Source organism: Paenibacillus sp. FJAT-26967 (assembly GCF_001541095.1).
Taxonomy (GTDB): Bacteria; Bacillota; Bacilli; order Paenibacillales; family NBRC-103111; genus Paenibacillus_F.
The window spans coordinates 1,441,704-1,499,374 of record NZ_LMXH01000001.1 but is presented as its reverse complement, the minus strand read 5'-3'; the positions used below and the strand labels follow the sequence as shown (position 1 = coordinate 1,499,374).

Genomic DNA, 57,671 nt, shown 5'->3' with positions numbered 1-57,671 from the left:
GAGGAGGAACTCATTGGAGACGGCACCCCCGTCTACCCGGAGCTTCTTCAGCTCTGTACCCGCATCCGCTTCCATCGCCGCAAGCACATCCTTAGCCTGGTAAGCCAGGGACTCCAGAGTGGCGCGGATGAAGTGCTCTTTGCTCGTCCCCCGTGTTAGTCCGAAGACCGCACCTTTAACGTCACTGTCCCAGTACGGCGTTCCGAGTCCGACAAAGGCAGGCACGATGTACACGCCTTCCGTTGAGTCCACGCGGGAAGCGTAAGATTCGCTGTCTTTCGCGGACTTAATCATGCGCAGCCCGTCACGGAGCCATTGAATCGCGGAACCGGCTACGAATATGCTGCCCTCAAGCGCATATTCGACCTTGCCGCCGATTCCCCAGGCAATCGTAGTGAGAAGGCCATGGCTGGACGCAACCGCCTGATCCCCCGTGTTCATCAGCATAAAGCAGCCGGTTCCGTAGGTGTTCTTGGCCATTCCCTTCTCAAAGCAGGCCTGCCCGAACAAAGCGGCCTGCTGATCGCCAGCCACACCGGCAATCGGCACTTGTTGGCCAAAAAAGTGCGATTCGCTCGTATAAGCATACACTTCTGAAGATGATTTCACCTCCGGCAGCATGCTGGCCGGCACAGTCAAGATTTCCAGAAGCTCTTCGTCCCACTTCAGCTCATGGATATTGTACATCAACGTCCGGGATGCATTCGAATAATCCGTTACATGAGTGCTGCCTACCGTCAGACGCCAAATCAGCCATGTGTCGATTGTTCCGAATAGAAGTTCGCCCTTCTCCGCGCGTTCTCTGGCACCTTCCACATGGTCCAAAATCCATTTCACCTTGGTTCCCGAGAAATAAGCGTCGATTAATAGCCCCGTCTTCTCGCGGAATTTATCTTGAAGACCCTGGTCCCGCAGGTCATCGCAAATCGACTGGGTTTGGCGGGATTGCCACACGATGGCGTTGTATACAGGCTCCCCTGTAGCTTTGTCCCACACGACGGCTGTCTCTCGCTGGTTTGTAATGCCGATACCGGCTACCTGCTCCGGTTTAACACCTGACTCTATTAGGCAAGTCGCAACAACTGCGAGAACCGAGGCCCAGATTTCATTGGCATTATGTTCAACCCAGCCGGGCTGCGGAAAATATTGGGCAAATTCCTGCTGTGCCGTATGTACAATGTGACCCTCACGGTCAAATAAAATCGCGCGTGAGCTGGTCGTTCCCTGATCAATGGATAAAATGTAAGATGTCATCTTCAAGAGCCTCCTCTAAAAACACTATCACCTGCTGAAATGTACGCGTGTCCGTTTATAGCAGTCAAGGCTCCGAAGCCAAGCATTTTCTCAGTGTTCCGGAACCATACACACGAAAAAAAGAGACCCATGACAAACCAGCCGGATCCCCTAGGGATCAAGCGCTTCGTATGAAATCTCCTCGTCTCCGTCACTTCTATTAACTTCTTAGTAGAATAACCCGAATTAAAATTCGTGTCAACTCCATCCGAAGGTTTGTTTCCTGGCAGAACAATACGCCAACTTATACACGTGTGCTTTCGAAAAATTCAATCCATTCTCCATCCGGTCCATGAAAAAAGAAATATCGGGAACCATTAGGCAGTGTCGTTATTTCGGAATCAATCAGCTTAACGTCCGTCTGGCCGATCCGCTTAAATTCTTCTTCAATACTGTCCACTGTAAATGCAATATGATGTACTCGGCCTTCTTCCGTAACAGGTCCTCCGTAACCTTCAATGAGTTCTACCTCCGTCTCGCCATGGGCATCGAAACCAAGAAAAGCGAGCTTCAATGAACCATTCGATTCAGACCCCTTCAGCTTCAAGCCGACGATCCTTTCATAGAAGGAAACGGATTTCTCAATGCTGCTTACCATGATTCCCACATGTTCAACTTTTTTTACCGGCATTCGGATTCCTCCCGCTATGTATGATTGATTAGATTCTCTCCTATTGTGTGACAAAAATAAAGGAGAGGCAACCCTATTTTTACCTATGGCGAGCAGCTAATAAACTTTTCAGACATAAAAAAAAGCGCTTCGTGCGACTTAGTCGCCTCCGCCGCCTCCACCGCCATCTCCCCCGCCTGAACAATCACTGCCGCCCAAGCTGCCGCTGCTGCAATCTGAGCCGCTGTCGCCCCAATAATAACCACTTGAATCCGTATGACTCGAATAGCCTGACTTACGTTTGCTGCGATGGTTATAATTTGGTTTAGAGAGCATATTCGCGAATTTAAAGCCAATAAAGATGAATCCCCCCAAGAAAAGCAGTGCAGTCATGAAATATCACCCTTTCTCTTCATTTATCTTCTGATTACATTATAAAACAAGAAGAAAAATATCACAAGATAATTATCAGAAAATTTAGATAAATTATGCACTCTTGTTTGAATTGCAGCTAGTCCGGTTAATTTATCTGATAATGATAAATTTCAACTTCTTGTACAAGATACTTATAACGGATAGAAGAAAGGAGAATGAACAATCATGGCACAATCAAATGACAAGAACAAGAAAGACTATTATAATGAGATCTCAAATACGGCAGGTGGCATTAACACCCCGCCTGAGCGCGAAGACAAAGCGGCAACTGATCCAATTAGTGGAGTCGTTGGCAAAGTCATGGACAAACTTGCCGGTGATGAGGATCTACCCAGAAAAGATAAATAACCCTCGCTATCAACACTTAGTTCGACCAACATATACGATTTACTGGTACCAAGCTCCCTTTTCGGGGAGTTTTTTTTAATGCAAATATTTGATTAAAAATAGCGTTGACAGTTGATGCTTTCCTTGGTATGATACTACTTGTCGCCAGAAACAACTGAATTTACAAACAAGACCTGATAGCTCAGCTGGGAGAGCACCATCTTGACAGGGTGGGGGTCGTCGGTTCGAGCCCGGCTCAGGTCATCCAAGAAAAACCCTTGAGAAATCAAGGGTTTTTCGCTGTTTATAGGGTGATACATTTTATGCGAGAACTTCTCAAAATGATGATTTGGGATACTTTTGGGATACTTTGCTTTTGAAAACCCTATTCCCCTTCAAACAATCGCTTAAAAACATCCTTGATATTTTAATTTGCCTGCCCACTCTGACCATATGAAAGGGTGGAGGCGACTGATTTAAAAATTCATAAGTTTGTTTCTCGCCGATTTCAAGAATCTCCTTTACATCCTTTGGTTTATTTTATAAAATGCCCTGCCTCTTATCCCCGTGTACTTTGTCTCGCTCATAGGTGGGTTTAGTTGCTCGTTATAGACATTGTAATCTGTGATGTAGTCCGAATCCTTCCCCATATACCGGCATTCGATCAACCTTTGCTCAAGCCGCGGCAGCCCCGAACAGCTTGCTCAATACGGTTACAATAATCCAGGCGCATGTTGACCATGCCCGTGTTATAAACGGCAATGTTTGCTGTCTGGTCACTAATATTTGAAGAACACGTCCGCTCTGTATAACCCGCTAAATTAGAAGGAGCGGACAATAAAATGGGAATTTTAAGCGGTAATCCAAAAGATGAACCAATGCATTATGGTGAAATCTTTAGTGTCTGGCAGGCTTCCATGGTAGCTAAGGGAGCTGTGTCCTGCTACCAAGCATTCCTAAACCACACGCTGGAGACAAAGACTTGAAAAATTTGCTGGATGCTCAAATTGATCAGGCAAAACTAGAAATTAAAGAGTGCGACAAATTGCTTACTGACAATGGAATTGCTACCACACCTCAGTTACCTGATAGACCATCGGTTAAACTCGAAGACATTCCTGTTGGAGCAAGATTTACTGATCCTGAGATTGCAGCTAAAATATCAGCAGATACTGCACTCGGGTTGGTTGCATGCAGCCAAGTAATGAGGCAATCCATCAGAGAAGATATTGGTGCACTATGTGCGAAATACATGTCACTAAAACTGCATTAGGTTATAAGATTCTTCAATTGAGTAAGGAAAAGGGCTGGCTTCTCCCCCGCCTCTTCAAATTAAACGTCCTAAAGGTGTCTAGGCATAAATAAGATAATCAGGGGAGGGATATCCTCCCCTATTTGATGTTTAATCCTCTTCTGGCAATGATTCGTAATACGCCTGTCCTTTTTCAGTTAAGTAGGCCGTTCCCACGCGGGCTATCCTGAGACATCCACTCTTCATGCTCCGAGTTATGCTGTAATAAATAATAATTTCACCCATAGACTTGTACTGTAAGACATCACAAAAGTGAAGGGATGATAATTGTATGTCCAGAATACTTATTTCCAGCGTTACTTCTTCACCAACCCCTCAAGATGGCCAATCAAGCCGCTCCAGTGGGAATTTTTCAACGGATACTCTTCCTGCCAACACAATCAATTTTCAATGGGAAATAACGCCTTTTGGAAGCGATGATCCCAACTCTATCAGTTTCACTGTTGCGAAAGATGTAAGTGGTGGCAGTGATCCAACTATTTTTTCTGACGTAGTAAATGGTAAGTATACCGACGTTTATGCAAATAGATCTCTTTATATTGCAAAACCAAATGGCGCAACAGCCAACTTTGTTGTAAGCGTATATGCAATAACAAGATAAGAGGTCGTTATTAAACAGTAACAAAAAATCCCCGCAGATCCACACGGTTTGCGGGGATCATCCTTGTTTCTTTGTTGAATAATTCACTTTGGGTGGTCAATCGTCTGTCTAGCATAAGCTACCCTGCCCACGATCTCCGTCACCTTGTAGACTTCCACGTTTCGTCAATTAGGATGATGTCATTGAGTGCTGGCTTGTAATGTAAACCAGCTACCTTTGTTCCGTCTTTTAGCCGCAGTCCATACATGTCATGTTCCTCCGTATTCAATATGTTACAAGGCTGTCTACATCCTTTTCCTATAGGTTCGCTCAAGGATTGAAAGTGCGTTTATAAGTGGGGTATGTTGTATAGGCAGGAACCATCCTTACGTAAGATTTCGGCTTCGCAAACTTGATCGCAGCTTACGGTGAAATTGATTCGTCCCCAATCTCACGTTTTAAGTTTTTCCTTACCCTAAACGCCTTCCAAGATTCATTTTCTTTTTCCGATAGATAATAATAAATCCGATCAATGACAAGGCGTATTCCACTTGCTTCATCCTCGTCTTCAGTAGTTAATTCGCTAATACTGAGAAATGAAGACGATGGTTTCTTTACTTCTGCTGTAGGACCCCTCTGCCCAAAACACTCTCTTACGTTGTCCCCCGGCTAAACTATTCGGCATCTCAAATCTGCGCGAGATAGTCTCGTCAACCATACCGATAAGTAGAGTTGCTTTAGCAAGTAGTGTCGTTGCTAATGCGTCTTGACAAGTTCTCGCTTCCTTTACCAAGGCCTTGATCTCTCGTTCCGAAAAATTATGATTGCAAAACGGTCCAGCCTTTGAGCGTAAGATTTTAATATGCTCGTCTAATTCCACTAAAGCTTTCTGTTTGATGTAATTAGGACTTGATATCATTTCGTTCCCCCTTTCGAACCTTCATTCGTAGTAGTCACGTCTAATTCACCGTCAATTTGCGCTGACACTAAAGTGCGAATTTTATCCGCTTCCTCACGATATACAGCAAGCAGCTCGCCAAGTGTTTCCGTATATTGACCTCCAATGATTCAGTTTCTTTAAAAACTGCCTCCGGTTTGATGACCTTTGAATCAATCAGGAAAAGTACTATTTTATAAAATGCCCTGCCTCTTATACCCGTGTACTTTGTCTCGCTCATAGGTGGGTTTAGTTGCTCATTAAAGACATTGTAATTTGTGATGTAGTCCGAATCCGTCCCCATATACCGGCATTCGATCAACCTTTGCTCAAGCCGCGGCAGCCGCCGAACCGCTTGCTCAATACGGTTACAATAATCCAGGCGCATGTTGACCATGTCCGTGTTATAAACGGCAATGTTTGCTGTCTGGTCACTAATATTTGAAGAATACGTCCGCTCTGTAATTGAAAAGCTAGCGATATAGACAAGCTATCATCCTTAAAGTGTTGTTAGGTATCATTATCGCAACTGTTGGAAGGCTTCTTTTTGCTTTGCTGACGGGGTTGCTATAATAAATCCGCTCTGTCGCTCATATCTCAGCACAGTTCCAACATGTCCATCTACCATCACGTAACCGTATATAGCCGCGTTCTTCACATGTATAGCAAGTACCATCAACTTCAGCAAAAATTAAAACCGATCAGACCGTAACTATCACAGGTTACGTCACTGGTAGAGCCGAAGTCGAAAATAAATTAGGCGGAAGCTTTACGCACTTAATGGTTATTACAAATAGACTCAACTAAAAAACAAGACCATCGGGACTTTTGTCTCAGTGGTCTTGTCTTTAATTCCTACACTTTATTGTAATCGTCGTTGATAAGATCGCTACGGAAGCAATGCCGGGACCGGCTGCTTTACACCTGCAGGCCCTATAATTTGAGTCAGATAATCAGCAGCAGGGAGGTACGCTTCTTTGGCGCTCCGTATAGGGAGAAGCCGTTTACCTCAGCTCTTAACGAAAGCAGAAATGACACAAGCAGAATTAGCCCGACGGATAAAGCTTTCGGAATCATTTATATCAAAAGTCATCGCAGGAGAAAGAAAGCTTTCTGTCATTAAAATGAAGATGTCTGCGGTTGCTTTAGATTGTAATATGGATGATTTATATGAGTGGATTGAAGATTAGGGGAAACGGTGGTAGCAGGTAAATCTGCTCCTTTCTCGGGCCGAAACTTGACGTATAAGACAAGTATAATTTACAGTAATTGTAAATACTATTAATGGAGATATGCAATGAAACGAAGAAAGAAGTTTGATCAGGACGGGGAATTAGGCAGCATTATAATAGCTGCCTTTTTATTGTTATATCTATTCGGTGGATTATTTTTAACAGCGTCTATATAGATAAGTAAAGAAGCCCCCGGCCATTGGCTCGGGGGTAATTTGTTGAGCCATCGAATAAACCCTCCCCTATAATTTATCTGCCAACCGTTTGATAAGCAGCGCGGCATAGTCCCCTTTGACCGTTCCACCGGCGCGGGCATTAACTACCCAGTAATCTGGTGAGTCAATCACACCAGCCTTTTGCAGCTTGCTCAGAGCATCCTGCAGCGGATCATTTGCAGGTGCAGCTGCGGGCAGTCCAAACGCTTCCGCCAGGTTCAAAAATTACATGGCAAATTGTTTAGAATTATTAACAGGTCTTTAGGTTATCATTTAATTTAGAAGTGAAATGATAAATGCTTTATTTTTGCATCAGATCCTATGATAAGACCTTAGATTAACCAAAAGACTCAGTTTACGAAAAGCAGGGGGCGCAGGATGATTAGAAATCGTCAAATTGAAATTTTGCTTTACCTACTTAAAGTAAAAAAAACAACACATGAGGAGTTAGCAAATATTTTTGAGGTGAGCATTAAAACCATTCAGAGGGATGTTGATAAATTATCTATGATGGGGGTGCCTGTCACTTGTAAACAAGGAAATCAAGGTGGAGTATATATAGATGAGAACTACAAGTTATCAAGAAGTTTCTTTGATAATGAAGATCTGCTAAATATTACATTTGCATTATCTGTTTACGATAGTATTTCAACAAAAAAACATAAAGACAGCATAATGAAAAAACTGGCGTTAATTGCCCCTGATTTAGTTTATTTATTCGCACATGATTCCGATGAATATTTCGTTGTGGATATTTTAAATGAAAAGATCGATATGACTGAAGTTGTATATAAAAACATAAATCATTGTTTCGATGAAGAATACTGTCTTAGCCTATCAATTGATGATAAATCGATGGTAGTTGCACCGATTAGCTATGTATTAAGAAGCGATGGGTTATATCTTTATGCTTTAGATGAAAAATACATATTAATTAAGATATCTGATATTCAAAGCTCGCAGGTAACCGATGTAGAGTTTGAACGGAACTTTATTCCCTACAAAAAAAATAAAAAGATACACAGCAAATAAGACATTATACGTCTTGTTTGGGGTGATATATTTTATTTGTTGGAGGGATGCAGTATGAATAAGAGCATATATGAAAGCTATTCAGTAAATAAATTAATATTTACTTTTTCGTTCCCGGCGATATTTTCCTTAATCATTGAAACCATGACCACAGTTGTTGATACTTCTTTTGCAGGTCATCTAGGAAATCAAAGTGAAAGTGCATTGTCAGCAATAGGATTGTTATCTCCCCTGCTTGCAATCTTTGTATCGCTGCAGACGCTCTTTGCTATTTCAACAGCAATCATGATTTCAAAGTATTTAGGCCGTAGCGATAATCTGAAGTTAAATAAATACTTTCAGAGTGGATTTATAATGACTTTAATTGTTAGTATAGGCACTTCCCTAATAGTATTATTTTTTTTGGAGCCGTTATTACTTATTCTAGGTGCTAAAGAAGAAGTATATATGCTTGCCCATGATTATTTAAAAATCATACTATTCAGTAATATTTTTAGTTCAATTGGATATACCTTGACAAGTTCTATCCGCGCTTTTGGTAAACCAAAAGCAGAAGCAATTATTATTACTCTCTCAGTTGTAATAAATATTATTCTTAATGCAATTTTAACATTCGGCTTTCAATTAGGTATTACTGGAATTGCTTTAGGTACGTTAATCAGTGAACTAGTATGTGCTTTTATCTCGGTTGTTTATCTTGTTAAAAATAAATTATGGTTTTCCATTACTAGGTTATCTGTTAAAGAACATTTATTTATGTCTTATAAGATGTTTAAAATAGGTTTTGCTCAAACTACTATACAAATGTTGGCTGGAGTTTCTGCATTTATCGTCAATCATCAGCTGATTACGATAGGTGGAAATTCACATATATCCGTTTGGAATATTGCTAATAAGATGTATATTCTTATGTTAATGCCGATAATTGGAATTACACAAGCAGTTCAAACCATTATTGCTTACTATGATGGTAAAAAGGAATTAGCAAAAAAGAATATGACTGTAAGTAGAACAATACACTATTCTTTTATTTATGGTATTGGAATTACTCTTGTAATTTATATGTTCGGCAATCACTTACTTCATATATTTACATCTGATATGTCTATTCTAGTGTCGACTATGGATGTTATAAGGGTAATTTTCATTACATTTCCCCTACTTGGTATTACTTATACGATCATGACATTATTACAGGTTACTGGAAGAGAAATACATGCCGTAATACTTGGAATTACAAGACAAGTCATTGCAGTTGTGCCACTCATGATCTTATTACCATACATTTTTAGCAAACAAAACATTTTAAATATAAGCCCTCCATTTTCAATATTTTTTTCTATCCCATTAGCAGATATTTTTACATTAGGTGTCGCCATAGTGTTTTTTAGAAAATCTAAAAAAAGTAATCATAATTGAGCCGTAATAAATAAAAAGCCCCGCGACCTATAAAGGTTACGGGGCTTCGTTCATACTTCAACTCCATTTTTACGAGCAGTAATAATCGTATTCAGCCAAGTAAGTTCCGATTTCTTGAGCTTCCGAGTATAAGCTTTTTCAGCCCAGCTATAGTCCGTGATCACACCTTTTCTGTATAGGCCATCCAAGGAATCTCCGAGTTGCTTTATTATCTCATTTGGAATATGCAAAGTCTCTGAAAATTTCAAAATACGAGTTTTTACGCGATTTAAGGGGGACGCGGTCTATCAGAAAACGTCCGGGAAGGATTTGCCCCCTCCTGCCTTTTGATTAAGGCTATGTTAAATACTAATGTTGATTTGTGACCATAAGAAAACCGCCTTTGTGAAAAGGCGGTTAATTGAGCTTTCGTCTCCCACTTAGCTTAATCACTTTTACGCTATACCGTCAATCATCGTCCTTCTCTGAATACTCGTAAAGAAGCAGAGTCGAGCGAGCGTTCTGGTCGGCTGCATTTGTGAGCTTAGTGAACATTAATGCGCCTTTTAATGATCCTGTCAGTCCAAGACGTTATCTTAGACTCCAAACTGATTTAAGTGGTGGTCTAGGTGCTTAAAGATTCCTTTGCCCCATTGCTCTGAAGTAAGCCTTCCGAAAAATGGATGAGGGTGAGTAGTGCACTTCTCAGGACCATTAAATTGAAAGGTAATAATTTTTTGCTTCAGTATTTCCCGTTCTTGTTCGAACTCTCTTTCATCCACTATCATAATAGTTGGAATAGTGGACATATTACGAGCCAAAGGCTTATCGTTAGTTAAAACGGACTTCACAAATGGTCCTATAAATAACCCTAACCAACCTCTCGGCGGAAAAGAATTCCCCATTGCAATGTCTTGGAATGATGAACAGTGAGCCAGCATTTGAGCAACACTCATTGTTCCCCATTGCGGTTGAGAACTCGGGGCGAGTCTGTCGGTACGGTTTAAAATTTCCACTGCATGCATATGATTAAAAATATTATTCATGACAAAATCCTCCATTAGTGTGTTCTAGCTTCTTCATTATATATTAATATGCTTCTAATATTTCTTATCAATTGCTAGATCTCTGAGCTAAACTGCTCGTTAGTTTAACAAGAATATGCAGAACGCTGAAACGTTTTGTTCGTGTCGGTGACAGTAAACAGCCATGATTTGACCAACTTTATTATTTGATGAGGTATTCTCATATTCAGAGGTTAAACGTCAGCGTTGCCGCTGTCAGCCTGCCGTTGTCATGGCAATGCTTGCATAAAGGATGCTTACGGAGAAACCCGGTCCGCGCCGGTCTCCTTTAAAGGCTCCATCCCTGCTATCCCTCGTGCTTGATTAATCGTGATCTGTCCCTCTAGTAGCATCCTCATAATCATTCCTATCGGCTGCTCCATTTTTAACCCCTCCTGATCTAATATAAAAAAGGCCACTCATTTGAGTGACCTTCACCTCGTATAGGGACTAATTATACCAGTTATTCAGGTAAGCTTTTGAGGTGCCGCCCGAATAATTGTAAAGATTAACCTGATAAGAGCAGCCCGCTTTCAGAAAAATTGATGTTGTATATTGCCCGCTAGTACCGAAACGTTAGGTGAAGTAAAACGATCACCGCATCCTGTAACGGTTGCATATGCATAGCCTGACGGCATTGTATTTTTGATCACTAAACCGCAATTGCGTAACCACAAGTTACGTCATATAATGAAATTATCAATTAGGAAATATATTTATTTGAACACTCAATTTACTCGTTAAGGATGAGTGAATCATAGCACTTTACTTTTGGTTACCTAACCATAACTAACGTTTACATTTCAATTTAGGAGTTGAGTCCTAGTGTCTTCATTTGCAGAACGCTTTGTACAGATGCGTGAAAAACGCGGCTGGACACAAGATGATTTAGCTGAAATGTTAGGTGTTTCAAGGGTTAGTATTTCAAAATATGAAACTGAAGGCAAGAATGGCGCAACCCCAAAATATCCGTTACTGGTTAAAGCTGCAGACTTATTTAATGTAACTACCGACTACCTTCTAGGACGAACTGAATCACCGCTTAGGGATGAAAATACGGTAGATGGTCTTTCTGAGGAAGAACAACTGATGTATAAGAGATTTATTTCTGAGACGGAAAATTTGTTTCGTTCGAAGGGTGTAACAGAGGAAAAACTAAGACAAGTTATGGGTTATATGCGATATACATTCTTAAATGACCTAGAAGAAGAAAAAAAAGGAAGAAATTCTAAATAACGTGTGTTATATTTAACTAACACCTATTGTATTAACATCTTGTCGTAGATACGCTCCCAGATCATCATCATGACCAGATGTTTTAAAACAATAACCCGGGGAGTGTGTAATTATGTCTGACAGATCTATTAAAGCCGTATTTGAAGAGATATCGATTAATTGTCCCTATAGAGCGGCCAGGCACCTGGGGATTCGGATCAGTTGCCCGGATGATATGGACATCATAGCAGGCTCTTACATGGAGACATTGCCAGGAGTTTACCGGATTATGCTCAATGCACAACTAGACCTGGAAACTCAAGAGCAAGCCTGCTTCGAACTTGTAAAACGCCACATGTCGCACAAAGGGATTATGCACGCGGTTAACCTGGAAGATTTAAAGCAGGCCAATAAAGCCCGACATAAGTCATTCCTCAAATTTTTTAAGTTTGAAGAAAATTTTTGAATATCAATCAAAATAAACCACAGCGGCGCCACAACGAATGCTTCTGCTGGTAGACTTAATCTCTGCCAATAAGAAAAGGAACACTTCCCTCGGGAGCGTGTTCCTTTTTCTTATTGGACTAACGTATTATCGATATCTCCACTGTCTTCCCGCATCCTTAGAAGAAGTCTGCTTTGTAGTTACAGATGCCCGCCTCTTTCAGACAGGAACTTATTGGGGATTACTTTGAAAAGAGTTCATCAGGCGCTTCCGGATTATGGCAGATAAATGTGCAGCCAGTATCCGTCGCTCTTCTCGCGACCATCTTTAAAGCCTTGTTAACTGCATTCGCCAGAAATGTTTTCATTTCGTACAACCTCCTCTCGTTAGTTTTTGTATGTATCGAATAGCTTCCAAAAGAGGGGAAGTGTAGTGAGAGCCTGAATAAAAAAAGTTAACGATAAGACAGACGACTCAACGATAAAATTAATGCTTACCATTCCTGCGGCGATTATCTTAAGCAAAGGATTGTACTTCGGGTCAAGACGCCTCCGGTTCGTATTACTGGGAGTTGTAAGGAACAAAATTATTCCTGCTGCTACAGTCATGATACAACCAACATTGTAAAATGGTACAGGTATTGAAATGGAAATTATTAAAATAATTATTGAAATGATATTGCATGTAGAAGCTTTTTTAAAATGCAGCCCCCCGCTTAAATAGCGAAGAATTAAAAACCCCGCTGTCGAAACCAGACCTTCTAAAAATTGACCGGTTATTATACTCAGAATGATTACCGGGATCACTACCGCTGCTGTTTCTATTGCAATACGTAAACCATATCTTAAAATTGCCGTAGATTCAGGATTGTCAGCATTGCTTTCGACGAATCCGATTATTTTTTCAGTCATGCTCAAGAATCAATTCCCCCAGTTTTAGGGTAACGGTCTTTCAATACTTTTTTATTCTGCAAGAAAGAGTATAGGATACTAGCCGCAAATACGATTAAGATACCAACCAGGAGATACGTGTGGTATTCTTCATTATTAGATACAATAAAAATATGTGTGAGCAGAGCCCCTGCGATCAACAGCATAGCCCACACAAAATTGTGCGGCTTAAGAATGGTTCTGGTCCCTGAAAACCTTCGAACGATAAATGAAAATCCTAATTTAAATGTATGCAAGATCGTTGCTATGAGTAAGCAGCAGCCTGTATAAGCAATATTTAAAGCTATATTGGTGTTAAAATCGTATTTCATTTGTTCAATTGTCGCCAAGTTTAAGCCCATATTTGTAAAAGATATTATCGTATCCACAATGGTTGAAGCACCGAATCCGATAAGACTTATAAGTAAACAGTACAAGATGGGATAACGCCTGATTACCATGAGCAGTACAGTAAAGCCAGCTATCAAGAAAATAAAGTACAAGGGTGAATTTAAAATGTTTTTGATGTAGTAACCGACTGTCCCCAGAATCATTCCCATTGCAGCGATACTTTTATGATTTTCCCGCAAGGGGATTTTGAATATTGTGAAGGTCATGATAACAAAAGATGATAAACCCAGTATCTTGATAATTAGCAGCAATAAGTTCCCCATGTATACACTCATCTTAAGATACCCTCACTTTTACGATGATTTCTTTTATCTCTGAATTCTAATATATCTGATTCAAGCCAAAACGGCCTCTTGCCTATATGGGTTATCGGATCTGGAAACCCTTTTGTTTTTCTTGTGTTTGGAACGTTCTGACGAGTTATCCCTAGTAATTCAGCCACTTCCTTAGTGCCGCACAATGGCGGTATTCGAGGGCGCTCGTTATTCATTGACACCACCCTTGTTCCATTTATTTGATATCTGCATTATAATACTTTGTATTATATAAAGCCACTTGTATTTATAATACATTGTATTAATTTTAGATCAAGAGAGGACCCTTTAAATGGATGTTGCTTGGCATCTTATTGCAATCTATATAAGCTTGGTTATTCCTATCAGCGGATTCCTTGAACAGCGGCGTCTCAAGCGTATGGCATCTAAGGCTTCCAAGGAGCAGGCATACCTAATACTTCATGGTGTTTACTGGATAGCTGCACTTCCTGTTCTATTGATTGATCCTTCCGTTTATTGGGTCCGGCATTCCTTAAAGCTGGGCTGGATGGGGCACACGCTGCTATCTGCAGCTCTTATATACCTGCTCATAGTCAATGTGGTTCCTCTGATCTTGCTAAGATACAATAGAAACTTACGGAAAGAAGCAGCCAAGAGTTACGAGAAAAGGCTGCATACCTTCCCTGCTACAGAGCGCCAGCGCAGGCTATTTGTATGGGTATCGATCACGGTAGGCATAACAGAGGAGATTTTATATCGGGGCTTCCTGTACAACTACGGAGTGGAGCACTGGGGAATCTCTTCCCTTGCCAGTGCAGTTATAGTAAGCCTTGTGTTTGGACTTATACACTTTTCTCAAGGGCTGGCCGGCATTCTGTCATCTTTTGTATTCGGAGCTGTGATGGCATGGTTATACTTTATAACAGGCAGCCTGCTGCTTCCGGTCATTTTGCACATTTTGTATGATCTGAAGATCATTGGGATACAAAAGATACTAAATAACGAAAACGACCGATCTGCTTATGGTCCAGGTGTTCTCTAGTACATGTGTAGCGTTTCCCTTTAGCCGGTCCATATGGGTCGGCTTTTTTGTTTGTGTGCCCCTATTCAGAACGTTCACAAAATATTCACTTATGTGAAGACCTCCACTATCTTTATAATAACAAAGGTAATCAGAGAGGATGATGTAAATTGCCGACAACTAAGAAAGAAGAGGTCTATTTTGGCCTGATGATGTGCTGTGGAATGGTTGTATTCATGACATTTTATAACTTGCTTACACAGGGCATGATTAGCACCATTTCTTTAAAAGAACTACTTATTCAACTGATCGCTGTCTTTATAACGGCTGCTTTATTGGAATTATTTATTGTCGGGCCTGTAGCCAAGAAGCTAGCTTTCTCCCTGCCATTTGATAAATCTAAGAAAGAATATGTGATTCTATCCCTTGCATTTTTTATGGTGAGCGGAATGGTTCTCTTTATGTCCCTCTATGGATTGGGAATGTCTTACTTTTCCAACGCCTTAAGCGGTGAACCATTAATGACAAGTTACTTTTCTTTAGTAGTCAAAAATTTTATTTTTGCTTTCCCTCTACAACTCTTAATTGTCGGACCGCTTGTTCGATATGTATTTAGTAAAGCTGTTAAGTATAAAAGAGTGACCGAGTCTTTAAACCAATAATAAGTAACCAGAAAAACTTTGGAACGTATCTATAGGAACGCAAGACTGACGCCAACATCTAAACAAGCCGCTTAACGCGGGAACCGGGTCCATGCATCACTAACAGAATTGACTGCGGTATCGATCCTGGTCAGATCACACAAAAGAACCCTTGAGGAATCAAGGGTTTTACTGCTTAATAACTCCGGAAATTTGATAAATTCTTCAAAACTGATCTATGTTGCCCTAATCAGCCTCGGTATAATCATTCACACGGTCACAGTTCCCGTTTATGCCGTTGGAACAACCCTCTGGCGAAGAAACTCCAAGGTGTGTTCAATGGCCTTCTCCAGAGCATCTGTCGTACCTTGAAAAGGGTGAACCGCTCCGAAGGTATGATTGCCGCCGGGCACTTGTATCCAGCTCACACAGGAATTACTGTCCACAAGCTTCTTGGACCCTTTACGGAGATGGGCATAGTCTTCCTCTCCTTGAATCAGCACCACAGGGAACTGGGCTCCGCGCATTCTTTCCACGATGTTGTAATCGGCTTGTCTAGCTTCTATATCATCCAGAATCACCTTATCAAGCGGCATTTCCTGATTTGTTCTCGAATTGGTCAAATATGCGCGTCCTTCTTTGCGCATCTTCTTCTTGGTCGCTTCATCAAAAATATCGACTTGGGTAATTCCGTTCCAACTGATGACGCCTGCGATTTCAGACGGATGATCAAGAGCGTAAATAAGGCTTACCCCTGCACCCCGGCTGTGTCCTAAAAGAAAGAACGGCAGCTTAGATAACGGATTGGCTGAACCTGCATGATCTGGTCCCGTATTTAACAGATTAAGACCACGGCTGTGATTCGGATAAAAAATAACCGGCTGCATTTTGTCTGAACTCAGCAGCTTATTTTTAAAGTCAAATTCGTCCGTAAGAACTGAAATAAGGGTGGACAGATCATCTAACTCGCAGCTGTACGTATTCTTAGCGAATTTATCGAGTTCACTAAACGTCTCTCCATCTTCTCCTACACCATTATGTGTAAAATTAAACGTGATTACATCGACATCTTTGGCTAGCCGCTCCGCCGCATATGGGAACATCCCCCAGTCTTTGAAACCTTTAAATCCATGAGAGATAATGAGTACACCTCTGGAAATGGAAGCCGCAGGATAAAAGTCCCCGCGAATTGCTTTATTTTCGTCCAATACAATACGAAAAGGGATCGACATCAAATACGCCTCCTTTGGCCTATTTTTTATATCTTCTTTACCCAACATCTAGGTATAGTCTAACATGGAAATGTTTGTGAGGCGATCAAGCTAAACTAATCCGGCTGCTTGTATCTCTTAAAATAATAAAAACTTCTTTATCCCCTATGCATAATGCACGGTAAGATAAAGAAGTTTTTATGGTTTCACCCTGATGCCGAAGACCGGGGTCGAACCGGTACGGTAGTCACCTACCGCAGGATTTTAAGTCCTGTGCGTCTGCCAATTCCGCCACTCCGGCTTACAATGGGCCCTGAGGGACTCGAACCCCCGACCAATCGGTTATGAGCCGACCGCTCTAACCAACTGAGCTAAGGGCCCTTGCTAATTTGTATCGCTAAAAACAGGCAAAAAAAATTTGGTTGCGGGGGCAGGATTTGAACCTGCGGCCTTCGGGTTATGAGCCCGACGAGCTACCGGGCTGCTCCACCCCGCGTCAATTTTATATTATAGCGACAAAAATAAATATACAACATGATCAGCTATAAAGTCAATCTTTTTTTCGAATTTATAGACCAATTCTTCCTTGGTTATTGCACGGAATATCTGACGCCGAATCGGCCTCTTCTGGATTTGAAAATCTCGACTTCTCGCGGACATTCATATCCGTAAATCCACCAGTCTTCTTCCATCCTTCTGGCAAGAACTCCTGCCTGGAATTTGCTGTCGTACAGCTTCACCCAATAGATCCAGCGCATGCTCCACACTCCGTTAACGGTTTATTAGCCTAGGGATAGCATAACCCAAACAGCCTGCGGCTATTGATGGAACATTTACTTTTACGGAATTCTTCTTGCAGATTCCTTCAAACATCTTCTCCAGAGCCGCTTGCCCGCTCCGATTCGTCCCTGCTTTTATGAGCAATCCTTCCCGATGCCGCGGCCGCGATGGCAGCAACCATATCATCAAGAAAGGTATGGACAGCGCCGCCGGTCTTCGTATCCAACCTGCGGATAATTCCTGTCTTTTCTTTATCGAGATATCCGAACGTCGTCAGGGCAATACTACCGTAACCGAAAACAGAACCGATGGCCAGCGTTTCATCGCATCCAAACAGACTCTCATCATTCTCCAGAATAGACTGCAAAGGTTCCGACAGTTGCTTCTTCTCTGTCAGTATGTCGAGTTCAATTCCAACCAGAATGGCATGCTGGAGCTCTCTTTTACCGAGTACCGCATGAATGGATTGCAGACAAGCTTCCATAGCTAAATGAGGATGATACGGAGCTTGCATCGCAAACACGATCTCTGCAATATCTTCCAGTTGTACACCTCTTTCAGCAAGCTTCAGCATCACGGCACTTTTTATTTCATGACTATGAACTTGTCGTTTGGATTCCACCTGTCTTCTCCCCTTAATAAGCACGTTATGTTCACTATATGAACAAGCCGCTAAAAAGGTTATGGGCATCCGCTGTATTGCACTTATTCAGATAGAATTGTGAGAAGATACCAAAACGCGGTATAATAGAAGTATTACGCAAATCCAATACGTTAATATCCAGGGAGGGACCTACATGCTGTACGGAATTGCAATTCTTCCACCAAATGAAATTCAACAGGATGCCAACAGCTATCGCAAACGCTTTGACCCTTATTACAAGGCTATACAGCCCCATATTACCGTTAGGGAAAAAGAAGACTGGACGGAAGAGCAACTGCAGGCTGCTTCACTTCATTTGCAGCATGTAACAGAGACACAAGCTCCTTTCCAAGTTAATTTCAACCGCTTTTCTTCCTATTATCCCGTTAACAATGTAATTTATATGGCTTTTAAAGAAACCCAGCCACTTGTCGATCTTCATGACGAAGTTTGTACAGGGCCTTTGGAAGACTCGGGCAAACCTTATAATTATCATCCGCATCTAACGGTCGGCCAGAAGATGGGTGCAGATGAGCTGCATGATGTGCTGGCAAGCCTCAAAAACACGCCTGTCGATTATTCCTTTACGGTAGATGCTCTGCATGTGTTAGGCCGTCAGGAAAATGGTGAGTGGACTGTCATTCGCTCGTTCCCTTTCAAGGGTTAATTCCCTCTTCAGGTTTCATTCCACAATAAAAGCCTTTATCAGCCGTTTTAAGAGGCTGATAAAGGCTTTTATTACAGTTACATGCGGGCTATTGCTTAAAAGAACCGAGCAGACGTTTAACCGTCTCCCCCTTGTCGTTCTCAAAGGCTTCGTATACTTTAATTGTGATCGGGAAACCTAGTTCCTCGGTGTTAGGACTGAAATTAAGAATATTAGTGCCGTTCTGGAGCTTATTTTGACCAAAGAAAGGATGAGAGATGGAAGAGATCAGTGTCCCGCCGCTGTCATACATATCAAACTGTAGCTGCGAGAAGGTCCGATCGATAAGAACATCCTTCTCCTGCTTAATATCAAGCATCAATTTTAACCTGTAGTTATAACCTTGCTGCAAATTGTACACGGCCGATATATCCCATAAGTTTACTTTAACATTTAAAGGATACAAGGCAAACAGGTCCTTACTTTCCGGCTGAGGCTGAACATCTACCTTATAGGCTGTAAGAAGCGATTTGAATGACACCGCTCCTTTTAGCGAAGCTCCTGCTGCTGCATCCGAAGCTGATGCTTCTTTGCCGTCTTTATCAGGTCCGCCAGCCGAAGCATCTGAAGCAGGTGCCTTTACTGCAGGAGATGCTGATCCTTGAGCTTCATATAAAGCCAGCTTAAGTTCCTCGCCTGTTTCTGAGGCTGGAAGTACATAGGAGTAGCTAACGATATATGAAGCGTTAGGAAGTACACGAGCCGACGTCTGTCCTTGTCTGCTTCCGCTGTACGTGTACCCGTCGCTGCTCACCAAATCGGTTGCGAAAGACGGAATTCCCAAGGGGCGAGAGGATTTGTTCGTCAGCCTGAACTTCGCAATGGCTGTGTTGAAGCCATCTCCTTCATTCTCCTCCATGTGCAGTTCAACCAGCGACACGGACATATCGGGATGGATGAGATTATTCAACGGATCCATCTTCATGGCCTCGCCAAATGCATACTTGCCTTGGACAGGAAGGGCGTCCGATTGTTTATCAGGCAGCAGCACATGTACTCTGCCGACGCGATAAGTTACGGGTTCTTTCTGATCATTGATATACTTCTCCGTTGTAACTATATTGAACGCATCCAGTTCCGTATTGAGTTCGGTCGGAATAACAAAATGAACATACTTTTGCTCACCAGGCTCTAGTGCGACCCCGGATTCTACAAGCGCACTGTCATAAGTCTTTAATCCGCTCTTCCCTTCCAGAACGATATCAGGCAGCTTTTCGCGCTTCTTAGAAGGATTAGTAAGCAGTACCTGTATGATAGAAGACGCTTTGTTTCCTTCATAGTTACGGCTGATATTCGACAGTTTAAACTCAAGCGGAGTGTCTAGAGACGATATTGTAAACGACTCTCCCCATTTTTTGACGGAAGCCGATGGAATTTCTGCGTTATCCGTCCCGCTCCATGCCACCTCGGTTATGGGAATGCTTAGCTTGGGTGTTTCTTTCTTAGGATAAACATAGACATCAATGTCTACCCATGTCAATTCGCCAAGCTCTACACCGCCTGCGCTGTCTACTGTAGTCAGGTAACTAAGTTCCGCTTGCGATTTAGGCTGGATCGACTTGGGGCTTCCAAGGCTGGGTTGAAGCTTATACTCTACCCCTTCTTTCGTCTTCAAACGAACCTCGTATTCCGGAACACGTACCAGTTTGGCTCCTGTATTCTTCATCCGGACCACTGCACCTAAACGTGTGCCATCGGGCGTTTTCTCATTGACAGCCGTTTTAATTTCCACCTGAAGATCTTGTGTCAATGTATATGATAGCGGTGCCTGTACGGCCGGTTTGACTACAGCTGATTTGGAATCAGCTGCCGCCAAAGCCGGAGTGGCTGATGCGAGCAGAGCGGCTGTCAATACGACTGTGGTTGCGGTAGATTTCCATGGGCTCTTCAAGATATTCTCTCCTCCAATTGGGTGATAAGCAGGGTTAGTTTCCTGCCGTCACTTTTTCCTTGTCTTTTAGCTGATGCTGACCGGAAATAACAAGAAGATCATTTTCAGCAACACCCGAGATGACTTCCTGCATCGTTTCATTTAAACGGCCAAGCTGAACTTTCCGCTTCTCTACAATATCCCCTTGCAGGACGAAGACAAATGATTCACTGCCTTCTCTAACAATGCTCAGTGTCGGAACGGCAACAACAATTTGCTCTGCCTCATCCGTCAGCAGAATCTGGACTTTCTGCCCAGGCTTCAGCTTATGCTCGGCATTCCCGACTTCTAGTTCGAGGGTGTAAGCTTTTGTCTGTGAATCCATAACATCGGACAAGTAACTTACGGGAGCCTTCATCTGTCCCTCAACACCGGGAACATAGAAATTCAACTCTTTTTTGCCGCGGATGAGCTTTACCGTTTCTTCCGTCAAGTCGGCGGTAATTCGGATCGGATTCATTTGTTGGATTTGTCCGGCTTTCGTGCCCTGTGCCAGCGTCATTCCCGCTTCCACTCCCAAATCGGTGAGAATACCGCTGATCGGCGCTTTTACTTCCGTATTACTTAATTCGCGCTCTGCTTTACGTACAGTAAGATCGGAAGTCTCTAACTGAACTTGCAAGGAGGCCAGTGCGTCGGTGTTATCAAGAGTCGTACGCGCCTGTTTCATGCTGCTGAGATCAAGTTTCAGCCCATCTATCTGAGTCTGAGCTTTGTCGAGTTCAACCTTGGTTATCAGACCTTCATCGTAATCATTCCGGAGTTTGTTAAAGCTTTTCTCCGCATCTTTGATGCCTTGTTCCGCTTTGGTAATATTGTTATCGACCTCTGTTTTCTTGTTCGCCAGTTCATCTTTAGCCTGTTTCATTTGCGCTTGAATATTTTTAATGCCAAGCTGGCCCTGCTGCTTTTGCATTTGAAGATCAGTCGCGTCGATACGGAATAAAACTTCACCTTTATTTACGCTATCGCCCTTCTTCTTATAAACCTGCAGGATATCGCCACTCGTTTTGGCCACAACGTCCATTTGAATGGACGAGATGACATTGGCAACCTGCTCCAAAGGCTCGGAAATTTTTTCCTTGGTTACTTTAACGGTTTTGACCGTCTTAATTTGAGATTCCTGACCTTGCTTCTGATCCTGTGGACCAGCTAGCGGTTTATCGGAACATCCGGCCGCAATTGCAGCAGTTAAAGCAGCAATTACAGCCAATTTCGTACTTCTTTGGACCAATGTGACTAGGGGACGTTTCATCGGTTTATCTCCTCTTCTCTATACTTTAAGTTGTACAGATCTTACGTTATAGCATCTGTAGCTGCATTCTTATTCGATTTACGGTGTACCATTTTGGATGTTCTGCTTTTGATAGATTCGATCATTTCATAGACAATAGGAACCACGACAAGCGTCAGGATCGTCGAAGTTACGAGACCTCCGATTACCACGACCGCGAGACCTTTCGAAATAATCGTTCCTTGGGACAGACCCAGTGCAAGCGGCATCAGCGCAAAAACCGTTGCGCCCGCTGTCATAATAATCGGACGAAGACGCGACATCCCTGCCTCAAGCAGTGAATCCCTAACATTAACGCCCTGCTCACGCAGCTGCTGAACCCGATCGATAAGAACAATGGCGTTCGTTACAACAATACCGATGAGCATCAAGAAGCCGATCAAAGAAGTGATATTCAGTGATTCTCCTGTTACCAGAAGTCCGAACAGACCACCAATCACCGCAAGCGGAAGGGAGAATAGAATCGCAAACGGGGCACTGGCATTCCCAAAGGCAAGCACCATCACAAGATAGACGATAAAGATAGAGGCTCCCATCGCAATAAACATATCCATAAACCCGGAAGCAATGTCATCGGACACACCCGCCACTTCACGGCTTATCCCGGCAGGCAGCTTCAGAGCATCTAACGCTTCAGCCACGCGGCCGCTTACGCCCCCTTTGTCACTGCCATCGATTTTGGCGCTTACTTTGAGCGTCTGCATCTGGTTCTCGCGTGTGATCGAAGTCGGGGCTTCGATCTCGGTTACTTTTGCAATTTCATTCAATTGAACCATTTGCCCGGTAGGAGTTTTGAACAAAAACTGTCCAATCTTAGCTACCGAATTTTTATGAATCGGATCCAGCTCTACGTTCGTTTTATAGGTGACATTATCAAATTTGATATCCCCGAGCTTGGAGACACCGATCCAGGAATTCACCATTTCAAGCACCTGGGCGGAGCTCAGGCCGTAAAGACGGGCTTTGTTCTGATCCACCGTCACTTCTATTTCATTCTTAGACTCACTCAAATTATCTTTGATTTCCTTAAGTTCTGGAAATTCCTTCATCTTGCTCTTGACCATTTCGGCGGCCTGCTTCAGGTACACGATATCGTCGCCTTTAAGAGCATAAGAGAAATCGGTGCCGCTTCCTCCTGCACTCATCGCAAGAAGCTGCGCTTCTACCTCGGAGCCCTTTGGAAGCTCATACAAGATTTTCTGCTTATACTCTTCAAGCACCTGCTTCGCATCGCTGTTCGCATTCGTTTCAGTAAACATAAGTGTCCGGTAAGGCACTACATCGTTACTCATGTTGTAACCTACCATTGATTCGTTGTATGTAAATAATGGGTCTCCGGCCGGATCCTTCGCATTTCTCATCATTTCTTCGATTTGCTTGGACTTGGCGTCCATCGTATCGAAAGATGTTTCATTCGGCATACGGATTTGGATAAGCATTTGGCGGGCCGCCTGATCCTCTGGCATAAAGGCTACACCCAGTCTTGGAGTAATCAGGATAAGAGAAGCCGCAAACAGCAAACCGCAAAAAATTAAAGTCTTAATGCGGTTATTTAACGACCAAGCCAGGGCACGTCTATACCCTTGAGTAATTCTGCCCTCATGGTTCTCCTCGTGACTGCCTAGTTTTTTGCTCTTGAGGACCATTAATTTAGCAAGCATCGGAATAACGGTTAGCGCCACCAGGAGCGATGAAAGAAGCGCTACAACGAGTGTGAGAGCAAACGGACGGAAAATTTCTCCGATTATTCCGCTGACGAGAGCAATGGGACCAAAAACGCCTACTGTCGTCAGAGTAGAGGATGTAATTGCTCCTGCAACCTGTGCCGTTGCCATCTTGATCACGGATTCGCCGCGTTCTTCCGCTTTTTGCAGCTGGCTGTAAATATTCTCAATGACCACGATACTATCGTCCACAACCCGGCCGACTGCAATCGCCATACCGCCGAGGGTCATAATGTTCAGTGAGATATCAAGCGGCACCATCATTAACAGAGTAATAAGAATTGATAATGGAATCGAGACCAAAACAATCAGGGTCATCCGAATATTTCTAAGGAAGAGCAAGATCATGATAGAAGCAAGCAGTGCGCCCATCCCGCCCTCTTGCACCATGCCATGAATGGATTTTTTGATATCATCTGCAGTATTGTAAATGGATTTGAATTTAACGCCGGGCAGGGTTTGTTCCCACTTTGCCATCATGGCGTCCGCTTCATCCGCAAAGTTAACTGCGTTAGCCGTTTTAGTTTTGAACAATTGAACACCGATCGCAGGTTTACCATCAAGCCGTGCGACAAACTCGGATTCACTGATTGCTTCAATTTTGCCGAGGTCTTTCAACTGCACCACATCGCCGCGTGGTGTAGTGAGGGTCAAATTATCGAGGTTGTAAATAGTATCTAGTTTACCGGTTACACGCACCATCTGCGTATTGCCGCTAAATTCAACGCTCCCCGCGGGACTGGAAGTCAGTGCGGCCCTAATGTGGTTCGAGACATCCGAAGGCGTCATACCGTAGCTGTCAATCGTGTTCTGATTCAGCTTAATGGAAAGCGCGGCCTCCTGATTGCCGACCGAATCTACATGGTCGATTCCCTTAAGGGAGTTAAAGCCTGGTAAAATCGTATCTTTGTAAATTTTATCGAGTTCTGTCTGATTCATCCCTTCATTTCCGTACACCGATAAATAATAAACCGGCGCGGATGAAAATCCCTCCGTCAGCACTTGAGGCTTCTCGGACTGCTGCGGAAGCTTGACATTGGAAATTAGCGCTTCCAAATCTTGTTTGGCATCCTTAGGCTTAATATCCTGCTCCAGTTCAATAAGTATCTGGGAGAAATTATCACTGGAAGTAGATGTTAAATTCTTGATCCCTTCAAAGCTGGCAACGGCTTTTTCAAGCGGTTCCGTGACTTGTTCGAGCACATCTTTGGGAGGGGCAGTGTATTGGGTAGAGATCATAACAATCGGAAACGAAATATCCGGCATGCTCTCCACTTTTAATTTACTAGTTGCATAAATCCCCCCCGCGAAAATCAGCAGCATGATAATAAACAAGGCTGCTACGTTTTTCATTGAAAAACTGGTTAATTTGTTCATCGACTCTACTCCTCCGCACCCGTATAACAACCTCTCTAAATCTGGAAGCTTTACCCATACATTATCATTTTAAAACGTAAAGCTTAAAAAAATATAAACTGCATGTTTTTTATGTAGATGCATGCCTATATTTTGACGCTGCAGCAGCGACATTCCCTTCAGACAGTACGTGAATAAATGGAAAAAGTTCCATCCTAGAATGGAACTTTTTCTCATATTATCTTTTTTTTGCATTTTACTGTCTTTCTTTGAGTCTATCAATCTGAAAAGACAAACCAATCCAAACTTTGCCGTGCAATCATCTTGCGCTGTCCTTGAAATTCATGATATACACTTAAATGAAATTTCTCAAGAAATCTCTGTTTGTAAATCAAGTCGGCATCCTGGACACGGATTTCAAACTGTTCTTTTGAACCAATTCTCAGTTCGGCTTCCGTTACCTGTTCCGCCGTCTGACCTTCTCTAGGCTCCCAGTTTTTAAGGTCATAGGATTTCTCAAACGATTTCTTGCCGTTGAAATCTTCAAAGACAAGCACTAATTTGTGGCCGTCAGGAGAAGACTCCGTCAGCAGCTTTTTACGGATATTATAATCGAACTTAAGACTAAGAACGTCCGTATTAATGGATGTATTAATGCGGCTAAACGATACGATATAAGGAAATAAATCAAGATCCTTAAGCTTATCTTTCACGTCATTCTTTTCTTTAGGCAGCGCAAAAGTCATAGGTTTTACATACGCATCCGGTTTGGCCGCTTGTTGAGCACCCGTTTGTTTGACGGTTCCTTCTGTAAGAGTCACTGCATCTCCGAGCAGAAGATGAACGTTCTCCATATCGACACCCTCTGGAATGGTTGTCCACACATTCGCTCTTGCTTTACCGTTAGGCGCGATTGATTTCTTGATTTCCGATACGGTTGCAGGATAAACTTTGCCGTCTTTCAGTTGAAAATGAGCGACAAGTCCTGTAAGAGGTGTAAATCTTTTTTCCAAATTCTCAATATCTAGTTCGGCAGAAACGATATTGCCGCTAAGTCCCGCATATGTATGAATCTCGGATACGGTATAACTGGCTTTGCGGCCGGTATCTTCTCGCTTGTACGTAGAGCCTAAACCGATAAATGGCAGCTTCTGCAACTCCGATTTGGCTGTCAGTTCCAGCAAATCGTTCATTTGCGTCTCACTTTCTTTCTCCTGCAGCACAAGTTTCACTTCTTTGTATTCATAGGTATAAGGGATTTTGCCCAGTATCTCAACCGCAAGCACAGCCCCCGGATCAATACCGATTACTTTGTCAGTACGAACGATTTTGGCTTCTACTCTGACAGCATTGTCCAGCAGGAAGTAAGCCGTCATATCCGGAATCGGCAGTGACTGCTCCCCTTGGTTAGACAACCTCAGGTTAGCGGTCAGAATATCCTGATCCTCCCATGGGAGGCGGTAAATGCCGCTCAAGTTAGCGGTATACAGACCGGATTTGTTCATAAACTGCGTCTCACGCCCGGCTTCTCCGCCTGTCGTCTCACTTGGAGCCGGCAACTGCTGAGCGGCAAGGAGTGTATTGAATTTTAATTCCGGATGTATCTGCGTCAATACAAGCTCCCACCCCTTTTCGCCTGCTTTAAGCGGGATCGTCCCTGTGAGCTGAATATCCTTGGAGTCCTTGGGACTGATTGTGAGGTCCTTGGCTTTCTTAGCTTCCAGCGGATATAAAAGCCCTTCCGGGGTTCTTAGCGAATACTGGATATCCGGCAATACGACAGCCGAGCCGCCTGTATTTTCCAGTCTGAGAGTGATCGCCGGCAAATAATACTTCTCATTCTTGCCGTTTGTAAATTTCTGAGTAGACAGCTTCAACTCGCTGCTGCCCGTCTGGAAGCTTGCCGATTCCCCTTTAGGGGTAACACCTGTGTAAGAAGCCGGTATGGAGACCTGGCCCAGCACTTTTTCAAAATTTGCCTGACTGGAATCCCATTTAATAATTTGTAGTTGCAGATCCTGAAGTTTGAGACCGCTGCCGACTTTGGCATAATACGTAATTTCTTCGTTTGAATGAGCGCCTACCTGCTTGACGACTTTATCCTGGGGCATCATCCTGACCGAGTATGCATTGCCTGACTTGCCTTTAAGACGGAACCAGTAATCCACCAGAGATAAATCTGAATTCCCTTTGTTATGTATGTTCACGGTAAACGTGACGATGTTGCCGCTCGGGTCAGGCAGCATCTGAATTTTCTTAAGCTCAAAAGAAGAACCGCCGTTCACGGATACGGCTCCGATAGCCGGTTCACTTGCTGCTTGTACGGAGCGGGGTAGCATACTCATAGCAGTCCCCGTGCTAAGGGTTAATAGGAGAGCCATAGCGGTTGCCCGTGCGGCCATTTTGTTGCGCATTGCTTTCACCTCTCTAGGAACGTTTGTTTGAACTTGAGTACGGATTGAAAAATGAAATCTTTTCCATAAAGACTCACTAAATAAGACGAATGAAGCGGCGGGAAGTTTCTCCGATGGAATGAAATTTATCAAATTGTTGGCTGTGGACTGTAAACGGTCATTTCTCACAAGTCTCACACGAAAGCTTGCAGGATTTTAATCAGGAATGGGGAAATTATCAAGAAGTGTTTTTTTAACCTGTTGTTAAAAAGGAGCTCATTACATGACAAAAACCGAACAATATGCGGCACAGCATAGAGAGCGTCACTTAGAAGAACTAAAGGAACTGCTGCGCATCCCGAGCATAAGTACGCTCTCTGAACATAAAGGAGATGTAACCCGATGCGCCCAGTGGCTCTCGGAAGCTTTAACTGATTCGGGACTGGAGCATGCGGAAGTCATGCAGACAGCCGGCCATCCTATCGTATATGCAGACTGGCTTCATGCCCCCGGTAAACCCACCCTGCTGATCTACGGCCACTATGACGTACAACCGGCTGACCCCCTGGAACAATGGGATTCACCACCTTTTGAGCCTGAGATCAGGGACGGAAAAATCTATGCCAGAGGAGCCACAGACGATAAAGCACAGCTCTGGATCCATGTAAAAGCGGCTGAGACGATACTGAAAACAGCAGGGACTCTCCCCCTTAATCTTAAGTTTATTCTGGAAGGCGAAGAAGAAATCACCAGTCCTTCTCTAGCTCCTTTCATTCAACAGCATGCCGATAAATTAAAGGCGGATGCCGTTATAATTTCCGACACTCCTATGCTGGAAAAAGGAAAACCCGCGCTCATTTACGGTCTTCGCGGAGTTGCCGGTGTAGAAATCAGTGTCCAGGCAGCCAAAAATGACTTACATTCCGGTCTGTATGGCGGCGGTGTTCCGAATGCGGTGCACGCGCTGGTATCTCTTCTCGGTTCGCTTCATGATGAGAAAGGGCGTGTCGCGGTAGAAGGATTCTATGACCGCATCGTAACCCTCACAGAGAAGGAACGGGAAGAGCTCGGACGAGTCGGACAGAATGAAGAGAAGATCCGCAAAGATTTGGAACTTAGCGAGCTCTACGGGGAAGAAGGTTACACCTTCACAGAACGAACGACCGCCAGGCCGACCTTGGAAATTACCGGCATTACAGGCGGCTTTGCCGGCGAAGGCATCAAGCCGATTGTTCCAGCGCAGGCAAAGGCCAAAATCGCCTGCCGGCTGGTTGCAGATCAGCGGCCCGAAGAAATTATGGAGCTGATCGAGAAGCATGTAGCCGCTCATACCCCTCCAGGTGTTAAAGCGTCTGTAACGAGGATTCTGCAAGGGAACCCGTTCTTGACTCCCACCGATCACCCTATCATGGTCGCTGCATCAGATGCACTCAAACTAGCCTATGGAGAGCAAACGGCTTTAACACGCGGAGGCGGCTCTATTCCGATTGTCGATGTTTTCGAACGGTTGTTGAAAGCACCCGTTGTTATGATGGGATTCGGACTTCCGGATGAAAATCTTCATGCGCCTAACGAGCATTTTGACTTGGATAACTTCGACAAAGGACTTCAGACGGTCACTCTATTCTGGGATAAACTCGCGGCTTCTGAGAAGTTATGCTAAGTTAGAGCAGATCATCTTAATAGAACAGACATACTGCGGAGCCTGCAGGAGCAGCCGCGGTGCATTTGAAATGACGGAGGAGACACAATGCAGCAGGACACATACAAGTTAAGGGACGCTATCATGGAGGATCTTCCCACGATCGTGCACATCTACAATTCCACCATCCCAGGAAGAATGGTGACAGCGGATCTTGAGCCTGTGACCGTGCAAAGCCGTGAAAACTGGTTTGCCGAGCACAATCCAAAGACTCGCCCCATCTGGGTGCTGGAAAAAGACGGGAAGGTTTGGGGATGGCTGAGCTTCCAATCCTTTTATGGCCGCCCGGCCTATAACGGCACCGCCGAAGTAAGCATATACCTGGACGAAGCTTGCCGCGGACTCGGACTCGGACCCCATCTGCTAGAGAAAGCAATCGCGGCATGTCCGGAGCTTGGAATTAAAACGCTGCTTGGATTTATTTTCGGCCACAATGCACACAGCTTAACCCTGTTTGACCGTTACGGCTTCAGCAAGTGGGCGGAACTGCCGCGAATCGCGGAGCTGGACGGAATAGAACGCGATTTGATCATTATGGGCAAACGCGTAGGCTAATTACAGACAAAGACCTTACCGCACTTGATACGGTAAGGTCTTTTTTGGTGTTAGCTTTATCTCATCAAGGATCAGTTTTCTTCGTTCTTGACTCTTAACTCAATTCCATATGCTGTAGCAGGTATTATGCCTGTCCGAATGAAGAAGGGTCTTTACGCCATGCCTGCAGCTTTTCCAAATCTTCTGACGCGATCGCTCCCTGCTCCACAGCCACTTCTAAAAGCGCATCATAGTTCGACAGGGTATCCAGCGGCATGCCGGCTTCCGAGAAAGCCGCTTTGCCGCGATCCAGTCCGTACGTGAAGATAGCCAGCACACCCAGTGCCTGCCCTCCTGCTTCATTAACCGCTTGAGCCGCTTTAAGGGAGCTTCCGCCCGTGGAAATCAAATCCTCAATGACGATAACCTTCTGACCCGGTTTCAGCGCACCCTCAATAAGATTCTGCTTCCCGTGGCCTTTAGCCTTGTCACGTATATAAATCATCGGCAGACCCAGCTTTTGAGCTACCCATGCTGCATGAGGAATACCTGCCGTTGCTGTCCCTGCAACGATCTCCGCTTCCGGATACTCTGCACGGATCTTAGCTGCAAAGCCTTCTGCAATCGCATCGCGAATTTCCGGATAGGACATTGTAAGACGATTGTCACAATAGATCGGTGATTTGATACCGGACGTCCATGTAAAAGGTTCGTTCGGACGCAGAGCAATAGCTCCGATGCTCAGAAGACCTGCCGCGATTTGGCGTTCTTTAGAAGTTTCAACTGTCATACTTGAATCACTCCGTCTCTTATATTATAAATGCAGTTCACCCATTCACTCGTTTACCCGCTCTGTTTAACGCTGCGTAACCGAGTCTATAATCCGCTCTATCGCTTCACGCGGATCGGCCGCTCCAGTAATCGGTCGGCCGATTACTACATAATCTGTCCCGGCAGCGAATGCTTCCGGCGGGGTCATTACCCGTGACTGATCGCCCAGGTCTGCGCCTGCAGGCCTGATTCCGGGTGTCACCGTGACGAATTCTTTGCCGCAAGCGGCTTTGACGGCAGCCACTTCAAGAGGGGATGCCACAACGCCTTGCAGTCCGGCCCTGCGGGCGAGCTGGGCATAGCGGACAACCGTATTTTCTACCGGACCCGAGATGCCGATTTCATCGTTCAGCACCGCTTGGCTGGTACTGGTCAGCTGAGTAACCGCGATGACTTGCGGCCGCAGGGCAGAAGAACCGCTTATCGCCTTGTCGACGCCTTCCAGCGCGTACTCCATCATGTGAACGCCGCCAGCCGCATGGACATTAAACATATCCACTCCTAAGCGAGTTACACTTTCCGAACCGCCTTTTACGGTATTCGGGATATCATGCATTTTGACGTCCAGGAAAATACGATATCCCCGCTGCTTCAGGCCCGTGATAAAGTCAGGACCCGCCGCATAGAAAAGCTGCATGCCCACCTTCATCCAACATGGGATCCCTTCAAGCTGCTTGATCAGCATCTCTGCCTTCCCGGCATCGGGGTAGTCTAATGCTACCATAATCCGTGCCGCGGCTTCCTCTCTCACTTCTGCCTGGTCCATTCACTGCCGCCCCCATTCGCTTCCTTAGTCTGCATTTTGTCCATAAGGAGGGGATGTCACGCGGCCTCCCCGTTATAGAACGGGCAAGCTGGGCGTACATCCCCCTGATTTGGTTTATATCCGTGTGCTTATGCGTGTACCGGCATAGCGCGGGAAGAGAAGTTAATCGCTTCGAGCATATGAAGCAGTGCTCGAACCGTATCCAGCGAAGTCATACAAACGACGCCATTCTCTACCGCTTCGCGGCGAATACGGAATCCGTCGCGCTGAGGTGTCTTACCCTTCGTCAATGTGTTGACGACGAAGTGCGCTTCCCCGCTGCGGATCAGATCCAGAATATTCGGCGAGCCTTCGCTCAGCTTGTTAACGGTTGTAACCGGAACACCTGCTTCTTCAAGTACTTTTGCAGTTCCGCCTGTGGCAATAATCTTGTAGCCGAGTCTTTGGAAACCTCCAAAGATCTCAACAGCCTCTTCTTTATCCTTATCGGCTACTGTCGCAATAATCGCCCCGGCTGCCGGAATTTTCATTCCCGCGCCGATCAAACCTTTGTACAGCGCCTTAGCAAAGTTCACATCGCGGCCCATAACTTCACCCGTAGACTTCATCTCAGGTCCCAGGGTTGTATCTACGCGGCGCAGCTTCGCAAAGGAGAATACCGGCACTTTAACCGATACAAAGTCATCTTCGGGCCATAGGCCGCTCTTGTATCCAAGCTCTGTCAGCTTTTGACCCATAATAACGCGGGTTGCCACATTCGCCATCGGAATATTAGTCACTTTGCTCAAGAAAGGAACCGTACGCGAGGAGCGCGGATTCACTTCAATCACGTACACCTGATCGTTATGGATGACGAACTGGATGTTGACGAGACCGACTACCTGAAGTTCCAGACCAATCTTAGTTGTAATGTCGATGATTTGACTCTTGATCTCATCGGAGAGCGACTGAGGCGGATATACCGCAATGGAGTCGCCGGAATGGACCCCCGCGCGCTCAACATGTTCCATGATTCCGGGAATAACTACCGTTTCCTTATCACAGATTGCATCCACTTCTACTTCCTTGCCAAGCATGTAGCGGTCAATCAGAACCGGATGCTCCGGATTGATTTTGACTGCATATTCCATGTAGCTGAGAAGTTCATCATCGGAGTACACGATTTCCATTGCGCGTCCACCCAGTACATAAGAAGGACGAACCAGAACCGGGTATCCGAATTGGGAAGCTACCCCGACAGCCTGATCCACTGAGGTTACCGTGCCGCCCGGAGGTTGAGCCACATCAAGCTTACGCAGCAGCGCTTCGAATTTCTTACGGTCTTCTGCCTGGTCAATACTTTCCAGGTCGCTGCCAAGGATGCGTACGCCGGCTTTGGCAAGCGGAGCTGCCAGGTTGATGGCGGTCTGACCGCCGAACTGTACGATGACACCGATTGGCTTCTCGCGTTCGATTACGTTCATGACATCCTCGAAGAACAGCGGTTCGAAGTAAAGACGGTCGGATGTATTGAAGTCTGTCGAGACAGTTTCCGGATTGTTATTGATGATGACCGCTTCATAACCGGCTGCCTGGATAGCCCAGACTGCGTGAACCGTGGAGTAATCGAACTCAATGCCTTGTCCGATACGGATCGGACCGGAACCGAGGACAACAACCTTCTCTTTGGAGGTCTCCAGAACTTCGTCTTCTACCTCATAAGTCGAGTAGTAATAAGGCGTTGTTGCTTCGAACTCAGCCGCGCACGTATCAACCATTTTGTATACGGGCTTAATGTTTTGCGCCAGGCGATGCGTACGGATCTCAGCTTCGTTCGTGAAGGTCTGACAACCCGCGATTGTACGAATCTCCGCAATTGCGCGATCCGTAAAGCCCATCCGCTTAGCGTCATACAGAACTTCCAGATCCAGTTCGCTGGCCGCAATTTCCTGCTCGTAGCGGATCATTCCGTCCAGTTTGTGCAGGAACCACCAGTCGATTTTAGTCAGCTCCTGGAGTTGTTCGATGGTGTATCCACGTCGGATGGCTTCTGCCAGCAGGAAGAGACGCTCATCATCCGGCTTCTGCAGACGCTGCTCCAGGGTCTCCTTGTCGAGCAGATCCGTTTCTTTCAGGAAGAGACGGTGTACTCCGATCTCTAGAGAGCGGATTGCTTTATGAATGGACTCTTCGAACGTACGTCCGATCGCCATAACTTCTCCCGTTGCTTTCATCTGCGTTCCGAGCTTGCGGTTCGCCGAGATGAATTTGTCAAACGGCCAGCGGGGAATCTTCGATACGATATAATCGAGCGTTGGCTCGAAGCAAGCGTAAGTCTGTCCCGTAACCGGGTTGATGAGTTCGTCCAGTGTATAGCCGATCGCGATCTTAGCGGCCATCTTGGCAATCGGGTATCCGGTTGCTTTGGAAGCCAGCGCCGAAGAGCGGCTGACACGCGGGTTAACTTCAATCACATAGTATTGGAAACTGAACGGATCCAGCGCAAACTGCACGTTGCAGCCGCCCTCGATATTCAGCGCACGAATAATTTTGAGCGAAGCGGAGCGGAGCATCTGGTACTCGCGGTCTGAAAGCGTCTGGCTAGGAGCCACGACGATACTGTCTCCTGTATGAACCCCTACCGGGTCGAAGTTTTCCATATTGCAGACTACGATACAGTTGTCGTTTGCGTCACGCATAACTTCGTATTCGACTTCTTTCATACCTGCAATGCTTTTCTCGACGAGACACTGGGAAATTGGACTGTAGCGGATACCTGAAGCTACCGTTTCAACCAGTTCCTCTTCGTTATGACAGATTCCGCCGCCTGTACCGCCCAGTGTATAAGCTGGACGTACGATGATCGGGTAGCCAATCTCATTTGCAAAATCAACGGCTTCCGGCACAGTCGTAACGATAACACTGTCGGGAACAGGCTGCTCGAGCTCACGCATCAGATCACGGAACAAGTCGCGGTCTTCTGCTTTCTCAATGGCAGTCAGCTGCGTTCCGAGCAGTTTCACGTTCTCCTGCTCCAGCACACCTGCACGGGCAAGCTCTACTGCCATGTTAAGTCCAGTTTGTCCGCCTAGTGTCGGCAAAAGTCCATCTGGGCGTTCCTGGCGGATGATTTGAGTCACGAATTCGAGTGTGATCGGCTCGATATAGACTTTATCAGCCATGTTCGTATCTGTCATAATTGTAGCCGGGTTACTGTTGATCAGGACAACTTCCATGCCTTCTTCTTTGAGTGCTTGGCAAGCTTGTGTACCGGCGTAGTCAAACTCCGCCGCCTGGCCGATTACGATCGGACCGGATCCGATCACCAGAATTTTTTTGAGCTTCTCATTTTTGGGCATAGTGAAGTTCTCCTTTCGTGCTGCTGTCTGACTGCTCGGCTTTCCATGCGGCAAGCATTTGCGCCTGGCGTGGAGCCTGCGGATTATCTGTTTGGTGATTGCGGATCATTTCCAGGAAATCATCGAACAAGTAGCTGGAATCAAAAGGTCCTGGGGCTGCTTCCGGATGATATTGAACCGAGAAAGCCGGGTATTTATTATGTTTGAGTCCTTCGATCGTACGATCGTTGTTGTTGATATGTGTAACCGTCAGCTCCGTGCCGGCGATAGAATCTTCTTTAACTGAGTAGCCATGGTTCTGCGAAGTGATGTAACAGCGGCCGGAAATGAGATCTTTGACCGGATGGTTGCCTCCGCGATGACCGAACTTAAGTTTCTCGGTATCCGCGCCGCTTGCAAGTGCAAACAGCTGGTGGCCCAGACAAATTCCGAAGAGCGGCACTTGGCCCATCAGCTGGCGGACCGTTTCTACTGCATGCGGTACATCTTTGGGGTCCCCGGGACCGTTGGACAGCAGGACACCGTCCGGTGCCAGCCGCATAATCTGCTCGGCCGTTGTATCTTGAGGCACAACGACGACGTCACAGCCGCGTTTGGACAAATCGCGGACGATACCGCTCTTAGCTCCATAGTCTACAAGAACCACACGCTCGCGGTTGCCCGGCGCGCTGAACACAGTCGGCGTAGATACTGTCGAAACCTGAGTGCACATCAGAGGCGTGGCTTGCAGCTGCTCTTTCAGTTCTTCGATGGACAGATCCCCCGTCGTCAGAATGCCCTTCATCACGCCGTGATGACGGATTTTACGGGTCAGCATCCGGGTATCGATGTCGCTGATTCCGATAATGCCGTATTCCTTCAGCAGGTTGCCCAGCGTATATTGTGCGCGCCAGTTGCTCGGCGCCTCTTCATGACGGCGTACCACAAAGCCGTGCACGAAGGGTTTCACCGATTCAAAGTCATCCCGGGAAATACCGTAGTTACCGATGAGCGGATATGTCATCGTTACGATTTGCCCGCAGTACGACGGGTCGGACAGTACCTCCTGGTAACCTGTGATTCCTGTGTTGAACACGACTTCTCCTACTGAATTCCCTTCAGCACCGAACGATTTTCCTGTAAAAAGCGTACCGTCTTCCAGCAGCAGTCTTGCTTTTGCCTTCATGCCCCTCAGCTCCTTCTCTATATCTTCAAAGTTGTCTGTTTTTCTATTCGCTTGATTCCGTCCATGCTACCGACCCAGCAACCATTGTCAGCACCGGCCAGCCTTTCAGCTTCCATCCTGTAAAAGGCGTATTGCGGCTCTTCGATAAGAATTCAGCCGGATCCACTTCTTTTTCCTTCTCCAGATCGATAAGGGTCAGATCCGCTTCACTGCCGATCTCAAGCTGGCCCCATGGCAGGCCGAACACATCAGCCGGCACCGAAGTCATGCGCTCGATCAGGAAGCTAAGCGACCACTTGCCTGTTGCCACGAATTTAGTGTAAAGCAGCGGGAAAGCTGTTTCGAAGCCTACAATTCCAAATGGTGCCAGCTGCATTCCCTTGGCTTTCTCTTCGTCACTGTGAGGAGCATGGTCCGTTACGATCATGTCGATCGTGCCGTCCTCCAAAGCTTCGATGACGGCCTCGACATCGCGCTTGGAACGAAGCGGCGGGTTCATTTTCCAGTTCGAATCCATTCCCGGAATATCTTCTTCTGAAAGCAGCAGATGATGCGGACAAACCTCAGCGGTAACTTTAACACCGATCTGTTTACCAAGGCGGATCAATCTTACGGATTGCTCCGTACTCACATGACACACATGGTAATGCACCCCGGTCGCTTCTGCGAGAAGGATGTCGCGCCCGACGTGAATCGCCTCCGACTCGTTCGGGATGCCCTTCAAGCCATGCTTGTCGGCGAAGGTGCCTTCCGATACGGGAGCGCCTTTCACCATCGTATCATCCTCGCAGTGCGCGACGATCGGCATTCCAAGAGCCGCTGCGCGCGCCATAGCATCCTTCATCATCTGGGCGCTCTGGACCCCGACACCGTCATCGGTGAAGGCTACCACGCCTGCCTCTTTAAGACCTTCGAAGTCAGTCAGTTCCCGGCCCAGCTGGTTCTTGCTGATGCAGCCGTAAGGCAGCACTCTTACTCCATTGCCTTCCGTTTCAGCTTTGCCCTGGATGAATTTAACCGTATCGACCGTATCGATGACCGGCTTCGTATTCGGCATGCAAGCGATTGTCGTGTACCCGCCGCGTGCAGCCGAGCGAGTGCCGCTTGCAATGGTTTCTTTATGCTCAAAGCCCGGCTCCCGCAAGTGAACATGCATATCGATAAACCCGGGGGATACCAGCTTGCCTGCCGCTTCAATCACTTCATGACCGGCAGTATCCGGCGTTTCTTGCCCGTCCAGCCGCTGTGCGATTTTCCCGTTCTCTATAAAAAGATGCTTGACCGCTTCTTGGCCGGAAGCATCCAGCGTTGTGCCGTTTAGAATCCAAATTCCCATGCTGCGTACCCTCTCCTCTTAACTGTGTTTAGCAATCGCTGTGAGAATCTGTCTTAACTTAATGTCCGTTCAATAACCGCCATCCGGATCGGAACACCGTTATGAATTTGCGTAAAAATTTTGGAGCGGTGATGCTCAACCAGCTCATCGTCCAGTTCTACATTCCGGTTAACGGGAGCCGGGTGCATGATGATCGCGTGCGGAGCCATCTGCTCCAGCCGCCGGGTTGTCAAGCCGTATTGTTCCCGGTACTCTTCAGCGGAAGCGATCATGCCTTTGTCATGCCGTTCCAGCTGCACTCTCAGCATCATGACAACGTCTGATTTCAGTGCTTCCTGCATGGAAACGTAGGGAGCGTAAGCCGCCAGTTCAGGCGCCTGCATATTCGCCGGTGCGCAGAGTTTAACGGTAGCGCCCATCTCCCGAAGCGCCCAGAGGTTCGAGCGGGCTACCCGGCTGTGCAGGATATCTCCGACGATCGATACCGTAAGCCCGCGGATTTCACCGAAGTGGCTGCGCATGGTGTACAGATCCAGCAGCGCCTGGGTAGGATGCTCATTGTTGCCGTCTCCGGCGTTAATGAGCGGGACCCGGATTTTCTCAGCCAGCTCCGCAAGCAGACCGACCGGCTTTAGCCGGATGACTCCGGCATCAATGCCCATAGATTCAAGCGTGCGGACGGTATCGTAAATCGATTCGCCTTTCTGTACGCTTGATTCTGCCGCGGAGAAATTCAGGACGTTGGCGCCTAGCCTTTTCTCTGCCATTTCGAATGAAAAGCGCGTTCGCGTGCTGTTCTCGAAAAAAAGGTTAGAGACGAATTTGCCTTTAAGCCGATCCGTTACTTTCTCCGGATGGTTCTCCCAAAAGTCTGCCCGGTCAAGAATATCCTTGATCTCTGAAGAACTAACACCTTTAAGTCCAAGAAAATGTCTGGATGTTGTGCTCTTTACCGTGCTCACGCCTCATTCCCCCTCTGTTGTATGATAACCACCTGGTCAGCGTCATCAACTTCTGTTAAATGAACTCCGATTTTCTCAAGCTTCGAAGTCGGCACGTTCTTCCCCACATAGTCAGGCCGGATCGGCAGTTCTCTGTGGCCCCGGTCGACCAGCACTGCGAGCTGAATCATTTCAGGCCGTCCCAAATCGATCAGCGCGTCGAGGGCGGCTCTTACTGTCCGGCCGGTAAAAAGAACATCGTCGACCAAGATGACTTTCTTGTTCTGAATGTCCAGCTTGCCCCCTCCGGGCACGTTATCGACGGACTTCACTTTCACCCGGTCATCCCGGTAGGAAGTAATATCGATTTCCCCTACGGGCACGGGAACTCCTTCAATCTCCTTAATCCGCTCGGCAACCCGTTGAGCCAGGTAGATGCCGCGGGTCCGGATACCAATCAGAATGCAATTTCCGACCCCTTTGTTCTTTTCCAGAATCTCATGTGCGATTCGTGTCAGCGCTCGGCGCACTGCCATCTCATCCAGCAGTACGTGCATGTGTTCACTCATGTCGACTGCCTCCTTATGTCGGGTACGCGTATCTTGTATTTCGGCCATAAAAAAACCTCCCTGGACCATAGGCAGGAAGGTTTTCGCATGCGCAGAAACAGACGTGTAGCTAAGATCCGGGAGAAAGTGCAGCTGCTCGCTGCATGTTCGGCTTTCCCTCAGGAACCGCTTCTGCATAATCGTTGACCTTGCCAGCCTCTCTGGACTGATTTTAAAGGTACCCTATTCACTTGTAGCCCATTATCCCACTTTCGACAAAAGAAGTCAATCGTTATTTCCAACGTTTTTTCCAGGTATACCGCCTGTTTATGAGGAATGAAAGAACCTTAGGCGCAGTTAATGTCGCTTTTTCTAGACAATGCTATCGCGCAACCCCTCTTCTTCTGCTATTATAGTAAAGATATAAGTTACTATGCAGGAGGAGTGGAACAGATGACTCAAATGAATACAGAAGAAATCATCCAGTTCATTAAGAACAGCCAAAAGAAAACCCCGGTGAAAGTATACGTAAAAGGAAACCTAGAAGCGATTGAATTCGGCTCCGAAATCCAATCATTTGTATCCGGTAAAAGCGGTGTGCTTTTCGGAGAGTGGACTGACATTCAAAAAGTTCTTGAAGCAAACAAAGCGGACATTGAGGACTTCGTTGTTGAATCCGACCGCCGCAATTCGGCTATCCCTCTTCTAGACCTGAAAGGAATCAATGCCCGTATCGAGCCTGGTTCCATTATCCGCGACAAAGTATCCATCGGGAATAACGCCGTTATTATGATGGGCGCAGTGATCAACATCGGTGCTTCCATTGGTGAAGGCACGATGATCGATATGAACGCCATTCTCGGCGGACGCGCACAAATCGGCAACATGTGTCACATCGGCGCAGGTGCAGTCGTTGCAGGTGTAATCGAGCCCCCATCCGCACAGCCATGTGTAGTAGAAGACGATGTACTGGTAGGCGCTAATGCCGTTATCCTGGAAGGTGTACGCATTGGACAAGGTTCCGTAGTAGCTGCAGGCGCTGTCGTGGTTGAAGACGTGCCTGAATTTACTGTAGTAGCAGGTACCCCTGCCCGCGTTATCAAACGTGTGGACGACAAAACGAAATCCAAAACCGAAATTCTTAAAGAACTTCGCGAGCTGTAAGATCCGCTGCCCTTTTTATAGAAGGGTTTGCGCAGATACACATCCCGGCCCTGCGCTGCATGCGCGGGGCTTTTTCCACACTTGAACCTTACTTTCATACTTGCAGATCAGCAGAAAGGCAGGAGATGCTAACGTGACCAGCCCTTATGTAGAGTTAAGACGCCAATTGCACCGGATTCCGGAGCCCGGATTTCAAGAGTTCAAGACCCAGCGCCTGCTGCTCGATTATTTAGAGACTCTCCCCCAGGAGAACATGGAAATACAAACATGGCGGACCGGTATTCTTGTCTATATAAAAGGAACAAACCCGGTCAAACGATACGGCTACCGGGCAGACATGGACGGACTTCCGATTCCCGAAGAAACCGGCTATAACTTCCAGTCCGAGCATCCCGGCTATATGCACGCCTGCGGCCACGATCTTCATATGGCGATCGGAGCCGGTATAGTTACGCAGTTTGCCAAGACGCCGATGAAGGACGATCTCGTCGTGCTGTTCCAGCCTGCGGAGGAAGGCCCCGGCGGGGCACTGCCTATGCTGGCAGCTCAAGAACTGGCCGACTGGATGCCGGATCAGATCGTGGCACTTCATATTGCCCCGGAGTATCCCGTCGGCGTCATCGCAACCCGGCCTGGCATCCTGTTCGCCAATACCTCCGAGCTATTCATCGATCTTGCCGGCAAAGGCGGACATGCAGCCTATCCGCATAAAGCGAACGATATGATCGTAGCCGCTTCTCAGATGGTTTCCCAGCTCCATTCCATCGTAGCGCGCAATATCAATCCGCTGGATTCCGCAGTGTTGACGATCGGCAAAATGGAAGCAGGAACGAAACAGAACATCATTGCGGAAAAAGCGCGGCTTGAAGGAACAATCCGTACTCTTTCCGCGGAAGCTATGCAGCTTATCAAATCAAGAATTGAAGCGGTTGCCCGCGGGATTGAAGCTTCTTACGAATGCCAAATTACGATTGATTACGGATCGAATTACTTGCAGGTGTACAACCAAGAGGAACTGACTCGTGAATTTATGGAATGGTTAATCGGCGAGACCGATTCAGGCGTTCAGCTAGTGGAATGTACGGAAGCCATGACTGGAGAGGACTACGGTTATTTTCTCGAGAAAATACCTGGCTTCATGTTCTGGCTTGGTGCCGAAACCCCCTATGGTCTGCACCATGCAAAAATTGAGCCGGATGAACGGGCAATCGGTTTAGCCATTGATACCGTCAGCCGTTACTTCCGCTGGAAATCGGGTTCATCGGATGAACCGCCTGCGGGCAATCGTTAGCAGCCATGCTGCAACAAATAACCCCTTGAATAATCCCAGGGCATTGAAGGCCGCAGCGGATTATTCCAAGGGGTTATTTCATTTATAAATTTTGAAGACAGACCCAAGCTTCCGCAAACATCTCTTACGTGCCGGTTTAATCCAGCTTGCGAATAAAGGCTTGAAGACGATCCAGCGCTCCATCTATTACTTCTAAGGAATAAGCGTAAGACAGTCGGATATGCCCCTCGCCCAGCGGCGAGAAGGCATCGCCCGGCACAACCGCCACGCGTTGTTCTTCAAGAAGTCTATAGGCGAATTCTTCCGAAGTCAGACCGAATCGCTCAATCGACGGAAACAAATAGAATGCCCCTTGAGGCTTAACCGCCTGAATCCCCATCTCTTGAAGTCTCGCGTAAGTATGCTGGAGGCGCTCGGCATATGAAACTCTCATAGGCAGCGCATCGTCACGGCCCGCAGTCAGAGCTTCAATCGCCGCGTATTGGCTGACCGAGCTCGCGCAGGTCACATTGTACTGATGAACTTTCAACATATGCTGAGATAAGTATGCGGGAGCAAACGTATATCCGATACGCCAGCCAGTCATCGAATGTGACTTAGACAACCCGTTTATGACAATCGTTTTTTCCTTCATACCCGGAATGGCTGCGATCGATGAGTGATTCGTCCCGTACACCAGTTCGCTGTAGATCTCATCCGAAATGATAAAAAGCTCTCGGTCTTGGAGAAGTGCGGCAAGACCGCTCAATTCTTCTGCCGTTAAAATTTGCCCCGTCGGATTGCTCGGATAGCCCAGAATGACGCAGCGGGTCCGTTCGGTCAAATATGGCTCCAATACGTCCGCGGTCAGTTTGAACTCATGCGGCCTTGTATCCACGTATACGGGTATTCCGCCGCAGAGCTTGATCAGCGGCTCATACCCCGGATAAATAGGACCAGGCAGAATCACTTCAGCTCCGGGAGTCAATATCGTCCGCAGAGTAATATCCAGTGCTTCGCTGGCTCCGTTGGTCACGATAACTTCAGTGACAGGATCGTAAGACAGTCCGTATCGGGTGCCGACAAAATCGGCTGCCGCTTGCCTAAGCTCAAGCACTCCGGCGTTAGGCGTATACAAGGTCTTGCCTTCCTGAAGAGCACGCTGCCCGGCTTCTACAATATGCAGCGGTGTCGGAAAATCAGGCTGTCCGATCGTGAGCGCGAGTGCATCCGGGATGGAAGCCACTTTGTTAGCGATTTTACGTATGCCGGATATTTGAATGTCTTTGACTTTCGGGTTAATCAACGATTCCATGACGATCGTTTCCCCTCCCCATGCAGTGTTCTCACTTCTAAAATTAAAACAGTTTAGACGTTCTTCAGCCGATGAAGCAAATCCATCATATCTTCTGGTATCGGCGCCTCGAATTCCAGCCTCTCGCCTGACTTCGGATGAGTAAACCCGAGTACTTGCGCGTGCAGAGCCTGCCCGTCCATCGTCATTCCTTTGCTGCGTCCGTAAGCAGGATCGCCAACAAGCGGATGTCCGATGAATTTCATATGGACGCGGATCTGATGAGTACGGCCGGTTTCAAGCTTGAGCTCTACCAGCGTGTAACCGTCAAAACGCTCCAACACTACAAAATGGGTCACGGCACGCTTGCTGTTCTTCTCCGTAACGGTGTAGAGCTTGCGGTCACTGGCATCTCTTCCGATCGGAGCGTCAATCGTCCCGTGATCATGGTGAAGAACTCCATGGACAATCGCAATATATTTGCGTGTAACCGAATGTTCTTTGAGCTGCGCGGCCAAGTGACTGTGGGCCTGATCGTTTTTAGCCGCCATAAGAAGGCCTGAGGTGTCTTTGTCGATGCGGTGCACGATTCCCGGTCTTTGCACGCCGTTAATGCCCGAGAGGTCCTTGCAGTGATACAGCAGCGCATTGACCAGCGTCCCGCTGTAATGTCCCGGAGCCGGATGAACGACGAGTCCCCGCGGCTTGTTCACGACAATCACATCGGAATCCTCATAGACTATTTCCAGAGGAATGGCTTCGGGAGTCAGCTCCATAGGCGTCGGGTCCGGGATGCTCAGCACAATCGTCTGGCCCTCGGCCAGCTTATAATTAGGCTTCACACTGCGTCCGTCAACCCGGGCATGTCCGTCCTTGATCCACTGTTGAATTTGTGTCCGGGATACCTGATCCATCAAATCGGACAGGAACTTATCGATCCGTTCCCCTGATTGTACCTCCTCAACTACCCACTCGGCTGCCTCTGATTCATCCATTTCGTTTAGATTGTTCTTTTCGTACTCGCTGTTTTCGCTCATGATGCCGTCCCTCTTTTTTCTTTTTTCCAAGCAATAATGGAGTCAATAAAAATACAAATCACTCCGATTACAATCGCTGAATCTGCAATATTAAAGATTGGATACGTATAATTAATAAATTCAAAGTGGAACATCAGAAAATCCACAACTTCTCCAAACAGCAACCGGTCCAAGAAATTACCGACAGCTCCTCCCAGAACGAGAGCCAGCCCCATAGAAAGCCATTTTTGATCCAATTTGCGCGTGCGGTTTAAGTAAAATAAAATGCCGACGACGATGATCAGAGTCATAGCGATTAAAAACCAGCGCTGATTCTGCAGGATACTAAATGCTGCTCCGCGGTTACGATGAGAAGTGATCTGGAAAAACTCACCGATAACAGAAATGGTTTCTCCAAGTGCAAGATTTTTGACAATAAGCCATTTGGTTGCCTGGTCTAATAAAAAAACAATGAGGGCGATAATATAATACCTCAAACGAATATTCCTCCTCTAAATAAGTGTGTGGATTTGCACCTGGATGGGTGACGATGTTGACTGGGTCCCATGCTTGGAATTTCCACTTTAAAAAGAGAGCCCTTCGTAAACCCTATCTGTATAGGCCAACCTTCCGAAGGGAGTTGTAAACCCCGTGTTATCATTAAATACGCAGCAAATCGGACAAATCAGGCAACAATTGATGACAGAGCGGCAAGAACTTAATAAGCAGCTTGAAAATGACGAGCACTTCGGGTTGCGTGATTCATTACGGGACAATACGGGCGAATTATCCACATACGATAACCATCCTGCCGATCTGGGAACCGAGCTTTTTGAACGGGAGAAAGATATCTCGCTGCTGGAGAATGTAGAAAATCATTTGAACCAGGTCAACCTGGCTCTCGAGAAAATGAATGCAGGAACCTATGGTCTATGTGCCGAATGCGGCAAAGCTATTCCTTTTGAAAGACTAAGCGCCATTCCAACGACATTGTACTGCTATGAGCATGTTCCGGATCGCTATGCCTCCGACCGCCGGCCTTTAGAGGAAGCCGTTCTAGCCCCTCCCTTTGGCCGGACCAGCCTGGATGAACTCCCTGAGCAAAATCAGTTTGATGGAGAAGACGCCTGGCAAATCGTGGAAAGTTGGGGAACCTCCAACTCCCCCGCTATGGCCGAAGACAATCAGGTATCGGATTACAACGACATGGCCATCGAAGCGGATGAATTGGACGGGTATGTGGAACCTTTCGAAAGTTTTCTTGCCACCGATATATACGGTAATCATCTCACAATTATACGGAATAAAGCTTACCGGTCTTATCTCGATAACAACGAAGGGGACCCGCTTCTTGAACCGGACTATGATTCGGAGGATACGCAGAGCTGATGGCCAGTCTCTGCGTTTTTCTCCTCCAATTAATAGAACCGGCGGCCTTCTAGCTGAAATTGCACATACTCCACTATATCCGCAATGTATTCTCCTACAATCGGCAGATTAAGGGCCCCCAATGCTTTCAGCGCATACAAAATCGTTCCTGCAAATACCGTGATCCCTAGACCCAATCCGACTCCCCGGGTTACACCCGCTATGAGATTGCCCAGAATGAGCTTGCGCGGTTTGTTCATCAGATCTACATAATCCGCAATTTGTGTTCGTTCTATGTTTGCGGAAATTTCTGTTACCTTCGCATGAATTTGATTCAGCAAGCGGATATCGCTAACTTCTGCCGATGAATCGTTCAAGGATTCGTCTTTTTCTTCCGTGCTGGTTTTATCCATAAAGTCCATAGAGTACGCTCCTGCTTTCACAGTGCTCAGTCCTATTCATGTAACAGCGGAACATAGGGTCTTGTCCCCTGTACTACGTTACCAGGAACTGAGATGCGACACCTGCAGATGGTACCGGCAAAGTGTCGGATACTCCTTGTTGTGCCCCATTCCAGCAGTCACTATCCGGAACCCCTCTACAATTCTCGCTATTAGCGACGGATATTTGTATGACTGTATCCACACAGGGCCTGCGGAATTGAAAAAACTTCTGCATCCCAAAGGGATGAGAAGTTTAGAGCTCGCGGCTTGAATCCAGTCATCGCTTTTGCATAGATTCAGTTAAATAGAAGCCTAGCCGCTTCCAAGTACGAACATCAATAAAGCGCGCGTACCCGGCTTAGGACATTGTTATTTCTCCAGCTCCAGCACTCTGTCGTGATCAAGTGTTTTCCAACCGTCATCTTGAAGCAGTTCCAGCTGCGCTTCCAAAAGGGTACGGAAACGGGTACGGTAAATGGAAGCCTGCTTCTTAAGCTCTTCGGTCTCCACAGAGATTTTGCGGGAGCGGGTCAGTGATTCGTTAATGATCCGGTCAGCGTTCTTCTCTGCTTCCTTAAGAACGAGCTGTGCTTCTTTCTTCGCGTTATTCCTCACTTCATCGGCAGCTTCCTGTGCGACGATAATGGTTTTACTTAGCGTTTCCTCGATATTGGAGAAATGGTCCAATCGTTCTTGAAGGGCCAAAATTTGATTCTGCAGCTCTTTGTTTTCACGGATAATCGCTTCATAATCTTTGATGACCTGATCCAAAAACTCATTGACCGCATCCTCATCATAGCCCCGGAATGAGCGTGCAAACTCTTTATTATGTATATCCAGTGGTGTTAAGGGCATGGTGCACCTCCTAAAATGTTAACCGGTTGGAGCGTTTGTATGGTTATGAAAATATTGATGGGTATTGTAGGCTTTCGACAGAAAGATCAGAAATCCTTCATTTCTCGCATCTATCCCTGTTAAGCATATTTACCTATCTTAATCCGCATCCTGCCTTTTTTCGTCGTGCCCTCTACTTCGAGCACACGGAATCGCCCAAAGCCTTGTAAAGAAACGACGTCTCCTTCTTTGAGCGGAACACTCGGATTCTCCTCGGGCTTCCAGTTCACCTTGCATTTACCCGCTCCAATAGGAACCAGCACTTTAGCCCGGCTTAGTCTGAAAACATCACTAACCACACCATCCAGGCGCAAAGATGCGACAGACAATGTCATCTCTTCCAGCCTGACAGGTGAAGCTATCAGCTTGTCGATGGGCAGAATTTCGGTCACGACATGAACACGATGAACCTGGCTCAGGTGAAGATGCAAATAATCGGCAGCCTCTTCCGCTACAACAAAGTGGCAGCCTTCCGGAGAAACATGGATATCTCCTACTTTATCCCGCTTCATGCCAAGCGCCAGTATCGCGCCCATATAGTCGCCGTGAGTAAGGGTCTGGAATTTGCTGTCTCCGGACTCGACCGACAGAACTCTGAGGCCCATGTCCTCACTAGCCATATCGAGATAATCCGGGCCGATTATCGCCCTTCTTCTCTCCGCATCCGGAAATCCGCCATCCAGTCGTATCTGCACATCGGGATTCCGATTTATTAAAGTCGATACGATAAACGATTGCCTCGGATCCAGAAAATCGGTCCGTTTTACTTTGTGGTGGGACGCATTCTCGATCCACTCCTGAGCCCGGTCTACGAACGCATGCTCATCCGGATGAAAATGTCCGTAGATTCCCTTAGCCACCGATCCATCCATAGATAAAACCGATGACTACTTTGAGTCCATTGACGACTAGCCAGAAAACACCCATTGCTACGATTGGCGAAATATCCAGCGGGCCGATTGGAGGGATAAACCGGCGGAATGCGCTCAAGTAAGGTTCCACCAGCTTGGCGAGCATTTCTCCAATAAAGCTTTCCCGGGCATTAGGGAACCAGGATAACAATACATAGCCGAAAATCATGTAGAAGTAAATTTGAGCAAGTGTGTCAATTAATGAGTAGATTTGAAAAAGCAATCGCCTTCACCTCAACCTTTTTATCCAATGCTAAGCTTCATGCAGAAAATCCGAAATGGAACCTTGAATTTCAACCGAATCCGGGGCGCACAGGAATATATTCGGTCCGATTTTGGAGATCGAACCATTGAGCGCATACACGGTTCCGTTCAGAAAGTCAAAAATCCGAACGGCTTGTTCGGGGCGAACTCTTTGCAAATTAACGACAACGGTTCTGCGTGAGCGCAGATGATCGGCAATTTCTTGCGAATCGTCGAAGGAATGCGGTTCATGGAGTACTACCCGGCTGTTCTTCTGTGAATGAATACTTACAATGTTATTTTTATTTTGCTGTTGTTTCGTACGTTGTTCCTGCAAAGGGGTTTCAGGTTCTTCTGGAGTTTCGATGATTCTTTCACGCTCCACAATCTCTTCTTCCTCCTGCAGCCCGATAAAATTCATGAATTTGTTCATAACGCCCATCCTGATTTTCCTCCTTTTATGGATAAGATGGTGTAGTTGCCGCTAACGACGAACCTGCACTAAAATTCCTATAAGCTAAGACTTGCCGACTAGGACCGAACCGAGCCGAACCCAAGTCGCCCCCTCTTCAATGGCTACTTCGAAGTCTCCCGACATCCCCATCGACAAATGAGGGACAGGATAAGGCAGGATTTCTCGCGCGTTCAGTTGATCCCTCAGCTCTCTAAGCTGCCTGAATACGGGACGGGTTGCCTCTGCTTCCGATTCCAGCGGAGCCATAGTCATTAAGCCTACGATGCGCAAATGAGAATACGAAAGCAGTTGTTCCGCGAATGCTTCCAATTCCTGAGGCGGAAGCCCATATTTGGATTCTTCTCCGGAAACATTCACTTGAATAAAGCAATCCACAGTAATATTTCTTTTGGCTGCTTCTTTCTCCAACTCTTTAGCAAGCGATAAACGGTCCAAAGAATGAATATAAGCAAACTTGCCTATAACCTCTTTGACTTTGTTGGTCTGGAGATGACCGATAAAGTGCCACTCCCCCCGTTGTCCCAACGCTTCCCACTTTTCCTTAGCATCCTGCCAGCGGTTCTCACCAACCTGATTCAACCCATGGTCAAGAGCTTCGCGTGTCGCTTCCAATGAAACATATTTAGTGACCGCAATTACTCGCACATCGGCAGAGTTACGGCCGGACCGCCTGCACGCTGCCTCCACGCGCCGATCCACTTCATCTATGCGGGCTTGCAAATTCATCAGCTGCGGTTCACTCCTTTCTTGCTGTCTTCAAGACTAACCGTATAAGCCGGTTTATTCCTCTCTCAGACCGATCCAAGCGGCCATCCGACCTGTTAATCCCTTTTCTTTACGGTGGGAATAAAACGAATCGGTTGCACAGCTTGTACATAACTTTGTTACTTCTATGCGTGACGACAAAATTCCTGCTTTCTCAAGAAATTGTCGGTTGCATTCCTGAAGATTTAATTGGTATTTACCTTTATTTTGAGGCATTACGACACGATCTGTATCTTCCTGCGGGGCACCTATCTCCTCATGCGCCTTGTAGACGCGATCAGCAACAGTATCATCGACTTCATAGCAGCAGGCCCCTATAGAGGGCCCTATGGCTGCGTACACCTCGTCAGGACGACTTCCGAAAGACCGGGACATGGAAGCCAGTGTCGCCGCCCCAATATTAAGCACAGTGCCTTTCCAGCCAGCATGAGCCAGACCGACAACCCGGTTTACCGGATCAATCAAATAAATCGGCACGCAGTCCGCAAACAAGGCACACAACATAACGCCTTTGTCGGCAGTCACGAAGGCGTCCGTATCCTGAAGAGCATCGGCCCGGGACAATCGCCCTTTTCCTTTCATCTCTGCGCTGACAACGGCAACATCTTTGCCGTGGACCTGCTCGCCGAAAGTGAGGGCTCCGAAAGGGACATTCAGGGCCTCTGCGAGCTTCTTGCGGTTGTCAATGACGTCGTCCTCCCCGTCATTGACATGAAGACCCATGTTCAGCGAATCAAAAGGCGCCGAGCTTACACCGCCGTGCCGCGAAGTGAATCCGGCCTGCAGAAAAGGAAAACGTTCCTGCAGCCCGGAAAGCACAAACAGCTCCGGCTCCCCTGCGTTAGTTCTCGTACGTACAAACGGTTCCATGCTTGTCCCTCCTGTTTCGCCTCGTGCAACGTCCTTGTGCTTGTTCAAGTGTATCACAAGCAGTCAAGGAACGACAAAAATCTATCTGGACTCAGCTCAGTTGGCTGCTTCCTATTGGAAATTATTATATGATCCAAGTTCCCCTGTATCGTTATTGCACCTGTTGTCCCCGTATTAAGAGGAACGTAATCACAGCTCCGAAGCGTTTATCTTCTTTTATTACCCCCGTCCGCTGCGATTATAATCAACTGTTTCGCTTTCTTCTACAGCCCGGTGAGTTTTGGCATCATCCAGCTTTACGAGCACCACATCCGCGCCGATTTTGACGATGTGTTTCCAAGGGATGATAATATCCGTCCCTCCGCCAAACAAACCAAAAAACTTGCTGTTATTAGGAACTACAATGGAGTCGATCCTGCCCTGCCGGAGGTCAAGTTCCAGATCACTGATTTGGCCGAGCTTCTTCCCGTCGACGATATTAATGACGTCTTTCGTCTGAAAATCCGATATTTTCATTGTACCGTCCCCACGCTTTCAGGTTATTCGCCCGTTTACTCTAGTATATGAAAGACCCGGTCAAAATGTCCTGCTAAACGTAAGAAATCCTCCTTGTGTAGGATTAATGAAGAAAGGCGGACTGCTGTGTACAGATAAATTGCAAAAAAAGCCCGGTGCCCCGGGCTTTCAATTTCGTTCATTTACTTGTAGCTTCAAAACCTGGAATCAGCTTCTCACGTACTTTTGCATCTGTGAGATAGCCGATTTCTCTAACCGGGATACCTGAGCTTGAGAAATGCCGATCTCATCGGCGACTTCCATTTGCGTTTTACCTTCGAAGAACCGCATCGACAAAATCATTTTTTCACGGGAGCCCAGCTTTCTCATGGCTTCTCTTAGCGCAATGCCTTCGATCCAAGACATATCTTTGTTGCGCTCATCGCTAATCTGGTCCATTACATAAATAGGATCTCCACCGTCATGATAAATGGGTTCAAACAGCGATACAGGGTCCTGAATGGCATCCAGTGCAAATACGACATCTTCTTTCGGTACATTCAGCGCCTCCGATATTTCGTAGACGGTAGGTTCGCGTGAATTTATGTTGGTCAGATTATCGCGTACTTGTAGAGCTTTATAGGCAATGTCCCGCAACGACCGGGAAACACGGATCGGGTTATTGTCCCGTAAATATCTGCGTATTTCACCTATAATCATCGGCACCGCATAAGTAGAGAACTTAACATTCTGGCCCAGATCAAAGTTGTCTATAGCTTTCATAAGACCGATACAACCCACCTGAAAAAGATCGTCGACGAACTCGCCGCGGTTATTGAAACGCTGAATGACACTGAGAACCAGTCTCAAGTTGCCATTAACCAGTTTCTCCCTTGCAGATCTGTCGTTCTTCGTTTGCAGGTTAGCGAAAAGCTCACGCATTTCTACATTTGTAAGAACAGGTAGTTTGGCGGTATCGACACCACATATTTCGACTTTATTTCTGGTCACGGTGATTACCTCCCAAGGAGAAACATTACTGTTAATTATCTCCGGGGACCGTGTTTTTATGCGCTTGAATCTGTGGTCTTACACGCTTGACAAGTGCGGAAAAATTGCTCTCTCCTGCCCTTGTTGGTTCGAATTCGCTTTCATGAATCGAGAATTTTTTTCTGAAAAAAATTAAAAGACCTCAGGATGTAAATGTTCAGCCAGCCAGGTTATTGTTTCCGGCAGTTTGTCCAAGCGATACGCCTGCTCCTTAATTTCAAATATTTGACGGTTCTTTACCGCTTTAATAGAGGACCAGCCTGAACGTTTGTCAGGATGTATAAAAGAAGTTGATGCTTTTGAATAATCAGCAGTATAAATAACATCCGGATCTTCCTCCACGATGTTGCTCTCATTCAGATGAACATAGGGATTGGACTTGCCCGTGCTTTCATCCTCTGCGATATTAATGCCGCCTGCCACCTTTATGACATCATTCAGCCAATGAGTGCCTGGCAATGTCAAGCCTGTATAACCGGCATGATTTGCTTGATCCTGCTGAAAAGAAAGTTCCCAGTAAACTTTCTTTACAGTATTCTTTTCTACAACGTTCCTAACGTACTGGACGCTTTGGTTCACTTCCTCTACCCATTGCTTCGCTTCAGTTGCCCGGCCCGTTAGTACGCCAAGTTCCCGAATCGCTACTTGCAGCTCGCGAATATTCTTAGCCTCAAAAAATAAGGGCTGGATGCCCGAATTACCAAGTTTGTCGGACAGTAAGCAGGCTCTCTCATCGATATGGTCTGACAAGGCAATAACTGCATCCGGTTCGGCTTTTTGGATTTCATTTAAGTCAGCCCATTCATAGGCTTTTAATCCCGCTTGCTCACGATCCCATGGAATAATTCGGGACGATAAATTCAACCTATTCATCAATTCATCCTGATTTTCATAAAGCAGAACCATTCGCTCCAGCTTCAAATTCTGCTCGATTTTGTTTCCGCACGAATCTTCGCCCGTATATTTCTCTTCCAAAAGATTTGGATCTGTTTGCTTAAAAGCACAGCTACTTAACAGGAGTATAAAAATAATGGCCTTTATGGTTGATTGTATTGTTCCGCTAATCTTCATCCTTCTCTTTCCCGCTTTCTTATTCCTTCTTATAAAGAAGCCTACCACATATGTGATAGGCTTGGGGTTAAACCATTTTATTAAACTCTTTACGAAGACGTTTGATAATGCGCTTTTCCAGACGGGAAATATAGGACTGGGATATACCAAGCTGATCCGCGACATCCTTCTGCGTCTTCTCCTCGCCATCCTGAAGGCCAAAGCGAAGCTCCATGATCGTACGTTCGCGCTCCGTCAACTTATCCAGTGCTTTATGCAGCAGCTTGCGGTCTACCTGCTCTTCGATATTGCGGTATATCGTGTCGTTCTCCGTACCGAGAACGTCCGAGAGCAGAAGCTCGTTGCCGTCCCAATCAATATTGAGCGGCTCATCAAATGAAACCTCGGAGCGGATTTTACTGTTGCGGCGCAGGTACATCAGAATTTCATTTTCAATACAGCGTGATGCGTAGGTAGCCAGCTTGATTTTCTTTTCCGGATCGAACGTATTCACCGCTTTTATGAGGCCGATGGCTCCAATGGAGACAAGATCCTCAATATTGATTCCGGTGTTCTCAAACTTGCGAGCTATATAGACAACCAGCCGGAGGTTGCGTTCGATCAGCATGGCGCGGATAGCGGCATCGCCGGACGGCAGTTTTCCCAGCAAATATTCTTCTTCTTCCCTTGTCAAAGGCGGAGGCAGCGCTTCGCTTCCTCCTATGTAATAAATTTCTTCCCCTTTTAGACCTAATAAGATTAGAAAACGGTAGTAAAAAATAAGCATCTGTAATTTCCATTTGACCCGCATAACAGCTTCCTCCCACTCATAACCTTTCTTTAACTGGCATCCACCAGCTTCGGATGAATAATGGCATGATATGCCCCGTCCCCGGACAATTGACCGCCGTCTAGTCCAATCAGTACCTTCGTTGCTTCTACTTGGCCGCTGCTTTGAGTGATGATTACTTTATCCGGCTTAATCGCCAGCATAAATTGAGTACTGCGGTTCACTCCCCGATACGGTATCAGCCTCAAGCGGTCCTGCCACACAAACTCTCCTTCTGTACCCATTGCCGTAATGATCTGTTCTACTTCAGCCGCGCGAATCCGTTTCAGCCATGAATCCGGGAGCTGCGCCGATAACCTTGAGGCTTCCATTACCATAACCGGCGTACGGGTCAGCGGATCATACAACTGGTTCCCCGTATCAATTAAGCCTGTACACTGAAACACTACCCCTTCGATTACAACCGTCACTTCAGCTAAATGAGTGGTCAGTTCCTCCTTTCGTTTGACGCCCGCAAAAATCAGCCGGTACAGCACCAAGGTGCCTCCGCCAAGCAGAATCACGGTCCATGTTTCGATTCTCAGAGTAAAACTCGCTGTACCGGTCTGACTGAATAAAATTCCATTCATGATATCTCCAGAAGTTTGGAACACATAGTTTAAACCGAATATACCGCCGGCTCCTGCAAAATTGACCAAGTAAAAAGTGCCAAGAGTACGTAGAAATTGCTGCAAACTGCCAAAGCCGAAAGCGATCCAGATCATACCTAGGGAGACGAAAAGCTTAATGACAAACGTAAACAAAAATGACAAAGGCGGTACAAACATCATGACTACGTAAGACGCACCCAGCGCTGCAGATAGAACCATTCTCCATGGATTAAAGGAGAGTCTGCGCGTCCTAGCGGTTACGAATAAAATTGCCGCATCAATCACGACGTTCAACAGGAAAATCAGATCCGCGTAAACGACCAATTTTCCTCACCCCCGAGCGGATGAAACTAGTATATTAAACTGTAACTTCAAAGTCTGTCTAAACGTGCGGAAGACGGCCAACTATTTTTGTCGCATGTTGGGGGAAAAGAAAAAAGCCGTCATAACCGAAGTATTTCGGTTATAACGGCTTTTGCCCGAAGATGTATGATGTCTCCGAATAAAAGAAGTCCGTAAAGGAATTATTTGTCGAGGTTATTGCGTCCACGGTTCCGAAGGAACGTAGGTACTTCAAGATCCCCCGGCTGTCCGCCAAACGGCCGCAAGTTGTTAACTCGCTGCTGCTCGGTCTGCTGCTGGGTTTGCTGAGTCTCGGGCTGTGTCATATGCTGTGTGCCCGGACGGCGATTCTGTGGCTGCGGCGGCTGCGGATTATGCTCAAAGCCGGTCGCGATCACCGTAACCATAATTTCTTCTTTGAGGTTCTCGTTAATTACCGCACCGAAGATCATGTTTACCTCAATATCAGAAGCAGAAGCGACAATATCTGCAGCTTCATTCACTTCATACAGACTAAGATTGTTACCGCCTGTAATATTCATCAGTACGCCCCGTGCGCCTTCAATCGAAGTTTCAAGCAACGGACTCATAATCGCTTTCTTAGCAGCTTCAGCGGCACGATTCTCGCCCGTAGCTACACCGATTCCCATAAGAGCAGAACCGCGTTCCGTCATAATCGTCTTCACGTCAGCGAAGTCAAGGTTAATGAGTCCCGGTACCGCAATCAGGTCCGAGATGCCTTGCACACCTTGACGAAGCACGTTATCCGCTTGGCGGAATGCTTCCAGCATCGGTGTTTTCTTATCGACAATCTCAAGAAGCCGGTCATTCGGAATGACAATAAGAGTATCTACTTTTTCTCTCAGAGCGGCAATCCCCTGCTCTGCGTGTGAAGCACGCTTGCGTCCTTCAAAAGTAAACGGGCGAGTTACAACACCAACCGTAAGCGCGCCGCACTCTTTGGCAATCTCAGCAATTACAGGAGCTGCACCAGTACCTGTGCCGCCGCCCATCCCTGCGGTCACAAACACCATATCAGCGCCCTTAAGGGTGTTCATGATAATATCACGTGATTCTTCTGCCGCTTTCTTACCTACCTCAGGATTAGCGCCCGCTCCTAATCCACGAGTCAATTTATCCCCGATTTGGAGCTTATGCTCCGATTTGGCCAGATGAAGGGCTTGGGCATCCGTATTCACCGTAATGAATTCGACACCCTGCACTCCATTTTCAATCATCCGGTTAACTGCATTACTACCGCCGCCGCCTACACCGATGACTTTTATCTGGGCCAGTTGTTCTATATCCAGATCAAATTCAAACATAGCAGTCAATGTCCCCCTAACTTAACTTTCCGTGAGCTTACTGCTCAAAATGGGTAACGCGCCTATTAGGCACGGCATTCTTAAGAGCTGCACACACTTCGAGTCATTCTGTTGGATGTATAATGGTGTGCTTGTCCCGCCGCCATTGAACACTCATCGGTCTATGGCAGGACACTTGTATCCATAACCGGTAAAGAAGCCTAAGAAACAGCTGATCTTGTCCCGTTAAATAAATTCTTTGAGAAAATTTTTGACTTTGTCAAACCAGCCAGGGCTTGATTCAGTCTGGGGTGTTTTGACAGCAGCTGGTTTAGCTGCCTGCTTCTTCGGCGTTGCACTGACCGGGCGGTTTCGCATAAACTTACATACAAATTGGATGATTCCAACTCCGCTTGTATACGCAGGATCGCGTACCCCGATATAATCAGGCACTGCGATACGAACAGTTGCAGCTAATTCTTCCTGGGCGATAATGAGCGTCCCGGGTAAAGATACGGTACCTCCTGTAAGGACGTAACCGCCAGCCGGATCTCCATATCCAAGGCGATGTGTCTCCGTGCGGATAAGGTGGAAGATCTCTTGGACGCGAGGCTCTATAATATTGGCCAAGTCAATCTGCGAGAATTCTTTGTCCACCTGACTACCGATCCGGTTTACCTTAAACACCTGGTCCGCAACGGAATCCTGTATCGTTGCACATCCATATTTCAATTTGATCTTCTCCGCAATATCCATTTGCGTGCGAAGTCCGATTGAAATATCGTTGGTTATGAAGTCACCGCCGATAGGCAGTGTAGACGTCGCTACAAGATTGCCCTGATCGAACACTGCGATCGTGGTCGAGCCTGCTCCGATATCCACGAGCACAGTTCCGATCGATTTCTCATCCTTCGATAACGCCAGCTGACCGGATGCCAGTGACATCAGAATCAACCCCGCTACTTTCAAGCCTGATTTTTCTACAACACGGAGCAGATTATGTATGCCCATCTTAGCGCCAGTGATGATGGTGGATTGAACTTCCAGTCTTACTCCGATCATACCCCTGGGCTCATGTATGCCTTCTTGTCCGTCTACCAGATATTGATTAGGTACAATTCCGATAATTTCGCGCTCAGGAGGCAGCGCTATTACTTTCGCTGCTTGTATAACCCGTTCGATGTCTTCTTCGCCGATTTCGCGATCTTCATTGGAGACGGCTACGACGCCGTGACTGTCCTGAAGCGCGATATGGTTCCCCGTAATCCCGACGTAAACATCGGTAATTTGTATGCCAACCATTCTTTCAGCATGATCGATCGCAGAGCGGATCGATTGTACAGTCTGGTCGATATCAACGATGGCACCCTTGCGAACGCCTTCCGAATCGGCGGATCCTACTCCTATTATATTAATGGTTCCGTTTACGACTTCCCCAATAATAGCACGAACCTTGGATGTACCGATGTCTAAACTAACAATGATGTCATTGTTGCTCAAGCCCTTGGCACCTCCTGTGAAATGATATCAGGGCATTGCCCGTCATTGCTTTTTACATTTATTCAACGTGACGGCTTGTTTCCCTCTTTTTACAACATTTTTTTTAAGAAGCCTCATAGTCTATAATTTCTACTTACGAACCGTAAAAATAGAATACCATAAAATCAATTCTAACACTAATTTAATAGGCTGGATAGTAATATTTTCCTGAGAATTACCTGAGGATACGGTTAGAAAACAGCCCTGTTCAGATGCCTTTTGCGCTAACTTCCACCTTCATTATCGGCAGAATATCTCTAGTCTGTTAGAGACATTTTGCGGAGCCCATAACAGGTTCAGTTAACCGAATTACAACCTTCCGAATCACTCTGTCTTACGCTGATCCGGCGGAGGGGAGCTTTTACCTGTACTTGTTCCTGTACTTGTTCCTGTACTTGCTTTACCAGGAGCAGCTTCTGTCTGCTTGTCAGCAGAATTCGAAGATTTGGGAGCTTTGACTTTTGCATCCTTGTCGCCTGTTCCTGTACCGCTGCCCGGTAAGTGATCGTCTGTTTCCAGTAGTACCAGCACACCTGACGTTACTTTGCTTTCCTGCATGCTGGTGATATAAGCGGACAAATTCTTGATTTTATCCGGCAGATAGCCGACCGTTGTAATCACTTCAAACTTGGAACGGGTATATATCTTGATTTTATCCCCATAGGCTTCGGAAGGGTCCGGACGAATCTCTGAGATGTCCGACAGATAACCAGCAGGAATAGCAGACAGAGCCAGGCAGAGCGCCTTCCTATTCGGGTCTTTATCCGACCAGCCCGTCAGAATAGGTTTGTCAACAGGAATATCTTCATCGGGAACTGCAACCGCAGAACCATCGGCAAGGACCGCCTGCCTCGACCCGTCCGCCCCAATTTGAAAAGCGACACGAGGGTACTCATGGACAACGACCCGCAGCTCGCCCGGAAAATGCTTGGTCACCTCAGCGGTCTGGACCATATGCAGAGCAGCTACCTTCTGGCGCACACTCTCCGTATTGACTGCAAAGAAATGATCGCCCGCCTGAACAGCAGCAGCTTGTCCTATCTCCGCCGAAGTCAGCATTTCGTTCCCTTCTATGCGAATCTCACTGATCCGGCTGAGTGATGAACGAAAGAACAGCACGGCTAGTATAGTGATGAAGAACAGGAACAGCAACATGAGCAGTTTGCGG

General features: G+C 46.4%; 56 protein-coding genes, 4 tRNA genes and 1 pseudogene (2 of these 61 cut by a window edge). 17 read left to right on the top strand and 44 right to left on the bottom strand.

The window, feature by feature from the left end; translation table 11 throughout:
• The 3 genes from glpK to AR333_RS06600 all read right to left on the bottom strand — a co-directional run.
• Positions 1-1,254, bottom strand: partial view of a glycerol kinase GlpK gene (gene glpK, locus AR333_RS06610; RefSeq protein ID WP_068774482.1) — the 5' portion only. It extends 237 nt beyond the left edge of the window; 1,254 of the gene's 1,491 nt are visible here — the first part of the coding sequence; its start codon is at positions 1,252-1,254; its stop codon lies off the left edge, out of view.
• A 283-nt stretch (positions 1,255-1,537) separates the two neighbouring features.
• Positions 1,538-1,924 (bottom strand): VOC family protein, encoded by a 387-nt coding sequence (locus AR333_RS06605; protein WP_068774481.1) that lies wholly within the window; start codon positions 1,922-1,924, stop codon positions 1,538-1,540.
• A 138-nt stretch (positions 1,925-2,062) separates the two neighbouring features.
• A complete protein-coding gene (locus tag AR333_RS06600; RefSeq protein WP_084783521.1) occupies positions 2,063-2,296 on the bottom strand; it encodes a hypothetical protein in 234 nt (77 codons plus the stop codon).
• A gap of 207 nt (positions 2,297-2,503) precedes the next feature.
• Here AR333_RS06600 and AR333_RS06595 point away from each other — a divergent pair, with 207 nt between their 5' ends.
• The 4 genes and pseudogenes from AR333_RS06595 to AR333_RS24220 all read left to right on the top strand — a co-directional run bounded on the left by AR333_RS06595 (position 2,504) and on the right by AR333_RS24220 (position 4,578).
• A complete protein-coding gene (locus AR333_RS06595) occupies positions 2,504-2,686 on the top strand; it encodes a hypothetical protein (RefSeq protein WP_068774479.1) in 183 nt (60 codons plus the stop codon).
• Positions 2,687-2,856: 170 nt separating this feature from the next.
• Positions 2,857-2,929 (top strand) — tRNA-Val (locus AR333_RS06590).
• A 578-nt stretch (positions 2,930-3,507) separates the two neighbouring features.
• Positions 3,508-4,020: pseudogene (locus AR333_RS06585) on the top strand (DUF3231 family protein).
• A 228-nt stretch (positions 4,021-4,248) separates the two neighbouring features.
• Positions 4,249-4,578, top strand: a complete 330-nt coding sequence (locus AR333_RS24220; RefSeq protein ID WP_084783520.1) for a DeoR family transcriptional regulator — start codon at positions 4,249-4,251, stop codon at positions 4,576-4,578.
• Between the two features lie 562 nt (positions 4,579-5,140).
• Here the strand turns inward: AR333_RS24220 and AR333_RS06580 are convergent.
• Entirely contained in the window at positions 5,141-5,476 is a 336-nt protein-coding gene (locus tag AR333_RS06580) for a hypothetical protein (RefSeq protein ID WP_068774478.1), read from the bottom strand.
• Between the two features lie 995 nt (positions 5,477-6,471).
• Between AR333_RS06580 and AR333_RS06570 the strand changes: the two genes are divergently transcribed.
• The 3 genes from AR333_RS06570 (at position 6,472) to AR333_RS06555 (ending at position 9,392) form a co-directional block, all read left to right on the top strand.
• On the top strand, positions 6,472-6,684 hold the full coding sequence (locus tag AR333_RS06570; RefSeq protein ID WP_068774476.1) for a helix-turn-helix domain-containing protein: 213 nt from the start codon (positions 6,472-6,474) through the stop codon (positions 6,682-6,684).
• A 635-nt stretch (positions 6,685-7,319) separates the two neighbouring features.
• Positions 7,320-7,973 (top strand): YafY family protein, encoded by a 654-nt coding sequence (locus tag AR333_RS06560; protein ID WP_068774474.1) that lies wholly within the window; start codon positions 7,320-7,322, stop codon positions 7,971-7,973.
• Positions 7,974-8,027: 54 nt separating this feature from the next.
• Entirely contained in the window at positions 8,028-9,392 is a 1,365-nt protein-coding gene (locus AR333_RS06555; protein ID WP_068774473.1) for an MATE family efflux transporter, read from the top strand.
• 575 nt (positions 9,393-9,967) lie between these two features.
• Here the strand turns inward: AR333_RS06555 and AR333_RS06550 are convergent.
• On the bottom strand, positions 9,968-10,417 hold the full coding sequence (locus tag AR333_RS06550) for a DUF1569 domain-containing protein (protein WP_068774472.1): 450 nt from the start codon (positions 10,415-10,417) through the stop codon (positions 9,968-9,970).
• 275 nt (positions 10,418-10,692) lie between these two features.
• Complete coding sequence (locus AR333_RS25600; RefSeq protein ID WP_301336111.1) at positions 10,693-10,818, bottom strand: hypothetical protein; 126 nt, start codon at positions 10,816-10,818, stop codon at positions 10,693-10,695.
• Between the two features lie 442 nt (positions 10,819-11,260).
• Here AR333_RS25600 and AR333_RS06545 point away from each other — a divergent pair, with 442 nt between their 5' ends.
• Positions 11,261-11,671: a helix-turn-helix domain-containing protein gene (locus tag AR333_RS06545; protein ID WP_068774471.1), complete on the top strand. Its 411-nt coding sequence runs from the start codon at positions 11,261-11,263 to the stop codon at positions 11,669-11,671.
• 112 nt (positions 11,672-11,783) lie between these two features.
• Positions 11,784-12,116 (top strand): hypothetical protein, encoded by a 333-nt coding sequence (locus tag AR333_RS06540; protein ID WP_068774470.1) that lies wholly within the window; start codon positions 11,784-11,786, stop codon positions 12,114-12,116.
• 220 nt (positions 12,117-12,336) lie between these two features.
• Here AR333_RS06540 and AR333_RS24215 read toward each other — a convergent pair whose 3' ends face one another.
• Genes AR333_RS24215 through AR333_RS06530 form a run of 3 tightly spaced genes read right to left on the bottom strand, consistent with a single transcriptional unit; the run spans position 12,337 to position 13,710 of the window.
• The gene (locus AR333_RS24215; RefSeq protein ID WP_084783519.1) at positions 12,337-12,462 is read right to left on the bottom strand and encodes a cyclic lactone autoinducer peptide; all 126 of its coding nucleotides are present in this window, start codon (positions 12,460-12,462) and stop codon (positions 12,337-12,339) included.
• A gap of 19 nt (positions 12,463-12,481) precedes the next feature.
• Positions 12,482-13,006 carry an accessory gene regulator B family protein gene (locus AR333_RS06535; protein ID WP_253735791.1) on the bottom strand — a complete coding sequence of 175 codons (525 nt, stop codon included), beginning with the start codon at positions 13,004-13,006 and terminating at the stop codon, positions 12,482-12,484.
• Positions 13,007-13,008: 2 nt separating this feature from the next.
• Positions 13,009-13,710: a hypothetical protein gene (locus AR333_RS06530; RefSeq protein ID WP_068774468.1), complete on the bottom strand. Its 702-nt coding sequence runs from the start codon at positions 13,708-13,710 to the stop codon at positions 13,009-13,011.
• A 331-nt stretch (positions 13,711-14,041) separates the two neighbouring features.
• On the opposite strand from AR333_RS06530, the gene AR333_RS06525 reads away from it, so the two are divergent.
• Positions 14,042-14,752: a CPBP family intramembrane glutamic endopeptidase gene (locus AR333_RS06525; protein ID WP_068774467.1), complete on the top strand. Its 711-nt coding sequence runs from the start codon at positions 14,042-14,044 to the stop codon at positions 14,750-14,752.
• Positions 14,753-14,901: 149 nt separating this feature from the next.
• Positions 14,902-15,393 (top strand): hypothetical protein, encoded by a 492-nt coding sequence (locus AR333_RS06520; protein WP_068774466.1) that lies wholly within the window; start codon positions 14,902-14,904, stop codon positions 15,391-15,393.
• A gap of 269 nt (positions 15,394-15,662) precedes the next feature.
• Here the strand turns inward: AR333_RS06520 and AR333_RS06515 are convergent, their stop codons facing one another.
• From AR333_RS06515 to AR333_RS06495, 6 genes are all read right to left on the bottom strand, one after another.
• Complete coding sequence (locus AR333_RS06515) at positions 15,663-16,604, bottom strand: S9 family peptidase (protein WP_068774465.1); 942 nt, start codon at positions 16,602-16,604, stop codon at positions 15,663-15,665.
• 194 nt (positions 16,605-16,798) lie between these two features.
• Positions 16,799-16,884 (bottom strand) — tRNA-Leu (locus tag AR333_RS06510).
• A gap of 6 nt (positions 16,885-16,890) precedes the next feature.
• Positions 16,891-16,964, bottom strand: a tRNA-Ile gene (locus AR333_RS06505).
• A gap of 38 nt (positions 16,965-17,002) precedes the next feature.
• A tRNA-Met gene (locus tag AR333_RS06500) sits at positions 17,003-17,079 on the bottom strand.
• Positions 17,080-17,173: 94 nt separating this feature from the next.
• Positions 17,174-17,341, bottom strand: coding sequence for a hypothetical protein (locus AR333_RS24920; RefSeq protein ID WP_166541880.1), 168 nt, complete (start codon positions 17,339-17,341; stop codon positions 17,174-17,176).
• Positions 17,342-17,448: 107 nt separating this feature from the next.
• A complete protein-coding gene (locus AR333_RS06495) occupies positions 17,449-17,937 on the bottom strand; it encodes a phosphatidylglycerophosphatase A (RefSeq protein WP_068775154.1) in 489 nt (162 codons plus the stop codon).
• 223 nt (positions 17,938-18,160) lie between these two features.
• Between AR333_RS06495 and AR333_RS06490 the strand changes: the two genes are divergently transcribed.
• Complete coding sequence (locus AR333_RS06490) at positions 18,161-18,673, top strand: 2'-5' RNA ligase family protein (protein ID WP_068774464.1); 513 nt, start codon at positions 18,161-18,163, stop codon at positions 18,671-18,673.
• Between the two features lie 88 nt (positions 18,674-18,761).
• Here the strand turns inward: AR333_RS06490 and AR333_RS06485 are convergent, their stop codons facing one another.
• The 4 genes from AR333_RS06485 to AR333_RS06470 form a co-directional block, all read right to left on the bottom strand.
• On the bottom strand, positions 18,762-20,603 hold the full coding sequence (locus AR333_RS06485) for a hypothetical protein (protein WP_068774463.1): 1,842 nt from the start codon (positions 20,601-20,603) through the stop codon (positions 18,762-18,764).
• A gap of 34 nt (positions 20,604-20,637) precedes the next feature.
• A complete protein-coding gene (locus AR333_RS06480; RefSeq protein ID WP_068774462.1) occupies positions 20,638-21,897 on the bottom strand; it encodes an efflux RND transporter periplasmic adaptor subunit in 1,260 nt (419 codons plus the stop codon).
• 41 nt (positions 21,898-21,938) lie between these two features.
• A complete protein-coding gene (locus AR333_RS06475) occupies positions 21,939-25,037 on the bottom strand; it encodes an efflux RND transporter permease subunit (protein ID WP_068774461.1) in 3,099 nt (1,032 codons plus the stop codon).
• A gap of 257 nt (positions 25,038-25,294) precedes the next feature.
• Positions 25,295-27,430: a hypothetical protein gene (locus AR333_RS06470; RefSeq protein WP_068774460.1), complete on the bottom strand. Its 2,136-nt coding sequence runs from the start codon at positions 27,428-27,430 to the stop codon at positions 25,295-25,297.
• A gap of 262 nt (positions 27,431-27,692) precedes the next feature.
• Between AR333_RS06470 and AR333_RS06465 the strand changes: the two genes are divergently transcribed.
• A complete protein-coding gene (locus AR333_RS06465) occupies positions 27,693-29,072 on the top strand; it encodes a dipeptidase (RefSeq protein ID WP_068774459.1) in 1,380 nt (459 codons plus the stop codon).
• Between the two features lie 87 nt (positions 29,073-29,159).
• Positions 29,160-29,666: a GNAT family N-acetyltransferase gene (locus tag AR333_RS06460; RefSeq protein ID WP_068774458.1), complete on the top strand. Its 507-nt coding sequence runs from the start codon at positions 29,160-29,162 to the stop codon at positions 29,664-29,666.
• Between the two features lie 124 nt (positions 29,667-29,790).
• On the opposite strand, the gene pyrE is transcribed toward AR333_RS06460, so the two are convergent.
• The 7 genes from pyrE to pyrR all read right to left on the bottom strand — a co-directional run bounded on the left by pyrE (position 29,791) and on the right by pyrR (position 38,591).
• On the bottom strand, positions 29,791-30,435 hold the full coding sequence (gene pyrE, locus AR333_RS06455; RefSeq protein WP_068774457.1) for an orotate phosphoribosyltransferase: 645 nt from the start codon (positions 30,433-30,435) through the stop codon (positions 29,791-29,793).
• Between the two features lie 66 nt (positions 30,436-30,501).
• On the bottom strand, positions 30,502-31,242 hold the full coding sequence (gene pyrF, locus AR333_RS06450) for an orotidine-5'-phosphate decarboxylase (RefSeq protein WP_068774456.1): 741 nt from the start codon (positions 31,240-31,242) through the stop codon (positions 30,502-30,504).
• Positions 31,243-31,370: 128 nt separating this feature from the next.
• The gene (gene carB, locus AR333_RS06445) at positions 31,371-34,580 is read right to left on the bottom strand and encodes a carbamoyl-phosphate synthase large subunit (protein WP_068774455.1); all 3,210 of its coding nucleotides are present in this window, start codon (positions 34,578-34,580) and stop codon (positions 31,371-31,373) included.
• Entirely contained in the window at positions 34,567-35,745 is a 1,179-nt protein-coding gene (gene carA / locus AR333_RS06440) for a glutamine-hydrolyzing carbamoyl-phosphate synthase small subunit (protein ID WP_068774454.1), read from the bottom strand. Before carA ends, carB begins: the two co-directional genes overlap by 14 nt.
• A 43-nt stretch (positions 35,746-35,788) precedes the next feature.
• A complete protein-coding gene (locus AR333_RS06435; protein ID WP_068774453.1) occupies positions 35,789-37,081 on the bottom strand; it encodes a dihydroorotase in 1,293 nt (430 codons plus the stop codon).
• 53 nt (positions 37,082-37,134) lie between these two features.
• On the bottom strand, positions 37,135-38,043 hold the full coding sequence (locus AR333_RS06430) for an aspartate carbamoyltransferase catalytic subunit (RefSeq protein WP_068774452.1): 909 nt from the start codon (positions 38,041-38,043) through the stop codon (positions 37,135-37,137).
• Positions 38,040-38,591: a bifunctional pyr operon transcriptional regulator/uracil phosphoribosyltransferase PyrR gene (pyrR, locus tag AR333_RS06425; RefSeq protein WP_068774451.1), complete on the bottom strand. Its 552-nt coding sequence runs from the start codon at positions 38,589-38,591 to the stop codon at positions 38,040-38,042. Before pyrR ends, AR333_RS06430 begins: the two co-directional genes overlap by 4 nt.
• A gap of 432 nt (positions 38,592-39,023) precedes the next feature.
• Here pyrR and dapD point away from each other — a divergent pair, with 432 nt between their 5' ends.
• A complete protein-coding gene (gene dapD / locus AR333_RS06420) occupies positions 39,024-39,734 on the top strand; it encodes a 2,3,4,5-tetrahydropyridine-2,6-dicarboxylate N-acetyltransferase (RefSeq protein ID WP_068774450.1) in 711 nt (236 codons plus the stop codon).
• 133 nt (positions 39,735-39,867) lie between these two features.
• Positions 39,868-41,025: an N-acetyldiaminopimelate deacetylase gene (locus tag AR333_RS06415; RefSeq protein ID WP_068774449.1), complete on the top strand. Its 1,158-nt coding sequence runs from the start codon at positions 39,868-39,870 to the stop codon at positions 41,023-41,025.
• A gap of 136 nt (positions 41,026-41,161) precedes the next feature.
• Here AR333_RS06415 and AR333_RS06410 read toward each other — a convergent pair whose 3' ends face one another.
• From AR333_RS06410 to lspA, 3 genes are read right to left on the bottom strand one after another with little or no spacing between them, the layout of a single operon-like run.
• Positions 41,162-42,319, bottom strand: a complete 1,158-nt coding sequence (locus tag AR333_RS06410; protein WP_068774448.1) for an aminotransferase A — start codon at positions 42,317-42,319, stop codon at positions 41,162-41,164.
• A 53-nt stretch (positions 42,320-42,372) separates the two neighbouring features.
• Complete coding sequence (locus AR333_RS06405; RefSeq protein ID WP_253735790.1) at positions 42,373-43,293, bottom strand: RluA family pseudouridine synthase; 921 nt, start codon at positions 43,291-43,293, stop codon at positions 42,373-42,375.
• A gap of 38 nt (positions 43,294-43,331) precedes the next feature.
• Positions 43,332-43,811, bottom strand: a complete 480-nt coding sequence (gene lspA, locus AR333_RS06400; RefSeq protein ID WP_068774446.1) for a signal peptidase II — start codon at positions 43,809-43,811, stop codon at positions 43,332-43,334.
• Between the two features lie 154 nt (positions 43,812-43,965).
• On the opposite strand from lspA, the gene AR333_RS06395 reads away from it, so the two are divergent.
• Positions 43,966-44,703 carry a TraR/DksA C4-type zinc finger protein gene (locus AR333_RS06395; RefSeq protein WP_084783517.1) on the top strand — a complete coding sequence of 246 codons (738 nt, stop codon included), beginning with the start codon at positions 43,966-43,968 and terminating at the stop codon, positions 44,701-44,703.
• Between the two features lie 29 nt (positions 44,704-44,732).
• Here AR333_RS06395 and AR333_RS06390 read toward each other — a convergent pair whose 3' ends face one another.
• From AR333_RS06390 to AR333_RS06320, 15 genes are all read right to left on the bottom strand, one after another.
• The gene (locus AR333_RS06390; protein ID WP_253735735.1) at positions 44,733-45,104 is read right to left on the bottom strand and encodes a DUF5665 domain-containing protein; all 372 of its coding nucleotides are present in this window, start codon (positions 45,102-45,104) and stop codon (positions 44,733-44,735) included.
• Positions 45,105-45,494: 390 nt separating this feature from the next.
• A complete protein-coding gene (locus AR333_RS06385; protein ID WP_068774445.1) occupies positions 45,495-45,980 on the bottom strand; it encodes a DivIVA domain-containing protein in 486 nt (161 codons plus the stop codon).
• Positions 45,981-46,099: 119 nt separating this feature from the next.
• Positions 46,100-46,891 (bottom strand): RNA-binding protein, encoded by a 792-nt coding sequence (locus AR333_RS06380; RefSeq protein ID WP_172798805.1) that lies wholly within the window; start codon positions 46,889-46,891, stop codon positions 46,100-46,102.
• Positions 46,872-47,153, bottom strand: coding sequence for a YggT family protein (locus AR333_RS06375; protein ID WP_068774443.1), 282 nt, complete (start codon positions 47,151-47,153; stop codon positions 46,872-46,874). The genes AR333_RS06380 and AR333_RS06375 overlap by 20 nt, the downstream gene beginning before the upstream one ends.
• A gap of 30 nt (positions 47,154-47,183) precedes the next feature.
• Entirely contained in the window at positions 47,184-47,615 is a 432-nt protein-coding gene (locus AR333_RS06370) for a cell division protein SepF (RefSeq protein WP_068774442.1), read from the bottom strand.
• Positions 47,616-47,690: 75 nt separating this feature from the next.
• Positions 47,691-48,374: a YggS family pyridoxal phosphate-dependent enzyme gene (locus tag AR333_RS06365; protein WP_068774441.1), complete on the bottom strand. Its 684-nt coding sequence runs from the start codon at positions 48,372-48,374 to the stop codon at positions 47,691-47,693.
• Between the two features lie 54 nt (positions 48,375-48,428).
• Positions 48,429-49,283 (bottom strand): peptidoglycan editing factor PgeF, encoded by an 855-nt coding sequence (gene pgeF, locus AR333_RS06360; RefSeq protein WP_068774440.1) that lies wholly within the window; start codon positions 49,281-49,283, stop codon positions 48,429-48,431.
• Positions 49,284-49,502: 219 nt separating this feature from the next.
• On the bottom strand, positions 49,503-49,799 hold the full coding sequence (locus AR333_RS06355; protein WP_068774439.1) for a YlmC/YmxH family sporulation protein: 297 nt from the start codon (positions 49,797-49,799) through the stop codon (positions 49,503-49,505).
• Between the two features lie 207 nt (positions 49,800-50,006).
• Entirely contained in the window at positions 50,007-50,789 is a 783-nt protein-coding gene (gene sigG, locus AR333_RS06350; protein ID WP_068774438.1) for an RNA polymerase sporulation sigma factor SigG, read from the bottom strand.
• A 171-nt stretch (positions 50,790-50,960) separates the two neighbouring features.
• The gene (locus AR333_RS06345; protein ID WP_068774437.1) at positions 50,961-51,899 is read right to left on the bottom strand and encodes an ABC transporter substrate-binding protein; all 939 of its coding nucleotides are present in this window, start codon (positions 51,897-51,899) and stop codon (positions 50,961-50,963) included.
• Positions 51,900-51,966: 67 nt separating this feature from the next.
• Positions 51,967-52,689, bottom strand: a complete 723-nt coding sequence (gene sigE, locus AR333_RS06340) for an RNA polymerase sporulation sigma factor SigE (protein WP_068774436.1) — start codon at positions 52,687-52,689, stop codon at positions 51,967-51,969.
• Positions 52,690-52,718: 29 nt separating this feature from the next.
• Positions 52,719-53,642 (bottom strand): sigma-E processing peptidase SpoIIGA, encoded by a 924-nt coding sequence (spoIIGA, locus tag AR333_RS06335; RefSeq protein ID WP_068774435.1) that lies wholly within the window; start codon positions 53,640-53,642, stop codon positions 52,719-52,721.
• A gap of 200 nt (positions 53,643-53,842) precedes the next feature.
• Positions 53,843-54,985 (bottom strand): cell division protein FtsZ, encoded by a 1,143-nt coding sequence (gene ftsZ, locus AR333_RS06330; RefSeq protein WP_068774434.1) that lies wholly within the window; start codon positions 54,983-54,985, stop codon positions 53,843-53,845.
• Between the two features lie 225 nt (positions 54,986-55,210).
• Entirely contained in the window at positions 55,211-56,464 is a 1,254-nt protein-coding gene (gene ftsA, locus AR333_RS06325; RefSeq protein ID WP_068774433.1) for a cell division protein FtsA, read from the bottom strand.
• A 363-nt stretch (positions 56,465-56,827) separates the two neighbouring features.
• A protein-coding gene (locus AR333_RS06320) for a cell division protein FtsQ/DivIB (RefSeq protein WP_253735734.1) crosses the window boundary here: on the bottom strand, positions 56,828-57,671 show its 3' portion. It continues 62 nt past the right edge of the window; the window shows 844 of its 906 coding nt (coding positions 63-906); its start codon lies beyond the right edge, outside the window; its stop codon occupies positions 56,828-56,830.

Coding starts and splice junctions, on each gene's coding strand:
- AR333_RS06605 (WP_068774481.1), bottom strand. CDS start 1,924: ATGCCGGTAAAAAAAGTTGAACATGTGGGAATCATGGTAAGCAGCATT.
- AR333_RS06600 (WP_084783521.1), bottom strand. CDS start 2,296: ATGACTGCACTGCTTTTCTTGGGGGGATTCATCTTTATTGGCTTTAAA.
- AR333_RS06595 (WP_068774479.1), top strand. CDS start 2,504: ATGGCACAATCAAATGACAAGAACAAGAAAGACTATTATAATGAGATC.
- AR333_RS24220 (WP_084783520.1), top strand. CDS start 4,249: ATGTCCAGAATACTTATTTCCAGCGTTACTTCTTCACCAACCCCTCAA.
- AR333_RS06580 (WP_068774478.1), bottom strand. CDS start 5,476: ATGATATCAAGTCCTAATTACATCAAACAGAAAGCTTTAGTGGAATTA.
- AR333_RS06560 (WP_068774474.1), top strand. CDS start 7,320: ATGATTAGAAATCGTCAAATTGAAATTTTGCTTTACCTACTTAAAGTA.
- AR333_RS06555 (WP_068774473.1), top strand. CDS start 8,028: ATGAATAAGAGCATATATGAAAGCTATTCAGTAAATAAATTAATATTT.
- AR333_RS06550 (WP_068774472.1), bottom strand. CDS start 10,417: ATGAATAATATTTTTAATCATATGCATGCAGTGGAAATTTTAAACCGT.
- AR333_RS25600 (WP_301336111.1), bottom strand. CDS start 10,818: ATGGAGCAGCCGATAGGAATGATTATGAGGATGCTACTAGAGGGACAG.
- AR333_RS06540 (WP_068774470.1), top strand. CDS start 11,784: ATGTCTGACAGATCTATTAAAGCCGTATTTGAAGAGATATCGATTAAT.
- AR333_RS24215 (WP_084783519.1), bottom strand. CDS start 12,462: ATGAAAACATTTCTGGCGAATGCAGTTAACAAGGCTTTAAAGATGGTC.
- AR333_RS06535 (WP_253735791.1), bottom strand. CDS start 13,006: ATGACTGAAAAAATAATCGGATTCGTCGAAAGCAATGCTGACAATCCT.
- AR333_RS06530 (WP_068774468.1), bottom strand. CDS start 13,710: ATGAGTGTATACATGGGGAACTTATTGCTGCTAATTATCAAGATACTG.
- AR333_RS06525 (WP_068774467.1), top strand. CDS start 14,042: ATGGATGTTGCTTGGCATCTTATTGCAATCTATATAAGCTTGGTTATT.
- AR333_RS06515 (WP_068774465.1), bottom strand. CDS start 16,604: ATGTCGATCCCTTTTCGTATTGTATTGGACGAAAATAAAGCAATTCGC.
- AR333_RS24920 (WP_166541880.1), bottom strand. CDS start 17,341: ATGCGCTGGATCTATTGGGTGAAGCTGTACGACAGCAAATTCCAGGCA.
- AR333_RS06495 (WP_068775154.1), bottom strand. CDS start 17,937: ATGCTGAAGCTTGCTGAAAGAGGTGTACAACTGGAAGATATTGCAGAG.
- AR333_RS06490 (WP_068774464.1), top strand. CDS start 18,161: ATGCTGTACGGAATTGCAATTCTTCCACCAAATGAAATTCAACAGGAT.
- AR333_RS06480 (WP_068774462.1), bottom strand. CDS start 21,897: ATGAAACGTCCCCTAGTCACATTGGTCCAAAGAAGTACGAAATTGGCT.
- AR333_RS06475 (WP_068774461.1), bottom strand. CDS start 25,037: ATGAACAAATTAACCAGTTTTTCAATGAAAAACGTAGCAGCCTTGTTT.
- AR333_RS06470 (WP_068774460.1), bottom strand. CDS start 27,430: ATGCGCAACAAAATGGCCGCACGGGCAACCGCTATGGCTCTCCTATTA.
- AR333_RS06465 (WP_068774459.1), top strand. CDS start 27,693: ATGACAAAAACCGAACAATATGCGGCACAGCATAGAGAGCGTCACTTA.
- AR333_RS06460 (WP_068774458.1), top strand. CDS start 29,160: ATGCAGCAGGACACATACAAGTTAAGGGACGCTATCATGGAGGATCTT.
- pyrE (WP_068774457.1), bottom strand. CDS start 30,435: ATGACAGTTGAAACTTCTAAAGAACGCCAAATCGCGGCAGGTCTTCTG.
- pyrF (WP_068774456.1), bottom strand. CDS start 31,242: ATGGACCAGGCAGAAGTGAGAGAGGAAGCCGCGGCACGGATTATGGTA.
- carB (WP_068774455.1), bottom strand. CDS start 34,580: ATGCCCAAAAATGAGAAGCTCAAAAAAATTCTGGTGATCGGATCCGGT.
- carA (WP_068774454.1), bottom strand. CDS start 35,745: ATGAAGGCAAAAGCAAGACTGCTGCTGGAAGACGGTACGCTTTTTACA.
- AR333_RS06435 (WP_068774453.1), bottom strand. CDS start 37,081: ATGGGAATTTGGATTCTAAACGGCACAACGCTGGATGCTTCCGGCCAA.
- pyrR (WP_068774451.1), bottom strand. CDS start 38,591: ATGAGTGAACACATGCACGTACTGCTGGATGAGATGGCAGTGCGCCGA.
- dapD (WP_068774450.1), top strand. CDS start 39,024: ATGACTCAAATGAATACAGAAGAAATCATCCAGTTCATTAAGAACAGC.
- AR333_RS06410 (WP_068774448.1), bottom strand. CDS start 42,319: ATGGAATCGTTGATTAACCCGAAAGTCAAAGACATTCAAATATCCGGC.
- AR333_RS06405 (WP_253735790.1), bottom strand. CDS start 43,293: ATGGATGAATCAGAGGCAGCCGAGTGGGTAGTTGAGGAGGTACAATCA.
- AR333_RS06390 (WP_253735735.1), bottom strand. CDS start 45,104: ATGGACTTTATGGATAAAACCAGCACGGAAGAAAAAGACGAATCCTTG.
- AR333_RS06385 (WP_068774445.1), bottom strand. CDS start 45,980: ATGCCCTTAACACCACTGGATATACATAATAAAGAGTTTGCACGCTCA.
- AR333_RS06380 (WP_172798805.1), bottom strand. CDS start 46,891: ATGGATGGATCGGTGGCTAAGGGAATCTACGGACATTTTCATCCGGAT.
- AR333_RS06370 (WP_068774442.1), bottom strand. CDS start 47,615: ATGGGCGTTATGAACAAATTCATGAATTTTATCGGGCTGCAGGAGGAA.
- AR333_RS06365 (WP_068774441.1), bottom strand. CDS start 48,374: ATGAATTTGCAAGCCCGCATAGATGAAGTGGATCGGCGCGTGGAGGCA.
- pgeF (WP_068774440.1), bottom strand. CDS start 49,283: ATGGAACCGTTTGTACGTACGAGAACTAACGCAGGGGAGCCGGAGCTG.
- AR333_RS06355 (WP_068774439.1), bottom strand. CDS start 49,799: ATGAAAATATCGGATTTTCAGACGAAAGACGTCATTAATATCGTCGAC.
- AR333_RS06345 (WP_068774437.1), bottom strand. CDS start 51,899: ATGAAGATTAGCGGAACAATACAATCAACCATAAAGGCCATTATTTTT.
- sigE (WP_068774436.1), bottom strand. CDS start 52,689: ATGCGGGTCAAATGGAAATTACAGATGCTTATTTTTTACTACCGTTTT.
- ftsZ (WP_068774434.1), bottom strand. CDS start 54,985: ATGTTTGAATTTGATCTGGATATAGAACAACTGGCCCAGATAAAAGTC.